Source organism: Alicyclobacillus suci, from assembly GCF_017329615.1.
GTDB classification, from domain to species: Bacteria; Bacillota; Bacilli; order Alicyclobacillales; family Alicyclobacillaceae; genus Alicyclobacillus; species Alicyclobacillus suci.
In genome coordinates, this window is the sequence record NZ_JAFMTW010000024.1 from 1 (window position 1) to 52389 (window position 52389).

The 52389-nt window shown below is 51.7% G+C and carries 49 protein-coding genes, 1 other RNA gene, 1 pseudogene and 1 riboswitch; of the genes and pseudogenes, 40 read left to right on the forward strand and 11 right to left on the reverse strand.

Annotated elements, in window-relative coordinates:
- Nucleotides 1-359: 359 nt before the first annotated feature.
- The 3 genes from J3482_RS12310 to J3482_RS12320 all read left to right on the forward strand — a co-directional run bounded on the left by J3482_RS12310 (nt 360) and on the right by J3482_RS12320 (nt 3902).
- Nucleotides 360-1673, forward strand: coding sequence for an MFS transporter (locus tag J3482_RS12310; protein ID WP_146821879.1), 1314 nt, complete (start codon nt 360-362; stop codon nt 1671-1673).
- 28 nt (nt 1674-1701) lie between these two features.
- A complete protein-coding gene (locus J3482_RS12315; protein WP_146821713.1) occupies nt 1702-2763 on the forward strand; it encodes a tartrate dehydrogenase in 1062 nt (353 codons plus the stop codon).
- Between the two features lie 206 nt (nt 2764-2969).
- Nucleotides 2970-3902: an RluA family pseudouridine synthase gene (locus tag J3482_RS12320; RefSeq protein ID WP_146821714.1), complete on the forward strand. Its 933-nt coding sequence runs from the start codon at nt 2970-2972 to the stop codon at nt 3900-3902.
- Between the two features lie 63 nt (nt 3903-3965).
- On the opposite strand, the gene J3482_RS12325 is transcribed toward J3482_RS12320, so the two are convergent.
- Entirely contained in the window at nt 3966-4361 is a 396-nt protein-coding gene (locus J3482_RS12325) for an acyl-CoA thioesterase (protein ID WP_146821715.1), read from the reverse strand.
- A 116-nt stretch (nt 4362-4477) separates the two neighbouring features.
- On the opposite strand from J3482_RS12325, the gene J3482_RS12330 reads away from it, so the two are divergent.
- The 12 genes from J3482_RS12330 to J3482_RS12385 all read left to right on the forward strand — a co-directional run bounded on the left by J3482_RS12330 (nt 4478) and on the right by J3482_RS12385 (nt 14353).
- On the forward strand, nt 4478-5509 hold the full coding sequence (locus tag J3482_RS12330) for a M23 family metallopeptidase (protein ID WP_146821716.1): 1032 nt from the start codon (nt 4478-4480) through the stop codon (nt 5507-5509).
- A gap of 191 nt (nt 5510-5700) precedes the next feature.
- Nucleotides 5701-6198 (forward strand): acyl-CoA thioesterase, encoded by a 498-nt coding sequence (locus J3482_RS12335; protein ID WP_223204003.1) that lies wholly within the window; start codon nt 5701-5703, stop codon nt 6196-6198.
- 58 nt (nt 6199-6256) lie between these two features.
- A complete protein-coding gene (locus tag J3482_RS12340) occupies nt 6257-7525 on the forward strand; it encodes an O-antigen ligase family protein (RefSeq protein ID WP_146821717.1) in 1269 nt (422 codons plus the stop codon).
- Complete coding sequence (locus tag J3482_RS12345; RefSeq protein WP_146821718.1) at nt 7515-9176, forward strand: hypothetical protein; 1662 nt, start codon at nt 7515-7517, stop codon at nt 9174-9176. The genes J3482_RS12340 and J3482_RS12345 overlap by 11 nt, the downstream gene beginning before the upstream one ends.
- Nucleotides 9173-9964, forward strand: a complete 792-nt coding sequence (locus tag J3482_RS12350; protein ID WP_146821719.1) for a hypothetical protein — start codon at nt 9173-9175, stop codon at nt 9962-9964. The genes J3482_RS12345 and J3482_RS12350 overlap by 4 nt, the downstream gene beginning before the upstream one ends.
- 47 nt (nt 9965-10011) lie before the next feature.
- Nucleotides 10012-10146: riboswitch (cyclic di-AMP (ydaO/yuaA leader) on the forward strand.
- Between the two features lie 61 nt (nt 10147-10207).
- On the forward strand, nt 10208-10348 hold the full coding sequence (locus J3482_RS12355; protein ID WP_021296512.1) for a hypothetical protein: 141 nt from the start codon (nt 10208-10210) through the stop codon (nt 10346-10348).
- A 160-nt stretch (nt 10349-10508) separates the two neighbouring features.
- The gene (gene rplS / locus J3482_RS12360; RefSeq protein WP_021296511.1) at nt 10509-10853 is read left to right on the forward strand and encodes a 50S ribosomal protein L19; all 345 of its coding nucleotides are present in this window, start codon (nt 10509-10511) and stop codon (nt 10851-10853) included.
- 93 nt (nt 10854-10946) lie between these two features.
- Nucleotides 10947-11855: a ribosome biogenesis GTPase YlqF gene (gene ylqF, locus J3482_RS12365; RefSeq protein WP_223204004.1), complete on the forward strand. Its 909-nt coding sequence runs from the start codon at nt 10947-10949 to the stop codon at nt 11853-11855.
- A 112-nt stretch (nt 11856-11967) separates the two neighbouring features.
- Complete coding sequence (gene rnhB / locus J3482_RS12370) at nt 11968-12633, forward strand: ribonuclease HII (RefSeq protein ID WP_146821721.1); 666 nt, start codon at nt 11968-11970, stop codon at nt 12631-12633.
- Nucleotides 12626-13741 (forward strand): hypothetical protein, encoded by a 1116-nt coding sequence (locus tag J3482_RS12375; protein ID WP_146821722.1) that lies wholly within the window; start codon nt 12626-12628, stop codon nt 13739-13741. The genes rnhB and J3482_RS12375 overlap by 8 nt, the downstream gene beginning before the upstream one ends.
- On the forward strand, nt 13738-13998 hold the full coding sequence (locus J3482_RS12380) for an EscU/YscU/HrcU family type III secretion system export apparatus switch protein (RefSeq protein ID WP_206915630.1): 261 nt from the start codon (nt 13738-13740) through the stop codon (nt 13996-13998). Before J3482_RS12375 ends, J3482_RS12380 begins: the two co-directional genes overlap by 4 nt.
- The gene (locus J3482_RS12385; RefSeq protein ID WP_146821724.1) at nt 13967-14353 is read left to right on the forward strand and encodes a YraN family protein; all 387 of its coding nucleotides are present in this window, start codon (nt 13967-13969) and stop codon (nt 14351-14353) included. The genes J3482_RS12380 and J3482_RS12385 overlap by 32 nt, the downstream gene beginning before the upstream one ends.
- 84 nt (nt 14354-14437) lie before the next feature.
- On the opposite strand, the gene J3482_RS12390 is transcribed toward J3482_RS12385, so the two are convergent.
- The 4 genes and pseudogenes from J3482_RS12390 to J3482_RS21835 all read right to left on the reverse strand — a co-directional run bounded on the left by J3482_RS12390 (nt 14438) and on the right by J3482_RS21835 (nt 17075).
- Entirely contained in the window at nt 14438-15391 is a 954-nt protein-coding gene (locus J3482_RS12390) for a ring-cleaving dioxygenase (protein ID WP_206915632.1), read from the reverse strand.
- Nucleotides 15392-15602: 211 nt separating this feature from the next.
- Nucleotides 15603-16379: a Cof-type HAD-IIB family hydrolase gene (locus J3482_RS12395; RefSeq protein WP_146821726.1), complete on the reverse strand. Its 777-nt coding sequence runs from the start codon at nt 16377-16379 to the stop codon at nt 15603-15605.
- 180 nt (nt 16380-16559) lie between these two features.
- Nucleotides 16560-16793, reverse strand: coding sequence for an aldehyde dehydrogenase family protein (locus tag J3482_RS21560; protein ID WP_369123461.1), 234 nt, complete (start codon nt 16791-16793; stop codon nt 16560-16562).
- A pseudogene (locus tag J3482_RS21835) lies at nt 16708-17075 on the reverse strand (aldehyde dehydrogenase family protein). The gene J3482_RS21560 and the pseudogene J3482_RS21835 overlap by 86 nt, the downstream one beginning before the upstream one ends.
- A gap of 243 nt (nt 17076-17318) precedes the next feature.
- On the opposite strand from J3482_RS21835, the gene J3482_RS12405 reads away from it, so the two are divergent.
- The 3 genes from J3482_RS12405 (at nt 17319) to J3482_RS12415 (ending at nt 20898) form a co-directional block, all read left to right on the forward strand.
- Entirely contained in the window at nt 17319-18266 is a 948-nt protein-coding gene (locus tag J3482_RS12405) for a D-2-hydroxyacid dehydrogenase (protein ID WP_188332120.1), read from the forward strand.
- 98 nt (nt 18267-18364) lie between these two features.
- On the forward strand, nt 18365-18841 hold the full coding sequence (locus tag J3482_RS12410; protein WP_146821728.1) for a MarR family winged helix-turn-helix transcriptional regulator: 477 nt from the start codon (nt 18365-18367) through the stop codon (nt 18839-18841).
- Between the two features lie 50 nt (nt 18842-18891).
- The gene (locus J3482_RS12415; protein WP_146821729.1) at nt 18892-20898 is read left to right on the forward strand and encodes an FUSC family protein; all 2007 of its coding nucleotides are present in this window, start codon (nt 18892-18894) and stop codon (nt 20896-20898) included.
- Between the two features lie 63 nt (nt 20899-20961).
- Here the strand turns inward: J3482_RS12415 and J3482_RS12420 are convergent, their stop codons facing one another.
- Nucleotides 20962-21264: an IDEAL domain-containing protein gene (locus J3482_RS12420; protein WP_188332121.1), complete on the reverse strand. Its 303-nt coding sequence runs from the start codon at nt 21262-21264 to the stop codon at nt 20962-20964.
- Nucleotides 21265-21621: 357 nt separating this feature from the next.
- Between J3482_RS12420 and J3482_RS12425 the strand changes: the two genes are divergently transcribed.
- Together J3482_RS12425 and J3482_RS12430 are read left to right on the forward strand one after the other, a co-directional pair.
- Entirely contained in the window at nt 21622-23184 is a 1563-nt protein-coding gene (locus J3482_RS12425) for an MFS transporter (RefSeq protein WP_146821731.1), read from the forward strand.
- A 379-nt stretch (nt 23185-23563) separates the two neighbouring features.
- On the forward strand, nt 23564-25888 hold the full coding sequence (locus J3482_RS12430; RefSeq protein ID WP_146821732.1) for a PAS domain-containing protein: 2325 nt from the start codon (nt 23564-23566) through the stop codon (nt 25886-25888).
- Nucleotides 25889-25999: 111 nt separating this feature from the next.
- On the opposite strand, the gene J3482_RS12435 is transcribed toward J3482_RS12430, so the two are convergent.
- Complete coding sequence (locus J3482_RS12435) at nt 26000-26803, reverse strand: hypothetical protein (RefSeq protein WP_146821733.1); 804 nt, start codon at nt 26801-26803, stop codon at nt 26000-26002.
- Nucleotides 26804-27227: 424 nt separating this feature from the next.
- Here J3482_RS12435 and J3482_RS12440 point away from each other — a divergent pair, with 424 nt between their 5' ends.
- The gene (locus J3482_RS12440; protein WP_146821734.1) at nt 27228-29069 is read left to right on the forward strand and encodes a PAS domain-containing sensor histidine kinase; all 1842 of its coding nucleotides are present in this window, start codon (nt 27228-27230) and stop codon (nt 29067-29069) included.
- An 85-nt stretch (nt 29070-29154) separates the two neighbouring features.
- Here J3482_RS12440 and J3482_RS12445 read toward each other — a convergent pair whose 3' ends face one another.
- Complete coding sequence (locus J3482_RS12445) at nt 29155-30648, reverse strand: YifB family Mg chelatase-like AAA ATPase (protein WP_206915643.1); 1494 nt, start codon at nt 30646-30648, stop codon at nt 29155-29157.
- Between the two features lie 160 nt (nt 30649-30808).
- On the opposite strand from J3482_RS12445, the gene J3482_RS12450 reads away from it, so the two are divergent.
- The 5 genes from J3482_RS12450 to ssrS all read left to right on the forward strand — a co-directional run bounded on the left by J3482_RS12450 (nt 30809) and on the right by ssrS (nt 35038).
- Nucleotides 30809-31204: a hypothetical protein gene (locus J3482_RS12450; RefSeq protein ID WP_146821736.1), complete on the forward strand. Its 396-nt coding sequence runs from the start codon at nt 30809-30811 to the stop codon at nt 31202-31204.
- Between the two features lie 147 nt (nt 31205-31351).
- The gene (gene sucC, locus J3482_RS12455; RefSeq protein WP_146821737.1) at nt 31352-32506 is read left to right on the forward strand and encodes an ADP-forming succinate--CoA ligase subunit beta; all 1155 of its coding nucleotides are present in this window, start codon (nt 31352-31354) and stop codon (nt 32504-32506) included.
- A gap of 12 nt (nt 32507-32518) precedes the next feature.
- Nucleotides 32519-33433, forward strand: a complete 915-nt coding sequence (gene sucD / locus J3482_RS12460; RefSeq protein ID WP_021296488.1) for a succinate--CoA ligase subunit alpha — start codon at nt 32519-32521, stop codon at nt 33431-33433.
- A gap of 204 nt (nt 33434-33637) precedes the next feature.
- Complete coding sequence (gene dprA, locus J3482_RS12465; RefSeq protein ID WP_223204005.1) at nt 33638-34747, forward strand: DNA-processing protein DprA; 1110 nt, start codon at nt 33638-33640, stop codon at nt 34745-34747.
- A gap of 112 nt (nt 34748-34859) precedes the next feature.
- A non-coding RNA gene (ssrS, locus tag J3482_RS12470) (6S RNA) lies at nt 34860-35038 on the forward strand.
- Nucleotides 35039-35153: 115 nt separating this feature from the next.
- Here the strand turns inward: ssrS and J3482_RS12475 are convergent.
- Nucleotides 35154-35747, reverse strand: coding sequence for a CbrC family protein (locus J3482_RS12475; RefSeq protein ID WP_146821738.1), 594 nt, complete (start codon nt 35745-35747; stop codon nt 35154-35156).
- A gap of 160 nt (nt 35748-35907) precedes the next feature.
- Between J3482_RS12475 and J3482_RS12480 the strand changes: the two genes are divergently transcribed.
- The 5 genes from J3482_RS12480 (at nt 35908) to J3482_RS12500 (ending at nt 41081) form a co-directional block, all read left to right on the forward strand.
- Nucleotides 35908-36495: an HNH endonuclease gene (locus J3482_RS12480; protein WP_188332122.1), complete on the forward strand. Its 588-nt coding sequence runs from the start codon at nt 35908-35910 to the stop codon at nt 36493-36495.
- A 110-nt stretch (nt 36496-36605) separates the two neighbouring features.
- Nucleotides 36606-36917 carry a DUF3892 domain-containing protein gene (locus J3482_RS12485; protein WP_146821740.1) on the forward strand — a complete coding sequence of 104 codons (312 nt, stop codon included), beginning with the start codon at nt 36606-36608 and terminating at the stop codon, nt 36915-36917.
- Between the two features lie 104 nt (nt 36918-37021).
- A complete protein-coding gene (locus tag J3482_RS12490; protein WP_146821741.1) occupies nt 37022-37501 on the forward strand; it encodes a MarR family winged helix-turn-helix transcriptional regulator in 480 nt (159 codons plus the stop codon).
- Nucleotides 37498-39225, forward strand: a complete 1728-nt coding sequence (locus J3482_RS12495) for an ABC transporter ATP-binding protein (RefSeq protein ID WP_146821742.1) — start codon at nt 37498-37500, stop codon at nt 39223-39225. The genes J3482_RS12490 and J3482_RS12495 overlap by 4 nt, the downstream gene beginning before the upstream one ends.
- Nucleotides 39222-41081 carry an ABC transporter ATP-binding protein gene (locus tag J3482_RS12500; RefSeq protein ID WP_146821743.1) on the forward strand — a complete coding sequence of 620 codons (1860 nt, stop codon included), beginning with the start codon at nt 39222-39224 and terminating at the stop codon, nt 41079-41081. The genes J3482_RS12495 and J3482_RS12500 overlap by 4 nt, the downstream gene beginning before the upstream one ends.
- A 124-nt stretch (nt 41082-41205) precedes the next feature.
- Here J3482_RS12500 and J3482_RS12505 read toward each other — a convergent pair whose 3' ends face one another.
- The gene (locus J3482_RS12505) at nt 41206-42051 is read right to left on the reverse strand and encodes a pirin family protein (protein ID WP_146821744.1); all 846 of its coding nucleotides are present in this window, start codon (nt 42049-42051) and stop codon (nt 41206-41208) included.
- A gap of 512 nt (nt 42052-42563) precedes the next feature.
- Nucleotides 42564-43433: an MYG1 family protein gene (locus tag J3482_RS12510; protein WP_146821745.1), complete on the reverse strand. Its 870-nt coding sequence runs from the start codon at nt 43431-43433 to the stop codon at nt 42564-42566.
- A 400-nt stretch (nt 43434-43833) separates the two neighbouring features.
- Here J3482_RS12510 and topA point away from each other — a divergent pair, with 400 nt between their 5' ends.
- From topA to fliF, 9 genes are all read left to right on the forward strand, one after another.
- The gene (gene topA, locus J3482_RS12515; protein ID WP_146821746.1) at nt 43834-45939 is read left to right on the forward strand and encodes a type I DNA topoisomerase; all 2106 of its coding nucleotides are present in this window, start codon (nt 43834-43836) and stop codon (nt 45937-45939) included.
- Between the two features lie 33 nt (nt 45940-45972).
- Nucleotides 45973-47280 (forward strand): FADH(2)-oxidizing methylenetetrahydrofolate--tRNA-(uracil(54)-C(5))-methyltransferase TrmFO, encoded by a 1308-nt coding sequence (gene trmFO, locus J3482_RS12520; protein WP_146821881.1) that lies wholly within the window; start codon nt 45973-45975, stop codon nt 47278-47280.
- Nucleotides 47281-47283: 3 nt separating this feature from the next.
- The gene (gene xerA / locus J3482_RS12525) at nt 47284-48177 is read left to right on the forward strand and encodes a site-specific tyrosine recombinase/integron integrase (protein WP_146821747.1); all 894 of its coding nucleotides are present in this window, start codon (nt 47284-47286) and stop codon (nt 48175-48177) included.
- 26 nt (nt 48178-48203) lie between these two features.
- On the forward strand, nt 48204-48734 hold the full coding sequence (gene hslV / locus J3482_RS12530) for an ATP-dependent protease subunit HslV (RefSeq protein WP_223204023.1): 531 nt from the start codon (nt 48204-48206) through the stop codon (nt 48732-48734).
- A gap of 60 nt (nt 48735-48794) precedes the next feature.
- Nucleotides 48795-50186, forward strand: coding sequence for an ATP-dependent protease ATPase subunit HslU (hslU, locus tag J3482_RS12535; RefSeq protein ID WP_188332136.1), 1392 nt, complete (start codon nt 48795-48797; stop codon nt 50184-50186).
- Between the two features lie 221 nt (nt 50187-50407).
- Nucleotides 50408-50794, forward strand: a complete 387-nt coding sequence (gene flgB / locus J3482_RS12540) for a flagellar basal body rod protein FlgB (RefSeq protein ID WP_223204024.1) — start codon at nt 50408-50410, stop codon at nt 50792-50794.
- A 6-nt stretch (nt 50795-50800) separates the two neighbouring features.
- Nucleotides 50801-51235, forward strand: coding sequence for a flagellar basal body rod protein FlgC (gene flgC / locus J3482_RS12545; protein WP_146821751.1), 435 nt, complete (start codon nt 50801-50803; stop codon nt 51233-51235).
- A gap of 13 nt (nt 51236-51248) precedes the next feature.
- The gene (gene fliE / locus J3482_RS12550; RefSeq protein ID WP_236018204.1) at nt 51249-51548 is read left to right on the forward strand and encodes a flagellar hook-basal body complex protein FliE; all 300 of its coding nucleotides are present in this window, start codon (nt 51249-51251) and stop codon (nt 51546-51548) included.
- Between the two features lie 26 nt (nt 51549-51574).
- Nucleotides 51575-52312 carry a flagellar basal-body MS-ring/collar protein FliF gene (gene fliF / locus J3482_RS12555; protein WP_236018205.1) on the forward strand — a complete coding sequence of 246 codons (738 nt, stop codon included), beginning with the start codon at nt 51575-51577 and terminating at the stop codon, nt 52310-52312.
- The last annotated feature ends 77 nt before the right edge of the window (nt 52313-52389 follow it).

Genomic DNA, 52389 nt, shown 5'->3' on the forward strand with positions numbered 1-52389 from the left:
GTTGGGGTAGAATTTGTGTTTCATATGTCGCGAATCTGTTGGATGCCACAAATAAGGCAGAAAGGTGCGGTATGCCGCCAGGTCGCCTCGGGGGCCCCGGCGTTTCCGCTCCGTGTCGCGGGCGTCGCACCCGAGCGCTAAGCTGACAAATCTCTGCGTAAAACTGAGAATTATTTCATAAAAGGTGATATATTAGTATTAGCATCGTCACAGGTGAGTGTGTGGAAAGCGGTTACCTATGGCGTTGCAGGGATGGGTTGATTCCTGAGCGGTACAGTGGGATCGGAAGTCATATCATTCAGTCATCTAAGGAGGAATGTAAGGTGTCCCGTACAAGTCCAGTGGCTCAAACGCAATCCATGGCTGCCAAGAGGCGTCCACGTTTTCGCTACACGATTATGTCGTTGATTGTTCTGATGACCATGATTAATTACATTGACCGTGGTGCAATTTCGTATGCTTCGGAGCCGATTATTCGTCTGTTTCACTTAGACGAGTCGTCGTGGGGCGAGGTGCTGGGGTATTTCGGTTATGGTTACATGGTTGGTTCTATCTTTGGCGGCATTTTGTCGGATAAAAAGGGACCTAAATTCGTTTGGATTGTCGCCGGGAGCCTTTGGTCACTCTTTGAGATTTTGATGGCGTTTGCAGGGAATATCGGGATTGTCGTGTTTGGCGGATCGGCCTTGGCTGGATTTGCTGTCATTCGCATTCTGTTTGGCGTATCGGAGGGGCCACTGTTCTCGACGATGAACAAAACGGTGGCCAACTGGGCGGCGCCAAAGGAAAAGGGATTCATGCAGTCGTTCGGTTTGTTTGGCGTGCCGTTTGGCTCGCTCATCACTGCGCCGATTGCCGTCGGGCTTTTGTCTGTTACCTCGTGGCAGATGACATTTGTGATTCTTGGCCTGCTTGGAGTCGCCTGGGTCATCGTTTGGTCGAAGGTTTTCCGAAACCGTCCGGAAGATCATCCCCGTGTGAGTAAGGCGGAATTGGACATAATTCGATCCGGCCAGGACGTATTATCACAGGAAGCTACATTAGTGGAATCCGAACAACAGCAGATTCCGTGGTATCATTTTTTTAAGAATCCAACACTGATTTGCAACGCAATTGGGTATTTTGCGTTTCAGTACGTCAACTTTTTGATTCTGACTTGGACACCAAAGTACTTGCAAGATACGTTTCACTACGCGTTGTCAAACTTGTGGTATATGGGGATGATCCCATGGATTGGCGCATGTATTACGGTGCTTTTGGGTGGGCGCATATCCGATGCGCTGCGTAAGCGCACGGGTAATCTGCGAATTGCCCGGTCGGGGTTGGCCGTAGGCTCGCTCGTGTTAACGGCTGTCTGCTTTTTAATCATTCCTGCAGTGCACAGCGTGGCAATCGTGTTATTGCTGATGGCAATTGGTAACGCGTTTAACTTTTTGCCGAACTCTGTGTATTGGGCAGTTGTCATTGATACGGAGCCCGCAAAGGCCGGTAGTTTTGGCGGAGTGACGCATTTTATTACGAACATTGCAACGGTGATTGCGCCTACGTTGACAGGATTTCTAGTTGCTGCCAGTGGCTATAACGCAATGTTTGTCGCTGCTGCGGTTGCTTCGGTGATCGGTATGCTTGCGATGGTTTTTGTGAAGCCCGGGAAGCGGCGGTCTGCCGTGTAGTAGCGCGGATAATGGGAGGGTGAATGGTTTGGAGCAATTTGAAATCGCAGTGATTCCTGGTGACGGGATTGGTAAGGAAGTCGTTCCGGCGGCGATTCGCGTGTTGGAGGCTGTCGCTGACATTCACGGGGGGCTTGGCTTTCGGTGGACATCGTTTCCCTGGAGTTGTGACTATTATTTGAAGCACGGTGTGATGATGCCGGAGGACGGCATTGAGACGTTACAAGGCTTTCATCAGATTTTCTTGGGTGCGGTGGGGATGCCGAAGTTGGTGCCGGATCACGTTTCCTTGTGGGGGCTTCTTATCAAAATTCGGCGAGCACTGCACCAGTCCATCAACGTGCGACCAGCGAAATTGCTGAGAGGCTTATCATCGCCACTGCGAGACCCTGGCGAGTTTGATTTCGTCGTTGTTCGCGAAAATTCGGAGGGGGAGTACTCGGAGATTGGCGGGCGGATGCATCGAGGTACAGATGAGTTGGCGATGCAGACCGCTGTATTCACCCGGAAAGCGACAGCGCGTGCGATGCACTACGCATTTGAGTTGGCTAGTCGTCGCCGGAAGCACGTCACGAGTGCGACCAAGTCCAATGGGATTTCTCACAGCATGCCGTTTTGGGATGATGTGTTTCAGGATGTAGCACAAGCGCACCAAGAGATTGCTACAAGCAAGCACCACATTGATGCCCTTGCGGCGTTTTTAGTGATGAAGCCACAGATGTTTGACGTGATTGTCGCGTCGAATTTATTTGGCGATATCTTGACTGATCTCGGTGGCGCTATTATGGGCAGCATTGGCATTGCCCCGGCTGCGAATTTAAATGTCGAGCGGTCATATCCTTCGATGTTTGAGCCTGTGCATGGGTCTGCGCCCGACATCGCGGGGCAGGGAATTGCGAATCCGCTTGGTCAAATTTGGACGGGGAAAATGATGCTCGATTTCCTAGGTTTTGAGGATCTGGGTACACTCGTTCTCGAAGCTATGGAAGCTACCCTAGCGAGCGGTGTGAAAACACCAGACTTGGGCGGTAAGGCGACGACCACTGAGGTGACCGACGAAGTGATTGCGTACTTGCGCAGGCGCGCATGATGCCCGTTCATTCGGGGGAGTAGTTACTTGGCGGTCTCTGCTGCGGTGTTTTGGTATATTCCAGGCATCGTCATTGTGACATCGCCCGCGTTGGGTTACGCTACATAGGGCTGTCTACGAGACAGGGGCTTATCGCCTTCCAACGTCTATACGGATTGGACGAAGGACCTTACTGTGGATTTCGGAACGATGCAGGGGGAAAAACATTGATTCAAATTGTTATCGCAGACGCAGATGATGGAAAACAGATTCACAAGTGGCTGCGGTTGTTGCTGCCGGGCATGCCGCTGTCTGGCATCCACAAGTTTATTCGAACCGGTCGCATCAAGGTGAACGGCAAGCGTGGAAAGCGAGACACAGTGCTTCATGCGGGAGATACTGTGAACTTGTATATGACCGATGAGGACTATGCGGCATCTCGGAAGCCGAAACGGGAGAAGTATGCTGGCGTAAAGTCAAACGTCGATGTGCGCTACGAAGACGATGAAGTCGTGATTGTGAATAAACCGGCAGGCATATTGGTTCACGCCGCAGACGGTGATTATGCTTCGACACTGCAGGCGCAAGTGGAGGCGTATGTGTATCGCAAGCGCGATACAGCGGAGGGCCAGGCGTTTACACCAGCTCCGGTACATCGCCTGGATAGGAACACAACCGGGCTCGTCATCTTTGCAAAGACGTCGCGTGCAGCGCGTGAGTTGGCCGAGGCGTTTCAATCGGGGCGTATCGAGAAGACGTATTTGGCACTTGTTGCAGGGACTGTGCGAAAGGCCGGACGAGTCACCGCGGCACTCGCTCGTGTTTCTGACGAAGTGACAGCGGTGACGGCACAGGGAAAAGAGAGTGCGACGAATTACGTGCCCATTTCCGCTGCCGGTGGCACGACGTTGATGAAAATTCACCTTGAGACTGGGCGAACACACCAAATTCGAGCACATATGGCGCACATTCGCCACCCGTTGGTGGGCGATGTGAAGTATGGTGCGCGAAGGGAACAAGGAAACAGCACATTTTATTTGCATGCAGCCCAGCTCAAGAAAGACGGGGATTTTAGTGTCACTGCACCAATGCCGAGGGCGTTTGCCGCGAAGTTACAGGCGCTTGGGTATGACCTTGCAACTCTTGACGGGAAACTCTGACGATAGTCTCCGTCAAGGCATCTGTGGTTTGCCAGCGAATGTGTATGCTGGCGCTTTACCTGTTTAATCTGTGTATTGCGCGATGACGTTCGGGACAGGGACAGGTATCCCAGTTTCGGGGTGTACCGTGACAATGACGAAGACGGCCTCGCTAATTAAATGCCCGTTCGTACCCGTAATACGCTGCTTCATGCGAAAACTTTTGCGACCAATTTGCGACACCCAGGAGGTGATTGTCAATTGGTCGTTTTGTTTGGCGGGAAATCGGTAATCGACCTCCGCCCGTGCGACGACGGTGATGACACCCGCCTCACGTAACGTGTCGTACGGTAAGCCATGCTGCTCATACCAGTCTTCGCGGCCCCATTCGTAATACTCTAGGTACTTGGCGTTGTTGACGTGGCCATTGATATCTATTTCTGTACTCCGTACGAGAATGGTGATTTGCGTCACTGCCATATTCATACCTCTTTCTCGTTCATTCAAATGCATCGTGAACCCCACACTGATGGATACATTGTACCAGTCGGGGAAGGGTAACTGTATCAAGCCCCTGAAAGTGAGGAGTGGTGACGATGCACAGACAGCGTTCTGTGTGGTTCGTGATGACCACGACAGCCATTTTGTACGGTTTCGCACTCGCCGCGCGGTCTCCAAGCGTAGCGGCCGGGTCCACGATGACACAGGCGGCGCTGCAACCGTTGTATGAGGCGTATGGAGACAAATATCATGTTCCATGGACACTGTTAGCGGCTATTGACCGCTATGCAGAACTGGAGAAGACGAAGGCGGATAAAGAACAGGCTCCGTATTACGGGTTTGCCTTTCACCCATCGACCTGGTCCGGGATTGGCAATCCTGAGGCATTCGACGTTTCGCCAGCGAGCATTGCGATGTTCTCCGGGATTGGCCGCGATTCCAATGGAGATCAACTGGCGTTGCCGTGGGATCAGGCGGATAGAATTCAGTCTCTGGCGTATTGGTTGCACGAAGAGACGCGGCTGGATGACGGGGACGAGGAGTTGGCGGTGTGGAATTTGTTTCAAGACCCGATGGCGATGGACAGGGTCTTCGCTTATTCGGAGATCTTTGAACACTTTGGTCTGTCGGCGAATGCACACTGTTTTCCCTTAGACAAGCGTTATAACTATACAGTGAAACATAGTTTTGGCGCGGCGAGAAGCTGGGGCGGCCGGCGTTCGCACGAAGGCGTAGACATTTTCGCTGATTACGGAACTCCAGTTTTGGCGTGCAGTTATGGATTTGTCGAGTTGAAAGGTTGGAATCGTTTTGGTGGTTGGCGGGTTGGAATCCGTGACGCCAATAATTTGTACTATTATTACGCGCATTTATCTTCATTTTCACAGGGCTTGGAACAGGGTGATCTGGTACGCCCGGGGCAAGTGATTGGCTATGTTGGTAGCACGGGCTATGGACCGCCGGGAACATCAGGTAAGTTTCCGCCACATTTACATTTTGGTATCTATAAGGACACGGGTACACACGAGTGGGCGTTTAATCCATCTGGCTACTTGCTGCAGTGGCAACGCCAGAAGCAAGTCATTTGGAATCACGAACAATCTTCGACGGAATCGAACAATAGTTGATCATGCCCGATAAAACAACCTACAATGATACGGAGTGTGTTATTGTAGGAGGGGCAACGACGATGAATCACATGGACGAGGAAGCAAAAACGGTACGCAGGCCAAACACGAGTGCGTGAGTGCATGCGTACCTTTTTCTGCGTCTAAATAAATCGTGACCTGTTGCCTGTAAGAGGAGCTGAGAAGAAGCTGTGGAAGGTAAACCAGCGCGACTATCGCGAACGGTGATGACAGATTTGGTACTCCCGCAAGACACGAACCATTATGGAACGATTTTTGGCGGCAGAGTGATGGCGTATGTCGACAAGATTGCGGCGATTACCGCGATGCGCCACGCGCGGAAACCGGTTGTTACGGTGTCGAGTGACAGCTTTGATTTTCTTGCGCCGGTGAAATTGGGGGAGGCCATCTCGTTAGAGGCGTTTGTCACCTACACGCATAATACGTCTATTGAGGTGTTCGTCAAAATTCAGTCGGAAAATCTGATGACTGGGGAAGTGACGACCACCGGCTCGTCGTATCTGACGTTTGTGGCGGTGGATGAAAACGGACAGAAATCCCCAGTCCCTCCGGTTATCCCGGAAACGGACGAGGAACGTATGCACTTTGACACAGCACCTGAGCGTAGAAGGCTGCGTATTGAGCGAAAACAAGAGAGAGCGCGCCGCATGTTACCGCCAGAGAATTGATGCGGCGAAATCGGACAGGGGCAGCACGAAATTATTCAGGTGTACAGGAGTTGAAGTCATGCAAGATCAGGCGCACCTTGTCGCCGGCGAGTTGAACGGAGAGAAACCGTTCGGTGCGCGCGTAGCGAAGTGGTGTACATATTTACTCATTGCGTTTCCAATTGTGGATTACACGCTGCGATTGTCCGCGCTGCATTATTTAGGTTCTGTGTGGGACAAGGTTGTCTTGTTCATTCTCGCGGTCATCGCACTGAATCGCTACATTCGGGGGCATCGGCCGCGGGCATTTGGTTTCGCAAAGTTCGCAGGGTGGTACATTTTGTACTGCTTTGCGCTCATGGTGATTGGACTTTCACACCCATCCATCGCATTTGATGGGTTTCGCATGGATGTCTACTACATTTTGTTCGGACTTTTGCTGCCGTTCTTGGTGGAACCGCGGGACGTCCCGAAATTTCTTCACGCGGCTGCCGCGGTGGCGATTTTAATTGGTGTACACGGCGTGATTCAATACGTGATGGCGCCACAGATTCCGAGTGGTTGGGTAGATGTCACTGAACATGTGCGCACGCGCGTGTTCTCGGTGCTCAAATCGCCAAATGAGTTGGGCGCCGCTATGGAAATGATGATTCCCATCATTTTTGGATTGTGTATCTGGGAGCGCAACCGCGTACGCAAATGGGTGTACGGCCTTGGCGGGCTGTTTTGTCTCTTAACCCTCTTCTTGACTGGAACGCGCGGCGCGTGGATGGGATTTGGCGCGGCGCTGTTATTCATCGCTATCGTCTATGAGCGCAAGTTGTTGATTGTATTGGTGATTCTCGGTGTGATTGGGTTCTTTCTACCGCCGATTCATCATCGTGTCATGGATTTGTTTAACCCGGTGTACATGATTAAATCGGCGCAGGGTGGCCGAATTATTCGCTGGCAAACTGCGTTTGACGTCATGTCCGGAAATCCGCTGTTTGGGGCCGGGTTGGGGCGCTATGGCGGATCAGTCGCATCGACCCACGGCTACTCCATTTACTCAGACAACTATTACGCCAAAATTCTCGGCGAGTCGGGCTTGGTGGGACTCGTCCTGTTTGTGGCGATGCATATTGCGATTTTGCGCGAAATGATTGTGACAGTCGTCCGCCGTGCGAAGGGGCGCCAACGTTATCTCGCACTCGGTGGACTTGCAGGTGTGGTCGCGATTTTGGTTCATAACTGCGTGGAAAACGTATTTGAGTACGCACCGTCCCTCATGCTTTATTTTGTGATGGTAGGTTTGTTCTTGCTCTGGGGACGCAGTTTGGAGAATCAGGAGGTACAGCATGAAGAATAACCTTCTGAGACACGTTCTGCTCGTTGTTGGGTACATTGTTTGGGCGGTACTTATCAACGCGCTCGGCGTTTGGATCATCGGTCCCCTAGTTAAGGACTTAGCGATTTACGGGGTCTTGGTCGTCGTCGTATTAGCGATTTTGTGGTTGACGAGTATCTATCCTAAATACCGTCGCCGCTTCGTTACGTTTACCTTGTTTAGCTTGTTGCTTGGACAGGGGTTGTCGTCACTGGCATTCAGCAGTTTTGCAAAGACGCTGGTCGTGACTGTAGTCGTCAGTCTTGTCCTGTTTGTGGCGGCCCTGTGGTTTGGCAAAATCCGCTTTTTTCCGCTACTATTTGGTACGCTGGCCGTCATCGTGGCGAATGCTTGGCTGCCGTTTAGCGATTGGCCGTTTTTGACGCAGTTTCGGATTGTTCAACACAGTCGGCTGCATATTGACCCGCATAATCTAGCGGCGGCGCCATTCGACGTCGTGCATACCAAACAAGGGGATGCGTTGTTGACCGTCAGTGAATATATCCCGTCGGAAGACTTGTTGCAGCAACTCGTCCAGAACGCGACCGATTCACCGGATGCGCTCCAAAATGTGCTCCAGACGGCGCAAGGTGAGTATCGTTTTGTCGAGATTAAGCAAGTCGGGGGCCACATCGAACAGGTGACAGCTACAGCGCAAGATTTGGCACAGGCCCATCCGTTAAATCTGATTAAAACGTTTTTCCCGTTCCAATTGGCGCACTGGTATGTTGCAGACGGCGAGATGAATGAGTATTTGTCTCCTTATCTCACCACCAATCAGGCTGTGCAGACCGCGTTGAATCCGGCGTCGTACGCGACGACGATGCAGGCGCTGAGCAACCAGGGCGTTCAGGAAGAACTTGAGAATTGGCAGTCGGCGCTCGCTCAATTAGGCGTTCAGGCGAAGCCGAGTGGTTGGCAGATTGCCGGCGGCAAATTGACGGGAACGTATCATGGACAAGCTCTGTCGGCCTCCGTTTCCGCGACAAGTGTGGTCGGGATGGGTCATTTTACGACGCCGTCCGCAAATCAATTGTTGCTCGTCGGCAATAACAATCTTCAAGTATTTGATCTCGATGCACAAAAAGTGGTCGCCACCTATCAAGGTACACCGACAACGCCCGTGCCCAATGACGTGGTCGTCGGTCCACTCGCACATGGTGAAGCAGACGCGATTTTTGTCAATGCGTCTCCTGCGTATATCTTGACACTGACACCTGCGGGACAGTGGCACAAAGTGTATACGGCGACCAGCCCTTCTTTCCGGTTTGAAACAGTGCTGGATATGGGGCAAGGGGCAACGCAAATTGTGACGGATGATCCGTCGAAGGTGCGCAACGCGGCGACGCGTTATTTCTCGGCGTATCGCTTCGTCCCTGGAGCAACCGAAAAACCGGGCCAATTGGAACGTGACTGGCGCGTCTTCCGAACCAACGTCGTCAACGTTACGCCTGTATCGTTCTCGGATGGTACAGAGGATTTGGCTGTTGCAATCTACGGTAGTGGAGAATACTTGATTCTGCACAAGTGGAACGTCCCATTGCTGCCAATTTCAGCTGGGCTCTTCGGCATTGTCATCATTGCTGGCTGGGTGAATCGAATTCGTTTGTACAAGGGGGCGAAACAGGCATGAGTCGACGTGTTGCGGGATTTGGAACGATGGTCGTCATGCTCGCCCTGGCTGGGCTCACAGGGTGTACCCCTGCGGTTCAAGCACCTTCGTCGAGTACGACGTCTACCGCGGTGACGGTGACGGCGAAAAATGTCTCCTGGACGCCGCTGACCAAGGCGGTGAACAAGAGCACTGCTGCCAGCATGTACAAGCTCGAGTCGGACGTCGAACTGAAAAATGGCAGCATGCATACGAGTTATACCGTGTACGGCACAGTCAATTTGCCGGACAGAGCTTCCATCAGTGTGCATGAAAACAACTTCAATATCAGTTTTTATCAACAGGGGAAGGTCGCATACGCAGATGAAACCAGTTCGTGGACGCAAACGGATCCGATTCAGGACCTTCGCTCATTTAATAGTTATGCGCAACTCGTGCAGACAGCGGCAGGAAAGCACTTGACACTCGAAAAGTTAAATCGCACTTTCGTAGTCGACGAATATTGTGATGTGTACCGGTTTACGATGCCCAATCAGTCGGTTCAACTGCCTGGATTCCTTCAGCAGGTCGCCGGAAACAACCGCTCGACGTTGGGTTCGAATGAGCCAATTCAGTACACGTTCTACGTGGGGCAGACGACGGGTTTCGTGCGCGAAGTGCAAACGGACTCCATTAACCCGGTAGATCAACTTGGCCCAGTGGTTACCGACACGTCAACGACGTTCTTCGATATTGACGAGCCGAAGGTCGCTGCCGTGAAAATTCCACAAACGCTGGTGAAACAGCTCGAGGGTAGTGCCCAGCAGTAAACCTGTGAACGGTTGCAAAGTGCTGGATTTGCGAGTACAATAAGTTATGTAACCATTCGCTGAGTTCCAATTTGGGAGCGGAGGAACCATGTTTTTGGGGTGAGTCGTGCGGCGATGTCGCACGTAGGGTTTCCTACACCCGAACCCGTCAGCTAACTCCGTAAGCGTCGTAGGTGCAATATGAGCTTTTCCAAAGCGGGACTTGGCTGAGATTGAAAAATTTCGGTCAAGGAGTTGGTTTTTGTGATTCGTAAGCCAGAGCTTCCTAACTATATGCGTGATATGGAAATCAAGCACGCATTGAAGAAACTGACATCTCGTGAATCCGCCAAGGTGACGGATGAGGTAGACGAGGTGAAGGTTCGTCCGACAGAGGAACGTTAATCGCCAGACGTCAAACCAGAACGCCACCTCTTAGCGAGGTGGCGTTTTTACATGATACTTGGCATAATGGGCAGTTATATGTTAAACTACGTCGGGTGATTACAGTGGTCCTCTGCCAGTGTGATTTGGTACGAACACTTGTGTGAAGGGAGGTCTGGCCATGAATTTACTACGTTCAGTGGTCGAAGACCAAATCCGTGCGGATATTCCGGACTTCCGTCCCGGTGATACTGTGCGCGTGCACGTGAAAGTGCGCGAGGGTCAGCGCGAACGTATTCAGGTTTTCGAAGGCGTTGTGATTCGCCGTCGCGGATCTGGTATTAGCGCAACCTACACCGTCCGTAAGATTTCTTACGGCGTCGGCGTAGAGCGTACGTTCCCGCTGCACTCGCCGAAGATCGACAAGATTGAAGTAACTCGTCATGGTAAAGTTCGCCGTGCGAAGTTGCACTATCTGCGCGGTCGTTCCGGCAAAGCGGCTCGTATCAAAGAGATCCGCCGATAACTTACGGTACAATCGACGAAAATACGGAGGGGTTATCCCCTCCGTATTTTATATGTCCGGCACAATTTAGATGTGTAGTAACTGATTCAGGAGGTGGGATATTTGACGATTCAATGGTATCCGGGCCATATGGCTAAAGCGCGGCGGATTATGGAGAGCAGGATTAAGCAGGTTGACGCCGTCATTGAACTGGTTGACGCACGTCTGCCAATCTCCAGCCGCAACCCAGTGTTACAGCAGTTGTCGACGCGCAAGCCTGGCATGATTGTGATGACGCGTGATGATTTGGCGGATCCAGAAGCGACACAAGCGTGGACGGACTATTTTGCGGAACACGATATGATTGCGGTGCCTGCCAATATCCTCTCGGGCGAGGGACTTGGCCGCGTGAAAGATGCGCTACACCGGGTGACGAGCGAGAAAGTCAATCGGGATAGGCAACGTGGTCTGAAGCGGACGATTATTCGAGCAATGGTGGTTGGCATCCCAAACGTCGGCAAATCTTCGTTTATCAACCGCACGGCGCGCAAGGCTGCGGCGAAGACTGGGAACCAGCCGGGAGTAACGCGACAAGAGCAGTGGGTCAAGATGGGAGACATAGAACTGCTCGATACGCCTGGTGTGCTATGGCCGAAAATTGATACGCCGGAACAGGGATTGCGGTTGGCTGTGAGCGGTGCAATTAAAGAACAGATTTATCATGTGGAAGAGGCGGCTGCCTACTTCGTGGCTTATGCGAGCAGACGCTATCCGGAACAATTGAAACAGCGATATAAGTTAGCTGAATTGCCGACAGTGGACTGGACGGATTTGCAAACGGTGTGGCCGCAAATTGCACCGGTTTTCGAAGCGATTGGTAGGTATCGCGGCATGCTGGCCCGTGGCGCGGAAGTTGATATTGAACGGGTGTCACGGATGCTTATCAAGGAAGTGCAAGATGGCGTTTTGGGCCGGTTGACGCTGGAGTGGCCGGATGATGATGTGACGACGGACGAGGCTTGATGGGTTTCTTATGTAGCTTTGTCTATCTCCTTCGCTGGTATACTTTTCACAAAACGATGCTGTTCATCTCCGCCCATCGCATGTAGACTGATACGTAGTCGGAGGTGGCTTCATGCGAGAGGGAAAAGTCGATGCATCACGCGCGTTGTGCTCGCGGAATCGGTTTGACCGGGCAATGGCTGGCGCAAGTCTGTATGCGGGGGTGGATGAGGTCGGGCGAGGGTGCTTAGCAGGCCCTGTCGTTGCGGCGGCGGTTATCCCGCCAACAGACGTGCATCGCTGGGAACTAGTGGATGATTCCAAACGTTTGCCGGGGCGCAAACGCGAGGAACTCGCGAAGTTGATTCGCGAGACGGCCATCGCTGTCGGGATTGGCGTTGCAGACGTCAGCGAAATTGACCAACTCAATATTTTGTGCGCCACACAATTGGCAATGGGACGAGCGGTTTTAAACTTGGCTCACGAAGTGGAGATCTTATTGGTAGATGGTATTTATGGAGCGAATAGTCCGGTGCCATCTTTGCCAGTGGTTCGCGGGGACCACCGCTCGTTGGCGATTGGCGCTGCATCTATCGTTGCGAAGGTATTTCGCGATACATATATGAAACAATTGGATGCCCTCTACCCGCAGTACGGGTTTGCAGCAAATGTCGGATATGGCACCAAACAGCATCGAGCGGCTTTAGCGGCTTACGGGCCGACTGAGCATCACCGTATGAGTTTTGCACCGGTGCGCGAAGCGCAAACGGTACAAACGAGGTTGGTGTTACATGGATAGTCCATTGACAAGGCTCCCGTCATCTGTGACGGAGCCGTTGGCTAAGCTCGGTCGGTTAGACCCTGTGACGCGTGGGGGTCGGCAGCAGGTAGAAAGTCCGGCGGACGAGTCAGGAAAAGTGCAGACACCGTCTACCCCCGCCGTCCGAGGAACCGACGACCAGGTCTTTGCGCTCGAGCGACATGTGCCACTTGCGATTCTGCAAAACCCACAATTGTTGAAGGCTGAATGGGCGTGGAAGTTGGTCGTTCTTCAACAATTGGCGTTGGCAGACGGTCTGATGGCACAGGACGATATGGGGGAACCGAGCATGTCGAATTCTCCGGCGAACGCTTTGTCGGTGCCGGACGAAGCCGCGCAGACTGAAACATCCAATGTAAGCTCGGCGGGTGCACACCCGTTGCAATCCGTTGCCGTACCTGTGCCACGTCCTATGTCAGAGGCGGCTGGTGGGTCATCTGCGTTCGCCAACACGAACACACCTTCATCACCGGCTTCTGCTGCGCCGCAACAGGCTTTTGGAATGGAACAGGCGGAAGGGGTGGTGCGTCAACTTTGGAATCTACTGACGACTGCGACGTCCGAAGCAAATCAGCGCGCGTCGTCGGTCTCGATGAATTTCAAATCAGACCCGCCAATCCTGCCGTTTGCATCGATGGATGGTGGGACGATAGCTACTGCGTCTAACAAGCAAGAAGCGCATAAGCTCGAGACGTGGGTCGTTCAGGACAGATTAGTCGCTTCGGTGTTAGACAATCCATATGAACGCGTAGGAGGTGGGGTGTTTTTCCTGCCGCCACAACCAGAAGCGACGCCGCCGTATCAGGCTGTAAAATGGAAAGCACAGAGGCAAACGAAAGTGGGCGCTGCAGGCAAACTGATTCACCGGTTGCGCATTGAACTGGACGTGCACGGGCGTGCATTGACTTGTATCGTGACGGCGCAGCGACCACAGTTGCTCGTGCATTTTATCGGTGAAGATGTACGGCTTCTGTCGCACCTCGAACGAGGTGGCGACGTGCTGGCGAAACCTCTGGCGACTTGTGGTTGGGAACTGATTGGCTGGACTGTTGGCACCGAGGACGCAGAGGAGGGAGATGCCCGTTGAAGACGAGACGAGCGGTTGCGTTGCGTTATGAGCGCCATCGTGAAGAGGCGCCGCGCGTTGTCGCAAAAGGGGCAGGGGAAGTGGCCGAAGCAATCATTCAATCGGCTTCAGCGCACGACGTTCCGGTGATGGAGAATCGGCCACTCGTGGATGCTTTGATTCATTTAGAAGTGGATAGCGTGATTCCAGCCGAGTTGTATCAGGCCGTCGCGGAGGTGCTGGCTTATGTTTATCAATTCGGGCAGAAGTCCAAGTAGCGTTGGGCGACAAGGGGAACGGATTGTCTGTGATTACCTACACAAATGTTTAGGCTGGGACGTGGTTGATCGCAATGTTCGCACGCGCTTCGGCGAACTGGATATTGTCGCACACACACCAGGCAAATATATTTTTGTCGAAGTCAAGACGCGTACGTCCGCTCGCTTTGGTTCACCGATAGACGCCGTCACACCCCTGAAGTCACTCCGCTTGATGCAACAAACGTCCGCTTATTTCGCCACACGAGCCATCGTCCCAGACGCCTTTGACATATGTCTCGACGTCGTCGGGATTACCTTGGCGCGCGATAGTGGCGCGCTGACCTCTCTCGTGCACACCAGATTGCTTCCATAGAATTTGCTGGTTTTCCGTAAATTAAGAGCGCTTCGTGCATTGTCAGACAGACATCGCACACGCTGTGCGATGTCTGTGGTGTCGTTAGTCGAGCGGTTTGAGGTTGGCTACAATTTCAGCTCGCTTTGGTTCGAGGAACGGTGCGAGTACGATTTTTTCACCGAGCGTTTCGACATCTTCATCAATCGCGAAGCCTGGTTCGTCTGTGGCCAGTTCAAAGAGAATGCCGTTGGGCTCTCTGAAGTATAGGCTGCGGAACCAGTACCGATCAACTTCACCGCTGTTGGGAATACGATAGGATTGAATTCGTTGCACCCAGTCGTGGTAGTCGGCATCATTCGTACGGAATGCCACGTGATGGACGCCACCAGCCCCCAGGCGCGCAGCAGGCAAGTCTGGCTGTACGGCGACGTGTAACTCCGCATGTGCGCCGCCTGCACCCATTTCATAGACGTAGATAGTGTCTTTCTTTGTCTCTGGATGGGGATACTGGCGAACTTGGCGCATGTACAGCACATTTGTGAGAACCATGTCCGTATAACGTAACTCTGGAATGCTAATCAAAATAGGGCCTTGTCCACGAATTTGATATTCCGCAGGAACAACGCTCTTTTCCCATACCTCATGCGGATCTCCCGCACCACCGTCATCGACTAACGCGAGACGTTGCCCCTCCGGGTCTTCGAGAAAAAGTGTGGCGCGTCCGTCAATCTCCTGAATGGGTTCGTGTACGACGCCGTGCTCTTCTAACCACGTTTTCCACCAGGTCAAGGCCTTCTCGCCGTTTACTCGCAGATAGGTGCGGGTAATACTGTGGGTTCCGCGCACTTCTCGCGGAATGTCCCAATCAAAGAACGTTAAATCGTTGCCTGGCGCCCCTTTTTTATCCCCGCTGTAAAACAAGTGGTAGGCGCTCACGTCGTCTTGGTTGACACTGCGCTTGACCAACCGCAGGCCCATTACGTTCGTATAGAATCGATAATTCTCACGAATGCGCGACGAGACCGCGGTGAGGTGGTGAATGCCTGCTAATTCCATGGTATGGCCTCCTTCGTTCCCTTGCCGTCACACTTAGAAACATCGTTTGTATGATTGGATACAATGCACAATCCAACGTCGTTGGATTCAGGATACGTTCATACGACTTCGAATCAATATATAATTGCATTTTATATTAATAACTATAAAAAGTAAATTAAATATAAAAAACCGAAGTTGGTCAGGAACAGGCAGACAAGCTACCCACTGCCTAAAGCAGTCCAATCGCATTCAATCCATAGACAATGCCACCGTCGTTGACGTCTTTGGTCGTCATGGCCGAATAAGCTTTCACTTCATCACTCGCATTTCCCATCGCAATGCCCATTCCGACATACGACAGCATCTGTACGTCGTTGAGCCCGTCGCCAAACGCCACTGCGTCCTTTGGCGAAATGTTCAAGTGGCGCAACATGGCTTCAATTCCACCTGCTTTGGAGACATCACTCGGAAATAGGTCGAGATATAGTTTATGCGCTCGGATAAAGCGAAGTTCTGGAAATGCCTGAACGTATGGTTTTTCTTCTGGTTCTTCGCAATACAAGTACACTTGATAGACATTTGTGTCCGTCCACACAGTTGGCCTATACGCAGGTTTTTCGACGATTTGTAAGTAATCAAATGCTTCGTTGACATACGGGTGTTGGTCAACCGTGGTATAGCACGCGTCGGCGGTTGCATAGACCAAAGGGTGTTCATGTTCCTCTGCCCACTCGCTGATTCGTTTCAACACATCGCGTGGGATAGGGCGACCGAACACTGGCTTTCCCTTGTACTCGGCGTATCCACCATTGCAGGTGACGAAGGAGTCGATTTGCAGCGTTTTTGCCACGGCGCGGAACTGGCTGGGTGCTCGTCCTGTGGCGATAAATACATCTATGCCGCGTTCCTTTAGACGTGCAACGGCTTCCTTCGTGTCATCGGGAATGACTTTGTCCTCGTTGACGAGTGTCCCGTCAATATCAAAAAAAACCACTTTGTAGGGCATGAGAACCTCCAGAATTCATTTGTTTATCTCTCTATAGAAGACCAAGTGATAGTGTACGGCTATGAATGTCACGCGTAAAGGGGAAGACACGTTCAAACGGAAAGAGATGGTGGGGGATCATTTCCCCACCCGGATTCTGCTCATTCGAGGATGTACGGTAAGTCGAGAAGTTTCGGAACATTAATGACGTGTGTTTCGACATACGAGCGCAGTCCTTCGGGTCCTATCTTCAATTCGTCGAGCTACACGGATAGCGTGCTCCGGGTTTCCCCATACTGAGCTCGTCAATCCATAGAGGCTGTGATTGGCGGGTTGTATCGCTCGGTCTTCATCGTCGTAAAGCAGAATGGGAACCGTTGAACCGAACTGTTCTTCGACGACGTACGTCAAAGTCGGGGAGGAGGATGGCTGCATCGTTTCCACCCAATTCAAGCGTCATGTGTTTAATGGGGCCGGCTGCCTTCATAATGTGTTTTGCCGTATTCGTACCGCCTGCAAATGTAATTTTGGCCACCTTCGATGCGATGTCAGCTCGACACCGACTTCTGCCTCACCGTGAACCATATTGAGTACCCCAGGCGGGAATTCTTTGCTGATGATTTCCATTGTTTTGGTGACCGCAAGCGGGGCAAACGGACTTGTCTTGGAGGACGCCGCATGCGCGCAATTTGCTCGTCCAATCCAATTGCAGCCCATTTTGGGAACGCCTCGTTCGCGGCTTCAATCGCGCAGATAGCTTCTTCCTGCGTATTGAGTGGGCCATATCCGACAATTTCCTCCGGATTGGCTGAATTCCCGCGGGCATCACGTCGTTTTGTCGTACTTGCTCGCCATTATCATGCCAGACAAGTTGAACTGCTATTTTTCTGTGTATGTTCTATAATGGAAATAGGTGGTTGAGATTTCCGCCTAGAGACTACGACCTGAGGGGGGTTGATGGTGCAATTGGTGCGAATCATCGTTCATGGGCGGCTCAACGCCAATTTGAAACCTCACCTTGCAGGCCAGCCCGACAGGGAGTTTATTTTTGCGACCGATGATACCCTTACGCAAGCGTTGTTAGACACTGCCGATGCATTCGTCGGGTTTCGTTTGGTTCCTGGTTTTTCCTATCAACATCTAAAATGGATTCACTGTTTAGGTGCTGGCGTTGACAACGTGGTTCAATGGCTTGATCCCTCGGCGCAAATCATTGTCACGAGGACAACGGGACCGTTTGGGCAGAAGATTGCGGAGTACTGTTTAAGTTACATATTACGTGATGTACAATGCCACGACGTTTTTGCCTCTGACCAGAGAAGGCAATGTTGGAACCCGGTGGTGCCGGGAATTTTGGCCAAGCAGCGGATTTTGGTGTTTGGCACGGGCGACATCGGAAAACGTGTCGCCGAGGTCTTGGCGTTTTTTGGTGCTACGATTATCGGCGTGTCGCGTAGCGGGGGACAGGATGCCCGTTTTTCTCAAGTGTTATCGATACAAGAAATTATGACGCCAATTGGGGCGGACATCTTGGCGGGGGTAGGGTATATTGTCAATACGTTGCCATTGACAAAGGAAACCGAGAAAATATTTGATGACGCTCTGTTTTGCAAGTGTGAAGGGGCGGTGTTCATCAATGTGGGGCGAGGAGGCAGCGTCGATATGGACGCACTCGTGCGAGCACTGAATGCTTCGCGTATCCGTCATGCTGTTTTAGACGTGTTTGATGAAGAACCCTTGCCGCAAACGTCCCCCATCTGGCGTCACGAGCAGATTCGGGTCACGCCGCATATCTCCGCTGTGACTACGGCAGAAGAGGCTGCAGCGTGTTTATTGGAGACCGCCCGTCTCATCGAATCGGGCGCGCAGCAAGTAAGTAATCGCGTCGATTTGCGCAAAGGTTACTAGTGCGGGTGAAGTGGAGATAAATCGAGATCGACAAATAGTTGCATAGCCGAATATTTGCGTGACAATGACTGTAGATATCGGAATGCGAGGAGAAGCGTATGGCGTACAATCCGCTCGAAGATTCACTCGGCATCTTAATTAGCCAAACGTATCGAAAAGTAGCTTATTATACGATGCTTCATTTTAAACCTTACGGGATTACGACCGAACAGTGGCTAGTGTTATTGACCATTTCGCGCCATGAAGGGGTTACGCAAACCCAGTTGGCCGATTTGACGAAGAAAGACAAGACGACGATTACCCGAATCGTGGATAGTCTCGAACGAAAGAAGTGGGTTCGACGTCGCCCCAGTGTAGATGATCGACGAGTCGTGCATACCATTGCGACGTCGGAGGGGAAGCGCCTAGCCGAAGTATTGGCACAAGTCGAACGAGCGGTGCTCGATGCGTTGTTCGCGACCTATTCAGAGGAAGATAAGGAGCAGTTAAGGCGTGCACTGTTTGCGGTGCAAGCACGCGTGGATACCCAGATGGCGGTACTCAATCAAGTGGATGAGGAGAATCGCAGCGAATAGAGCAATAATTGGCAACTTGAGAGAGATAGATAGATTGAGGGGAGACCGACATGACGGTGAAGAGACAGAACAAACAGGTTGCCGGCGTGCAGGCACCTATTGAGGCAGATGCACAGTCAAAGATCACACCTTCATGGGAGATACCGCCTGCCCCGACGCACCCAGGGATCCGCGGTGCCTTTCAAGTGCGACCCATACCGTATCCGTGGCGGCGTGCGACGCGTGCAGCAATCAGTATGGGCTTGACCCTCGTCGTAGGGGCACTCATCGGAAATATGTCGTTGGCCATGGTGATGAGCATGGGCGCGTTTACGGCAATCTATGCAGGTAATGAGCCATACGCGCAACGAGCCGTCAAGTGCGCGATGGTGGCAGTGGGACTTGCGTTCGCTCTGGGACTTGGCACGGCTTTGGCAGGGCGTGTTTTGGGCATTGCTGTCGCACTGTGTATTGTATCTGCGGGGGCGACGTTTTTGTGTGGCGCCTGGCGCGTTCCAGTGCCGTCCGCATACTTTTTTATTCTCGTTGGTGCCGTGGGTACGGGTATGCCAGTGGCGCCGCACACTGCGCTGCTTCGTGCTGGATTGGTGCTCTTCGGGGCTGCTATTGCGTGGGCCGTCAGTATGGCAGGGTGGCTTGTGAACCCACATGGACCGGAAGCGAGAGCGGTAGCTAGTGCATATCGGGCACTCGCGAACTTTTTATCCTCTGTGGGCACTGTGTCGCACGATAGTGCTCGGCACCAGGCGACCGTTGCCTTACAAAACGCACAGGTCGCGGTGACGAGTGGTGAACTTCAATGGCGCAGGACGGCACAGGCTTACCGCTTGTATCTCTTGACGCAAAAGGCAAACATCATATTTTTGTGTGGGGTTCAACTCGCTGCTGAGAAAAAACCAATTTGTAACGATTTGGTAGAAGTTGTTCGCAACTTGGAGACGAGTGTTTCAAAGATGGACTTTGCCGAAAAAATCCGCATTCCATCCCCAACCTACGACACGGAAGTCCGACGTCACCTCGCTCGTCATTTAGAGGAGTGCGTGTATATCGCAGGACATCTGACACAGGTTCCTGAAACTTGGGACGTGGAAGGACAAAGCACCCCGTCGCTCCTCGACGACATGCGTGTCGCGTGGAGTCGGGCATCACTAGTGCGTCCGGCCACCTTGCGTATCGGTGTGGCGATGTTGGTCTCTGTGTTTGTCGCTTGGATTTTGGGGGATACCCGTCCGTACTGGGTTCCATTGACTTGTGCCAGTGTGTTACAAGGTGCTACTGTATTGGCCTCTGTTCACCGCACGCTTCAGCGGGCTCTAGGAACCACCGTTGGCATTTTGATTGCGGGTGGAATCTTATCGTTTCGACCGACTGTCGCGCTGGCAGTGGTGGCGATTGTCGCTTTACAGTTTATTGTTGAATTGTTTGTCGGGCGAAATTACGGCATGGCGGTTGTCTTCATCACGCCGTTGCCGATATTGCTCATCGAGTTAGGGCAGTGGGGCGTGTCGCCTGTTTCCGTAATTGAGGCGCGCTTTTTCGATACGGTCGTGGGTTGTGTGATTGGACTGTGGGCGAGTCTGACACTTTGGCGCCGCGCGGCCTCGACTCGTGTTCGCCCGGCTGTTGCACGGGCCATTCGCGCAATTAGAGATGTGTTGCAAACAGAAGATGGAAGTTTAGACTCCAATGCATCGCTGACCAAACAACGGGCACGTCGCCGTTCTCTGGAATCTGCCTTGGTGCATCTCCGAATGGTGCATGACCAAGCCGTGAATGAATACCCACGACAGAACGCGCAATTGGACAAGTTGTGGCCAGTCGTTGTCAGTGTACAAAGATTAGGGTACCTCGTTCTTGCGTTGAATGTCCCGCATCAGCTTACGAAAGGATTGGTCTCATCCAGGATGGACACTGTTCTCTCTCGGCTTGCACAGATGGCGGAAACAGGAATCGGATACGAAATTCGGTTACCTGAGACTTTATTTGAACATCCGACATGGACCGAGCAGGTTCACGTTATGTACGAGGGGCTGCTCGCGGCAGCCAATCGGCACTAGAGGACACAGGGCTGGTTTTGTGCTGATGCACGTCGTTTCGGGAAGCACATGCGCAATGCGTTGTCACGTCGTATTGTCGCAGGTGGACGCGCCCTGAATCCCGAGGTATTGACTGCTCAATTCGTGAAACCACTCTTCGTCTTTGAGGTCGAGCGATAAATCAATGAGTGCCTGGACGTCGCTTTTCTTCAATATCGGTTCCTCTGGAATGGCCATCACAGCCGGACATGTATAATGTTTTCCGGTCTCCGGTACAAAAATGACATACGATTGTTTGTCTGGCATGGATTTAACGATAAAACCGAGTAATGCCCGATGTTGAAATAAAAATGACACCCAATCTCCGTACTTTAACTGTGTATCCATTTGACATCCCCCTTTGTTTCCCATCTGTTTAGGTGGGGGTACTTTCATTCAGTTAACGTTGCAGCGGTGATGACGGTCACGGACAAAACGGAAGGGTACTTGTGCATCTGGTATTCGTGATGTGGACGATAGTTGCATCATGGCCGTTCATTTGCACGTGCAAAGGGGTTAGGGCTCGGGCTGTCTGGTGCAAAACGATTGGTTAGATGAATTTTACATCGAGACGACAGAAAGGGGAATGCAAATCGTCGATATCAAATTGAGCTTCATTTTACGATGGGAATTAGGACAACATACGTGTCGGTGACATCTTCGGATGAGCCGGAATGCCTTGTTGTACGATAAGGGAGTTGTCCTATGACCCTGCCCAGACATTGGATTGTCGCCTTGATTCTCGCCACGACCATTGGTCCGAATTTGCTTGTGATGTCCGGCTTTATGCAGATTCAAACCATCATTCAAAACGCTTTCGGGTCGAGCAGTTATGCTACGATGTGGATATCGATTGTCGCAAACATGGCGTTTGCTGTATGGATTCCACTAGGCCCCGTGCTGAGTCGGCAACTGGGGCTGCGTTTTTGCTTTCGCTGTGCCACCGTGATGTTTGTCGTCACCTTTATCGCATCATCCATCTCCGATAACACTGTTCTCCTCGGGATAAGTCGCGCGCTGGAGGGCGCCCTGACGGGTACACAATTAATGGTGCTTGTGCCGCTGCTCTTTGTTGAATTTCCGGCTGAGCGACGGAATCGCGTGTTAGGCATTTTGCTTTGTATTATGTTTGGCTCCGTCGTTCTTGGAGCCATTTTTGGAACGATTTCGCAAGCGTATGACCATTGGCGATGGTTGTTTGGTTTGTGTGCGTGCCTATCAATGGGGGCTCTTTTGCTCAGTGGACATCTCCCCAAGCACATGTTCCCGGTACCAGCAACAGCTGCAGCCAGAGGTGCCTGGAACCGATTTGATTACATGGGTATGGTCCTGCTTTTTATGCTCGGGATATCGACGATATGGTGGCTTGGAAATCTGCTACCGCATGGATTCAGCAGTCCGTTCGTATTTGTGCCCGCAGGTGTTTCTCTTTGTTTATTCGCGTGTTTGATTGTTGTTGAACGCAGTGTAACCCATCCACTTGTCGATTTTCGGCTAGTCACCTCGCGAAGGTCCCTCTGCGGGGCGTTTGTTGCCATTTTGTCCAATCTCTTGATGCTTGTCGCCATGTCGGGCATGGGTTTCGCGATGAAGACGGTCAGCAAAATCCCAAGTACAACGCTTCCCACGGTTTACGGAGGGCTTGTGATTAGTGTCGGGCTTGCGGCAATCTTGGCGGCGTCATTTTTCGATCGCGTTGGCGCAGGCCCCTTGTTCATCGTGGGATCTCTGTGTATTGCCCTGTCTTCTTACCGGTTGACGTCGCTGGAACCGGGCGTCAGTCTCGATCAACTACGATTTCAATTGGTTTTATTTTCCTGTGGTGTTGGGCTGAACTTTGTCGTCGGACTGGTCACGTGTGCGTTAGGCGGGCCCCTCAACCAACTACCGAGGACGATGACGGTGGTTCAATTTTTACGCGTGTTTTTTTACACCATCGTGACGCCGGTTTCTCAGTGGTACCTGAACGTTCACACAGCTATTTTGGCAGCCGTCAACGGTTGGGCCACGACAAAAGTCAATACCATTACTTCGGCATCGGTTACTTCGGGGATACAACACGATATCGCGTCCGGGGAGTCTGAACAGCGCGCCCGACAAATCGTGATGTATCTTCTATCGGAAGAACTTCAGAGTCGGGCGGCGTTAATTGCGACGCATCATCTTTTTGTGATTTCGTTTATTTGCAGTCTGTGCCTGCTGGTGATTTCTTGTTTGACGATACTCCTTGGAAAAGGCCCTACGGTTGCCCACCGTTCGCAAACATAGACTAAGTGAGACAACACTTGCGCGCCTGAACATTGTGTTTCCGCCCACACCCCGTCCTATGATATGCCATATCGTGTAATGTAATTGAATTCGGCGTAAGGGAGGTCACGCGGATGGGCTGTTTTGGTGCATACACACAATGGGCAGTCGTCTTCCTCATCATCTTCGTTCTCTTTATTCTACTCGTACCCTACGGTGGCGGGGCGTACTAATTGATGTGTAAGGACCTAGATGGTTGTCTAGGTCCTTCTCTAGTGGCTTCCGTGATATTGTAGGTGTAGTATTGACGCAACTTACTTGATTGGTATTCTTTTGTGTAACAACCTTGTTAATCCAATTCTTTTTAGATGAATTAGAATATTGGGCGGAGTGTACTTCCATGGATGATCGTTACCTAATGTACTGGCGTAAATCACACGAATGGCGGTTTGTCGCACGCGGTCAACAATTGTTTAAACAAGCTGCAGAAGCGTTCCGCGATATTATGGGAATGGATAGTGGATTTTTTTTATATCGAAAGAAATTGAAATTAAGTGATTCGCATCAACCACGCATTTATAGTCCTTGGGGCGTGATGGAGGAACTATCCACTGTATCTCCATCATTCGCCGAACCATTCAATATACATATAATGGAATTTCTTCGGACCATGGGCGAAGGATGGTGGAGTGTGGACGAACTGCCAGATCTGCTTGCGGCACTGTCGACCAAGCGTGGTCTGCGCCACCTTGGCGCATGGTATTTGCGTGTAAACTCCGATATTCAAGGTGTGGTCGTCCTCGGATCGCGATGCGATGAAGTGCCCTGCAATGGATTAGATGTAGGTGTTTGTGTCCAGCAGATTGAAATGGTACTCGACGCGCTTTACTGTCGACGATTCACCGAGGTTCACGAACAGCAGTTTCGGTCATTGGTAGATAATAACCCGGATATCGTGTTGCAAACCAATGTGGCAGGGGAACTGGTGTATGCAAATGAGGCATTGCATCGCTTGACGGGGTATTCTCGCGAGGCACTAAAATTTCCGTCGCAGAGACGAGCTATTGTTGCGAAACCGTATGTTCAGCAGATGATGAAAAACGCAGAACAGGTTCGTCAGGGCATTGTGCAGTCTTATGAAATTATGGTGAATGATAAATTTGGACACGCAGTATATCTTGGCATCAGCAGTGTACCGATTGTCGTTGACGGTGATATTGTCGGCGTTTTCACCGTTGCGAAAGATCTGACCAAACATATTGAGGCGTTGAATGAACTGCGTGAGACGAAGGGGTTGTATGAGTGTCTCATCAGCAGCAATGGGGATGCCATCTCCATTATGGATGGAAATCGGCGGTACCTGCGGGTCAATGCTGCCTATGAACAGGTATACGGCTGGTCTATTGAGGAAGTGCAGGGACAACTTTGCCCATTTTTGGATCAGCCACAGACGAGTGAATGGGTGAGTGCAGCATTTCGCGGAGAGACGATACGTACGGAGACTCGTCGAACTCGTAAGGATGGGCGGCAAATTGATGTGAGCCTGATTATGTCGCCGGTCATTGATTCTGCAGGAAATATTATCGCGGTTTCGACCATTTCACGGGATATCACGGACCGCAAGCGCGCGGAGATGGCACTCATCGAGGCGGAGGTGAAGTACCGAACGATTGTTGAAGAGTCGCTCGTGGGTGTGTACATCATTGAAGACAATGTTTTAACGTTTGTGAACCGCCGGATGGCCGAAATCTTTGGCTATGAGGTGGAAGAAATGATTGGCATGACAGCGTGGGACACCGTCTCACCGAAAGATCTGAGTGTAGCCGTAGACAACGTGCGCAAACGTCTTGCAGGTGAAGTGGATAGCATTCGTTACCAAATTACAGGGCTCTGCAAGAATGGTGAAACGGTTGATGTCGAAGTGCATGGAACGCTTGCGCACTTCAATGGAAAGCCGGTGATTATCGGAACGCTTCTGGATATTACGGAAAGGATTGAGACGGAAGAAATTATTCGAAAGGCGGACAAGCTGGCTGTCGTCGGTCAACTGGCCGCTGGTGTAGCCCATGAGATTCGAAATCCATTGACTGCCCTTATGGGATTTGTCCAGTTGATGGCTGAAGGTGGGAACAATGCGGGTTATTGCGAGATTATGCTGTCGGAGTTGAACCGGATTAATCGCATTATAGATGAATTGCTGTTGGCGGCGAGACCGAGCAAACCTGTGTTTGAACGTCATCATGTAGTCGATTTAGTGCAAGATGTACTTAGTCTCATTAGCACGCAGTGTGTTATGAAGAATATCGCGGTGTTGTCATCAATTCATACCCCGGTTCCTTCCATTCGCTGCGATTCTAATCAATTGAAACAGGTTTTCCTCAACATTCTCAAAAATGCGATGGAAGCGGTACCTGTGGGTGGGCAAATTGAAGTCTGTGTCGGACGTGTGGAAGCGAGCGATGAGGTGTATGTCCGAATTACCGATAATGGCTTTGGCATTGACGAGACGGTTTTGCCAAAATTAGGTGAACCATTTTATACGAGCAAGGAGACCGGAACCGGATTAGGGCTGATGGTGAGCTATCGAATTGTTCAATCCCATGGTGGAAGGATGAAAATTAGCAGTCAACTCGGGCGAGGCACAACCGTGGACATCCGCTTGCCGATGGAAGCACCGGTTCCGCAACCTACCTCGTATCTTGTGAGGCAAGGTCAGTCTGTGTAGGCGTTATGCTTCGTAATTGTAGCAGGCCATTTGGTGGAGCCGGACGAAGAAGTTTTTGACATCACATGTTTGCCTTCCCCAGTTTCATCTAAACTGGGGAAGGCAAAGTTGTCAGTCGACTTGATTCTTATACTGATAACGCCCACGGCCAACGCGCTCAATTTGCCCATTGGACTTGTTGATGAGATTGTTCATTTTAACGGATGGATTGGCACCCCAGTGAACTTCACTAGCTAATGCGCGAAGTTCGTCAGACTTAACAGGTCGACCGATTTCTTTGAGAGTCTTTACGACTAACTCAACTTCTTTTGCAATGCGCGTCTGAGTGGGGGCCACGCTCGCTTTTAACGGGCTTGGATGGTCACTTGGACGGTCAGATATCGGCATGGTCAGTTCCTCGTATGGCTCATCTACCACCGTATCCCCAGCAGGAACTGCTGGCGCTTTTGTTTCTTCATCATTTTCCGCTCGACATTGAGGTTGTTGGTCATCGACAGCGACGGACTCAGGCGCTTTGGAGACGATGGATGCTCCCTCTGCGCCTTCTGACAACCGGGTTGCGAGGTGTTTTAGATCCCTGATTTGTGACGCTAAGTCGGCGGTTTGTTTTTCAAAGTTTTCAATCGTTTGCTGTAATACTTGCTTGATTTGACGTTCTACTGCGCGTTCTACGATTTCTGGAAGTGACTTTGCAATGGCAGCTTCCACAGAAGTTGAAAAGATTGTCGAGAAAGTCTGCAGCCCCTCTTGTGTAAATGTCGCTGCGACGTTGTCCATGTTTTGAGAATGTCGCGACGTACCTTGTGGTGCTCTGGGATTGCGATTATTTCGGCGGTCATTTGGTTTCATTTCTTTTGTTGGATCAATAAAAGGTGATTGATTTACTCGAGGTGGTTGACCTTGAGTCCAAGTCATACATTCACAACTCCTATAGCGATTCGACATAAATAAAATATGACATCTAAATGGTAGTCTCGCAGCGCTCCGATGGGTACTTAGTATATAGATTCGCCTACGAGAAGGGTGTCGAAACGAGTAGACAAGACAAAACTAAATATACTTTGAACATACGCCTTGAAACCACTGCAATGCGTGTTTTGAATTGGTATGCGTGGCCGTTTCATTACCATTGAGGTGTAAATCACGAAGCCTTATCGCCTAATTTAACCTTAGACCGCCGATTTGTGCAACCTTTGTGCAACCTTGTTGAAAGAAGATTCATCGAGCGTTCACTGCCAGCTTAGGAATAGAAGAGCAGGTTGAGTATTTTTCAATTCGTGCAAACTGGTGAATAGAGTGCACAGGCACGAATATGTAAAATCATGGGTGAGGCGATGTTATGTTCCGGCGAGTTGAGGCAGAATTGAAGCACGCACTGCAGGTCTTAACCGATATTCAAGTGGCGTTAAGTGAGGCATGTATTGTCACGATTATCGATGCAAACGGTCGATTGGCATACGTGAACGACAAATTCTGCAGTACAACAGGTTTTTGTAGCGATGACGTGCTGGGAGTCGATTACAACAAACTGTTTTATGGCGAACAGTATGAAGCACTTGTGCAGGACATGAAACGTGAGCTGACGCGCGGTCGCGTTTGGCGGGGGGAAGTGCAAAGCTACAAAAAGGATGGAAATCCGTTCTGGGTGCAGACGACGGTGGTGCCATTCCTCGATGCAACGCACCGGCCGTATCAATTTATTGCTGTTAGTACGGACATCAGTGATCGAAAAATCGTGGAAGAGGCGCAACGCGAACGGGAACAGCAATTGTATACGCTTATCAATGCAATTCCGGATGTGGTGCTGTTCAAAGATGCGAACGGGCGGTGGCTGGAGACCAATGATACGGCACTTCGGCTGTTTTCCATTGAAGACGACGAGTGGTACGGCAAAACCACTTCGGACATCCTGGGAACACGCACGGTTTTCAACTCCTTAGTGCGCGAGGACGATAGCGACATTTGGGATAGAGGTACGTCGGTGCGCGAGGAGACATGCTTTGGGTCACGGGGGCAGCCCCAGCGAATTTTTGACACCATTACCATCCCAATTTTCCGGAACGGAAAACGACATCGCTTATTGGTGATTGGGCGGGACATCACAGAGCGCAAACGACGTGAACAGGAAGTCTGGACGATGAAGGAGGAATTTGAGTCGATTTTCAGCTACTCAGCCGATGCCATTTGCCTATTTGATTTTGGCGGCAATCTCGTGCGGACCAATCAGGCCTGTAGAGAACTGTACGGCTGGCGCGAAGACGATTTTGCAGGTTGCTTCCCGCCTGACGAAGAATCCCTCAACGAACTGAATGAGTGGTTACAAATCGTGCAGGAGACCGGTAGACAAATTTCCAGGGAGACCGTGCGCAAACGCAAGGATGGGGAATCTATTTTCGTGAGTGTGACGTTGTCTCCCATTCGCAATGCGGCGGGACAAATTGTCGCTGTATCCACGATTGAACGGGACATTACGGAGCGGGTTCGGACGACGCAGTTACTTGTGCAGTCGGAAAAACTGTCGGTCGCTGGGCAACTGGCGGCGGGGATTGCACATGAGTTGCGAAATCCCATGACCGTGCTTCGCGGATTTACGCAGATGATTCAGGAGCATCCCGAACGCACGGTACAGTACGCGGGTTTGATGCTGCGCGAATTCGATCGCGTCAACGCCATTGTTGAGGAATTATTGACACTTGCGAAGCCGCAAGCTGTCAAGTATGAGTACAAAGATATTCTTGCCATTTTGGAACACGTGCTCCTGTTGTTGCAAACGCAAGCCGCACCGCGGAATATCCGCCTCATTCGCAGGTGTAATGTACGCCAATTGTTTGTTTCCTGTGTAGAAAATCAGATGAAACAAGTCTTTATGAACATTTTGAAAAATGCCATTGAGGCGAGTGACGATGGTGCGGAAATTGTCATCGATGTACAGCGCGTCGGTGATACGGTTGAGCTTCGTTTTATTGATCACGGCTGTGGAATTCCAGAAGATCAACTCGACAAAATTGGCCAACCGTTTCACACGACGAAGCCGAGCGGCACCGGGCTCGGGTTATTGGTGACGAACCGCATCATTTCTGACCATCATGGCCACGTTGAAATCAAGAGCCAGGTGAACGTCGGCACAGAGGTGAAGATTGTCATGCCACTGCGGTCTGCGTCGATGCCCGCAGCCCAGTGATGGCTGGGGCAACTGCCAGCTACCGCGTGCAGCGCCTGGTCTGCCCCGGTCTCTGGCGTGTCACCTGCGGCACCTTTGTACCGAGTTACATATGCGCGTGGCTGCGCAGCAGTACAGCCTCTTCGATGTCAACCTTGAGGACGGTCTCCCGGCCTTCGAGCGCACTGATGGTCCGCGCGATGCGCAATGCTTGTTGTCTGGCGCGTTCCGATGTGAGGATTCGCTCGTTTACCCTTTTCAGAAAGGCTGCGGCTGCGTCGTCAAGCCATCGGGGCAACGGCCGTGTAGAGGGTGTCTCTTCCTCACTGTGTTCAAGTTGTTCTCGGGCGTGCTGAACGCGCGTTTGAAGGGTTTGTGCGCTGACGTCGAGTGCAGGCTGCAGGGGTATCGGTGGTTGTCTGTTCAAGTAGACGATGAGTGGAATGCGGTCTGCCAGTGGACCAGACAAGCGAGACCAATATCGGCGCACATCACTTTCCATGCAGCGGCACTCGCCATAGCCGCGTTGGCCGCACGGGCACGGATTGGCGGTTGCCACAAGCAGAAAATTGGCTGGCAAGGTGGCGCTGCGCCCCGCGCGAGAGAGGTGGACTTCGTGGTGTGTCAGCGGCTCCCGCAGCGCGTCCAAGGTGGCGCGTTGAAATTCGAACAATTCGTCGAGTAAGAGCACGCCTTCGCTCGCGAGCGTCACTTCACCAGGTTGTGGGGGATTGCCACCGCCAATCAGCCCTGCGACCGTTAGACTGTGATGGGGCATGCGCAGTGGGGGGCGCCGATTCAGGTGACCGCCTGGCCCTGTCAACTCGCGAATGGCCAATGTGGCCAATGCGGTTCGCGCGTCGAGGTCGGGAAACAAATCGACCAGGTGCGTCGCGAGCAAGGTCTTGCCGATTCCCGGTGGCCCAATGAACAGAAGAGGCAGGCGCCCTGCAGCGGAGATGGCTAACAATCGCTTCTCTGCAGTCTTGCCGCGAATTCCGTCGAGTGCCACCAGACCGGGCTGGAGATCTGTCCCGTGCTTTGTGTCGTGTGGGGGAACCGAATCAGACGGTGGCACGTGGTTTACTGGAGTGGATGTGGTCATAATGCTAATCACGTCGGTGAGGGTTACTGCCGGTATGGTTTGCATATCTGTTGCCAGTTCTGGTGGAACAACTTGACGTTTTGCGAGCACTAAACGGTCTACTTTCGCAGCCTGTAAGCGCAGCGCCAAACTTATGGCGGTTTCGACGGGCGCGAGTTCACCGGACAGGCGAAGTTCGCCTAAAAAAGCCGTCGTCCCATCGTCCGCGGGGAGGATGGCGGCTGCGCGGAGAATGGCGATGGCCATGGCGAGATCGAGTCCGGATCCACGTTTGCGAAAATTTGCGGGGGTTAAATTCACTGTGATTCGACCTTGGGGAAATGGCAGGCCACAGTTCCGAAACGCTGAGCGTATTCGCAGTTTAGACTCTGTAATGGCGGAGTCGGGTAGACCGACAATCGAGAAGCGGGGAAAACCGCCGCTTACATCCGCCTCCACGCGGATGACTTCAGGCACGAGGCCCGTGTGAATTGCTGAGATAGACGTACCTAACATAGGTGTGGCTCCTTTCACCGTTTACTGCTAGATATAGCAATAACGCGTGTTCTAGGCCATAATGTAGAGGAGAATTCGGCAGTGTCGAAACGACTCGTGAGAAAGCGTTCACAGGTTTTGCGATTTCACTACTTTTTCATCAAACCAGGAGGGAAGTCTTGTGGAGAACCCGCGGAAACGTTCAAACCAAACTGAGGGACAAAGCCGACGTGGACAGGTCGTCGATTTAAAGGCCTATCGAGCTCGCCACAACAAGAAGGGGAAGACGGAGCGTCACGTCAGACCCAATAAACCGCCTTTCCGCCGCAATCGGTGGGAATACCTTCGTTGGTTCTGCTTTGCCTTGGTGGCGGTGACGGTCGTTTTCGCAGTGTTGGGTCTCTGCCCAATCTCCTGGAGCACGCAGGCCGCAATAATTGCCGTGTTTACCGGAACCGTTGGGCTGGGTTGCGGGCTTTGGCTAAACGCGGTCGGGGATATCAGGGCACGCAAGGTATTGCTCTTTCTCTCTGGTGCATTTGTCATCGCGTATTTGTGTGCACTTGTTCAAATTTAGGGATGCGAATTAGACAACTTACCCAATTAAGAAAAGTTGTAAATACGCATCAGGTGTTCTATGCTGATAAAGGACAATACAGCGTACGACTGGTGCTTCGTCCCGGTTTTTGTCTGCTGTAATGATGTGCAAAGGAGGACATGGCACGTGAACATCCATGAGTATCAGGCGAAAGCAGTCCTGGCCCAGTTTGGCGTGCAAGTTCCGCAAGGCAAGGTGGCGTTCAGCGTCGAAGAGGCTGTCGCGGCTGCGAAGGAACTTGGCGGCAAGGCGGTTGTCAAGGCACAAATCCACGCAGGTGGCCGTGGTAAGGCTGGCGGAGTGAAGCTGGCGAAATCGATTGAAGAGGTTGAGCAGCATGCGCGCGAGTTGCTCGGTAAGACGCTCGTGACGCACCAGACTGGCCCTGAGGGCAAGGTGGTAAAACGCCTGTTGATTGAACAGCTGACCGACATCAAAAAGGAATATTACATAGGTCTGGTGTTGGATCGTGCGCAAGGCCGCATTGTCATGATGGCGTCCCAGGAGGGCGGCGTTGAGATTGAAGAAGTGGCTGCAGCGCATCCAGAGAAGATCTTCCGCGAGACGATTGACCCCGCAGTTGGGCTAAATCCTTTCCAGGCACGCAAACTTGCGTTTAAATTGGAACTGCCAAAAGAGGCCATCAATAAAGCTGTAAAATTTATGACAGCGCTATACGAAGCGTTTGTTGCGAAGGACTGCTCGATTGCCGAGATCAATCCGTTGGTGCTCACGGGCGACAACGACGTCTTGGCCCTGGACGCCAAGTTGAACTTCGACGACAACGCGCTGTTCCGCCACAAGGATATTGTCGACCTGCGCGACACGGACGAGGAAGATCCGAAGGAAATCGAAGCTTCCAAGTACGATTTGAGCTACATCGCGCTCGACGGGAATATTGGGTGTATGGTCAATGGTGCGGGACTGGCCATGGCGACGATGGACACCATCAAGTATTACGGCGGCGAACCGGCCAACTTCCTCGATGTTGGCGGCGGAGCGAGTGAAGAAAAGGTTACGGCTGCCTTTAAAATCATTCTGTCCGACGACAATGTTAAAGGCATCCTTGTCAACATCTTTGGCGGCATCATGAAGTGTGACGTCATTGCGAACGGCGTGGTGAACGCGGCTCGCCAACTCGGCCTCACGAAGCCATTGGTCGTCCGCCTTGAAGGTACAAACGTGCAACAAGGGAAAGACATCTTGAATCAGTCTGGACTCAACCTCGTCGCTGCTGACTCCTTGGCGGACGCAGCACAGAAGATTGTCGGGCTTGTGTGAGGAGGGAATACCGTGAGTATCTTAGTGAATAAAGACACAAAGGTCATTACACAGGGCATCACTGGTGCGACAGGGCTGTTCCATACTAAGCAAGCCTTGGAATATGGCACGCAAATGGTTGGCGGCGTCACACCTGGTAAAGGTGGTACGACGGTTGAAGGGTTGCCTGTATTCAACACTGTAGCTGAAGCTGTTGCTGCGACTGGCGCCAATGCATCCGTCATTTACGTTCCACCAGCTTTTGCAGCAGATTCTATCATGGAAGCAGTGGATGCCGAGCTTGACCTCGTCATTTGTATCACAGAGGGCATTCCAGTGTTAGATATGGTGAAGGTGAAACGGTATTTGGAAGGCCGTCACACACGCCTGATTGGCCCGAACTGTCCAGGTGTCATTACGCCGGGTGAATGCAAAATCGGAATTATGCCGGGTTATATTCACAAGCCAGGTAAGGTGGGCGTAATCTCCCGCAGTGGCACGCTGACGTATGAAGCGGCATATCAACTGTCGAGCCGTGGTATCGGTCAGTCTACGGTCGTGGGTATCGGTGGCGACCCGGTGAAGGGCACTGAATTTATCGACGTGCTGAAAATGTTCAACGAAGATCCCGACACTGAGGCACTGATTATGATTGGTGAAATTGGTGGTACGGCTGAAGAAGAAGCAGCTGAGTGGGTTAAGGAGAATATGACCAAGCCAGTTGTAGGCTTTATTGCGGGCGTGACTGCACCTCCGGGACGTCGGATGGGACATGCAGGCGCAATTGTGTCCGGCGGCGCTGGAACGGCTGAGTCGAAGATTAAAAAGATGCAAGAGTGTGGCATTCGTGTCGCGCCGACACCGTCTGAGATGGGTGCGACGTTGTACGCAGTCATTGAGGAACGTGGCCTGTTAGACAAGTGCAAGACGCACGAGGCGACCATCTAATTCTCTTAATTTTGATGGCTTGCAAGCACCTCCTGGAACCGGAATGGGTTTGGGGAGGTGCTTTTTTATGGGGACGTTCAAATCGAATATAAAAATGTTCGCACAGCACGTATTTTGTAACAAATCTTTGCTGGACGTTATCGACGGGCTTGTCCATCTCTATGACAATTGGGTCAGCAATCCAATTGAAATGGGTGACATTGGATGGATGAACGGGAGTTGCGAATTTACTGGGCTCTGTGTCCTGGCCTTGATGCCGCTACGTATCGTAAATTGTTCGCATATTTCGGTAGTGTACGCGCATTGTCAGAAGCGAGTCCAGATGATTGGCTCGGTGCGCTCCGTATGCGGCCTGAAACCGCGCGTAAAATGGCTGCGTGGCAAGAAGCTGCGCCACGCCGTGCTGGTCACGTGGAAATGGAGTTGGCGGGCGCCGGAATCGAGTGCCTCGTTCAAGGAGATGCAAGCTACCCAACGTGCCTACTGGATTTGTTTGATCCACCTGTCGTCCTCTTTGCGCGGGGAAATATCGATCTCCTTGCGAAGGACGATGGCGTGGCCATCGTTGGGACACGTCGTTCGTCGAGTTATGGCACCTATGCCACGAAGTGGATTGCAAGCGCGTTGGCGAAGGCCGGGATTGTGGTCTATTCGGGTATGGCGATGGGCATTGATGCGTGTGCCCACCAGTCTGTACTCGATAGCGACGGATGTGCCATTGCGGTGCTGGGATGTGGGATTGACGTTTGCTATCCACCGAGTAATCGGCCTTTGTATCGTCGCTTGTCGGAACATGGATTATTACTCAGCGAGTATGCACCGCGAAGCCTTGCCGCAAAGCATCGCTTTCCGGAGCGAAACCGCTTGATTGCTGCGCTGTCGCGCGCGACTGTCGTTATTCAGGCAGGCGAGAAATCAGGCGCGCTACGCACGGCAGAGTCCGCGTTAGACCTGGGGCGAGACGTTTGGGTCGTACCGGGTCCCATCACATCGAAATCGTTTCGAGGGTCACATCAGCTGTTGGTCGATGGAGCGATTCCGTTGGTCGACCCCATTGCACTTCTCGTCCACTATGGCCATCCTGTCAAGCGCGTAAAGGGAAGTGGAGAACTGTTGCCACGGCAGCTGATTCCTCGCCACCTTCAGGATTTGGCCCGTTTCCTTGCAGAAGAAGGCCCGCTGCGAGCAGGTGAAATTGCGCTTTTGACCGCAGCGGCGCCAGGCAAGGTACATGCACAGTTGTTGGAGATGGAATTGGCATCGCTGGTGCGGAGGCTGCCCGATGGTCGTTACCAAATGGATATCCACCTCTGAATGCACACTGGATAGGTTTGTGTTATGTGAGCGTGTGAACGGCGGTGATAGGTTTTTTGGGATAAAATGGGTGTTGTTTTGTTGTACAGTGCGTGGTAAGATAACTTCACAACGTCTCCTGTGATGTTGGTGAAGTGTTATTTGTTTTTAACCAATGCACATCACACGGGAATCCTATGATTATCGTTGGAACAAAAGCCATCATCGAGTGGACTTGCGAGGACGGTATGCGGATACCCACCTGCCAGGAGCAGGTTAAAACTGTGGGCTTCACGGCAAAACGGGGAGTTGTCATCGAGTACATAGATAAACCGCTGTCAGTCACGATGGCGGTTTTTGTGATCTTTCCAATAAGTTCAAGGTAAGTTCAAGGGGCTGTCGCCCTGCCTGTGTAAAACACAGGCAGTTATTGTTGGAGGTCGTCTTCGAAGGTGTCGGCGGCGTGGTCGACATAACCGCGACGGACGCCGCAGTGACGGCATTCAAAGACGTGAATGCGATAGGGATTTTCTCCATTCATTAGACGGTCCAATTCCGCTGCGCGCGAGAGTGAGACCGTGTCCAGTAACTGAGCGACCGACGGCGAAGAAGTGCGGTCAATCGATTTTAACAAGGATTCGTGTTGGCTCATCTCATGGTTTGGGATGTTGGCGATATACACACAAAAATCCCCGCAGTGACTCAGCCATTGTTCCTGTTGCCAGCCGCTGAATCCGGGCGTACGCGTCATGAGCGTCGCTACGCTCGCCGCATCGGCGACGGGTTCACAGTGCTCTGCATCGACAAACTCCGCGTGCAATTTGTCGGACGCCCGTCCATCAGCGATACACCACGGGCAGATATCGTCTACCTCCTCGTCGGTAAACACGGGACCGATATAAGCGTATGGGCGCTTTTCACCGCAGACCTGACACGTGATTTGGCGAGCTTCTATGGCGCCGGTGACCAGCGGATTTCGGTGGTATGGGAAGCTGGGGAGTTCGTTCTTCTGTGTCGACATCCAATCACCTCAGGGCGAAGATTTGCGTTAAGATTGTACATATAACAATACACGTTCTCGGCAGGATCATACACTAGAAATGAAATGGTCATCATATGCTCGAGTCGGACTAAACAAGGGATTGTTAGGTTTTGGGACAGGATGAATGAAGGGGTTGCCCATGGAACCAGCAGAAGGAATGTGCCCAAACTGTAAAGCGACTTGGTCAATTCGGACACTCATGCGGCAGGAATTTCAGTGCCCTAGTTGTGAGCACCAGTTGAAGCAGGGTTCTGTCGTTCCGGTCAAGAGCGCCAAGGGAAAGGTTCTTACGCCTTGTACGTTGGATAGGGCGACCAAGGAGGTTGCGGCAGGCCGGGCGCATTGGGACAGCCGCGGTGTGCTATGGCTCAACGACGCGCCCGAGAACAATGCGATGTATCGAAAGATTGTGTTTAAACGGGATTGTGCGACCTGCTTGTGGTGCGGAAATGAGGCGAATACGGTCGATCACGTGATTCCCTACTCCGATGGCGGACCATATCATCCAGAAAACTTGTTTTGTGCCTGCGAAACGTGTAACCAGAAGCGTCAGAATGAAGATGCGTATACATTTCTTGAATTACTGGCTGGAGAAGGGCATCCATCACCGTACGCGGGGTATATCGTCGAGCGTTATCGTCTAGCTACGGCGTTCGTTCAGCGCCGGCGGAATGCGGCAAGTCGATATAAACGCAAAGGCTCTGCACCGCGCGGCAAAGAATCGTAAGCAAATGAGTATTTTCCGCCGATGGGGCACATCCTTTCGATGTGGGCACAATGGGACTGTATTGGATTTGAATTGTTCGATTCGAAAGTTTCAAATGGAGGGATGTATCGATGCCGGATCAATCCAATCAATATGAAGAGATTTATAACCGTTACGTCGCAGAACATCATCCGTCAACAACTGAAATCGTGGAAAATGACGGGCAGGAACGTATTGTCGCGGTTCGCAAAAATGACGATGGGGATATTATCGCCGTTCGCACGGACAAAGGGCGAGATCTGGACTATGTGTCGGCGTTGCAAGAGGCGAAGTCTGGCCACTTAGCGCACGTCGATGTATTTCACAAATATGGTCGAGACATTTTGCGCAGTGAACCAGACGGTATCCGCGAAAACAACCTCGATAACTTGCCAGAATTTTAAATGTCCAATCGCATTTCTCCGATGATTGACTTTATTGGGCGTACGGATTATTGTTTAGTTTGCCTAAGAAAATAATTGTGCGATTTGGGAAAGGGGCGGTATCGATGGTTGAAGATAAGGATCAAACGCCAGCCCATAAGCTGTTTCAGTCATTTATGAGATTTCGCCGGGTTCATTGGCTTGGGCCTCGCGCGTCCGGTCGAAAACCGAGTGATATTCGCGTGCTGTTTGTAATTCGCAGAGGCGAGAAACATCATTCGAGCGGTTATAAGGTTTCGGAGATAAGCGACCTGCTGCATGTCGCTGTGCCGACCGTTACACAGCTGATTAAGGGTCTGGAAGCGAGCGGGTACGTCGAACGCAGGGTGGATGAATCCGACAAACGCGTCACCCGCGTTCGATTGACCGAGAAGGGACAGGCCGAAATCGTCAAGGCGAGATCTGAAACGTTACAGTCTTTGAACGGTTTGGTCGAATACCTGGGTGCCGAGCAAAGTGAACAGTTGGCCTATTTGCTGGCACAAGTCTGTCAATACTATCAGGGTTCTGAGGAGCGTCTGATGAGCGGGGAGGAACATCGGTGAAAGCGTTGTTGAAAGGGCTCCGACCCTATCGCGTTTCGGTTGCCTGTATTGTTTTCCTGATTTTTTTGCAATGTTTATCGACAGTCTACTTGCCACATCAGATGTCCGACATTGTGGACATTGGGATTGTTCGTGGCGATGTGCCATACATTCTGCGTGTTGGCGGGCTGATGCTTGGTGTGTCGGTCGCGGCTGCGGCTTGTTCGATTACCGCTGGATTTCTTTCCTCTCGCGTGGCTGCATCGTTTGGACGAGTACTGCGCAGTAAGGTGTTTCGGCATGTGGAGAATTTTACGCTACACGAGTTTGACCAAATTGGAACCGCATCGCTTATCACTAGAACGACCAATGATATTGCACAGGTGCAGCAATTGGTCAACATGATGTTGAGGTTGATGATACGCGCACCATTGACGGCCATCGGCGGTATCATGATGGCGTTTTATACGGACGCGGTGCTAGCGATTGTGGTTGTTGTGGTCATGCCCATTTTGGGCCTCGTCATTTATCTTGTCTATAGTCGTGGGATTACCATGTTTCGGGCGATGCAAAAGAAGATGGATAAGCTCAACCGAGTGGTTCGTGAAAATTTGACCGGGATTCGCGTCATCCGGTCGTTCAACCGGATTCAGTATGAACAAGAGCGGTTCCACCAGGCGAATTTTGATTTGACGAATACGGCGACTAAGGTCAACCAGACCATGGCCTCCTTGAGCCCAGCGATGATGATTATCCTCAACTTTTCGACTATCGCCATCGTTTGGTTCGGTGGAATTCGGATTGATCACGGGGATATGCAGATTGGCTCATTAATGGCCTTTATTCAGTATGTTACACAGATTTTGTTTTCTATCATGATGGTCTCGATGATGTTTTTTGTGATTCCGCGCGCGACTGCATCGGCTGCTCGGATCAATGAAGTGCTGCACATGGTGCCAGAGATTCAAGAGCCCCTTCAGCCCGTGCAACCGAACGGTGAAAAGGGCGCCATTGCGTTTGAGGATGTGACATTTTCATACCCTGGCGCTGAACACCCGGCGATTGAGCACATTAGCTTTCAGGCCAAACCAGGCCAGATAACGGCAATTATTGGAGGCACGGGTTCTGGAAAGTCGACGTTAGTCAGTTTGATTCCACGTTTTTACGATGTGGATGCCGGAAGAATCTTAGTGGATGGTGTGGATATTCGGGATATGTCACAACAAGATTTGCGTCAAAAGATAGGGTTTGTGCCACAGCGCGCCGTGCTGTTCTCTGGCACTGTAGCGGATAATCTTCGCTATGGCAAAGAAGACGCGACAGATGAAGAAATCCGATATGCTGCGGATATTGCGCAGGCTACGTCCTTTATTTTAGAGATGGAAGGCGGATTCGAAGCGCGTTTAGACCAGGGTGGCATGAACGTTTCTGGTGGACAAAAGCAGAGATTGTCCATTGCGAGGGCACTCGTTCGCCGCCCTGAGATTTACGTGTTTGACGATAGTTTTTCAGCACTAGATTTTAAGACGGAAGCAAAATTGCAGGTGGCACTGCGCCAGGAATTGCAGGAAGCGACCGTTATTGTCGTCGCACAGCGCGTCAGTACGGTGATGGATGCTGATCAGATTATCGTGTTGGATGCGGGGCAGGTCGTGGGGATTGGCCGCCATCGCGAATTGCTTGAAACGTGCCAGGTATATCAGGAGATTGTATCGTCGCAATTGGCAGAGGAGGAGACAGCATGAGCAAAGACCGCCGCGAACTTCCGCCAATGCGCCCACCAATGCCGATGGGACGGGGCAATTTCGGTGGGCGGATGCCGGTACAAAAGGCGAAGGACTTCAAGGGAACGCTGCGCCGGCTCATCCGGTACTTTCGTCCGCATCGTTTACGTCTGTTTGTTGTTCTCATCGCGACGATTCTCAGCACCGTGTTTAGTATTATCAGCCCAGATTTGATGGGACGGGCGACCACTCGTCTGTTTCAAGGCGTGACGCACCATGATCTGCGGTTCGGCCCAATCGTTCACATTCTTGTGATCTTGGCGATTCTCTATATCTTTAGCGCGGCGTTCACATATGTCCAGCAATATGTCATGGCAGGCGTCGCCCAGAAGCTCGTATACACACTTCGCCGCGAGGCGAATGAAAAGTTGGCGCGGTTGCCACTAAAGTTTTTTGATTCGCGTCCAAACGGCGATATCTTAAGTCGTTTTGTCAACGACTTCGACAACATTAGCACCACGTTACAGCAGAGCTTGACGCAGGTGATTGGCTCAATTATCACGTTTCTTGGCGTGATTGTCATGATGCTGACGATTAGTCCTTTGATGACATTGGTGGTCGTTTTAACTTTGCCGTTGAGTTTGTTGGTTACGCGGTTTGTCGCGAAAAAGTCGCAGAAAAACTTTAAAGCACAGCAAAAATCGCTGGGACAATTGAACGCCCATGTGGAGGAGATGTACACAGGGCACAAAATTGTCAAGGCGTTTGGACACGAAGAGAAATCCATCGAGCAGTTTGAGTCAGTCAATGCGCAGTTATATGAGTCTGCGTGGAGATCGCAATTTGTCTCGGGTCTGATTATGCCGCTTATGAACTTTATTGGGAACCTCGGATATCTGTTCGTCAGTGTGATTGGTGGCGTGTTGGTTATGCACCGAGCGATTCAAATTGGTGACATTCAGGCGTTTATTCAATACGCCCGTCAATTTTCCCAACCGCTCACGCAGATGTCGAGTATTGCGAACATTATTCAATCGACGATGGCGTCAGCTGAACGCGTGTTTGAACTCCTCGACGAAGTGGAAGAAGTGGCGGAACCAGCAGATGCGCAAGTCATCTCACAACCGCGGGGTGACGTGACATTCGAGCATGTGCGGTTTGGTTATCAAGCGGATAAGCCGCTTATCAGTGATATGAACATCGACGTCAAGCGCGGTCAAATGGTGGCTATTGTCGGACCGACAGGTGCGGGTAAGACGACCTTGGTCAATCTGCTGATGCGGTTTTACGAAGTCGATGCTGGGAAAATCACGATTGATGGGCATGATATAGCACAACTCAAGCGCGATAATTTGCGGAGCATGTTTGGCATGGTGTTGCAGGATACCTGGCTGTTTCATGGGACCATTCGTGACAATATCGCGTATGGTCGGGAAGGTGCGACAGACGAAGAGGTGATTCAGGCGGCTAAGTCGGCGTTTGCCGACAGGTTTATTCGCACGTTGCCGGATGGGTACGAGACCGTACTCAACGAGGAAGCTTCCAATATTTCGCAGGGTCAGAAGCAATTGCTGACGATTGCGCGGGCGATTTTGAAAGACCCGGCTATCTTGATTTTGGATGAAGCCACGAGCAGTGTGGATACGCGTACGGAGCTTCTGATTCAAAATGCGATGAATGTGCTGATGAAGGGGCGTACGAGCTTCGTGATTGCACACCGCCTGTCGACGATTCGGGATGCGGATTTAATTCTTGTGATGAATAAGGGGAGCGTCATTGAACAGGGGACGCACGACGAACTATTGGCCCGCGGTGGCTTTTATGCGGATTTGTACAATAGCCAATTCGCATTGCGTACGGCGACAGGGGTTGTGTGACAAGCTGAAACGGGTACTCTCATTTATCCTGACTATAAGACAAGGCAGGTACAAGAACGATAAAAGGTGGGAAACCGGATTTGGCTCTCCCACCTAGGTGATTTCGGTGTTCCGTCTTCGTCGGTCATTGTCCGAACTTACCGGATGCGTAATCTTCAAAGGCTTGTTTGATTTGCGCCTGAGTATTCATGACAAATGGGCCATAGGCGGCAACGGGTTCCTCCACAGGTTGTCCGGCATAAAGTAGCACTCGGAGTTTTGTTGTAGCCGTCATCTCGAGGATACTTTCTGCCACGTTTTTGTCACGACTGAGCCAAAGAACCTGCTTTGGGTTACCAAGCTGCCGATTCTCACCGAAATAACCGCTTCCTTCTAGGATATAAATAAATCCATTGTATCCACCTGGGAGGTTCTCGGTTAGCTTGGCGCCTGGCTCTAGTTGGATTTCTAGCATCGTCACAGGAACATGGTTTTGCGTATTGCTCTTTATACCGCCGGATGACCCGGAGAAAATCCGAACGGTGCCGCCTTCCACATGTCGAGTGGGCATATCCGCACTACGCAAATTCTGATAGCGTGGTGCGGTCATTTTGTTGTGGCTCTGTAAGTTGATCCACAGTTGAAGGCTGTGGACGATTTCTCCGGGTGCAGCATCCTCTTGATGGATGACACCGCGACCCGCTGTCATCCATTGCACGTCGCCCGGGGCGAGTTGTCCTTCTCCGAAACGGTTGTCGTAGTGATTGAGTCGACCTTCAATCACATAGGTCACTGTTTCGATCCCACGGTGCGGATGGACATCAAAAGTCCCTTTGGTAAACCAGTCTTCGGCGAGGAACAGAAACGGGTCGTAGAGCGTCCAATTTCCCGGCTCGAGAACCATTCCGACTGTATGGTTCTCGCTTTGTTGCTGCGGTTCCACTGTCCAGACGCGTTCAATATGGCGTGCATAAGTTGATTGTGTATCCATGGTAACACACCCTTGTCTTCCGACTACAATCTATCAAACAAGGCAATGTTACCATAGTACCATTAGAAAAGTACCTGGAAGGCTGTGGTCACTCGTCGCTCTCGATATCCGCAATGGTATATATTTCGCGCAACTCGGCATCCATTGCACAATAGTCTCCGTCGCAAATCAGTTCTAGTACTTGTCCTTGCATAGGTTGTCCCCTCTCTCCTTGGTATAGTCGATACATATGCATAGACGGTAGAGAAATAGACCAACTCTATGATAGAGGTGTGGGGGCAGTGGAATTTCAAGTTTTGTCGAGCGACGTCGACCCGGCGGGGCGAAAAATACAAAATTCTGACGGATGCTGAAGTGCCGATGATACTGGTGTCAAGGCCTGTCACATTCGCGCGATTTTCATTATTTTTCGAGAAATAGATTGAATCGTTGCAAGTTTGTTTCGCGTTGCAGGTGGCGCGCAGTTGCCGTTGGCTAAAGTGTTTGGCAACCGCGCGCCATCTGACATCAGATCATTCGCTTTGAATCGCTAGATCAGCCATTTTGAGGATGGTACTACGGGATCTCGCACCCGCGATAAAGCGAGCTGGATGGCAGAACACGGCATCGTCGACGCCAATCAGTTGATTCAGTTCAGTTTCCTCTTTCCCAGCCCAAGACGCTGGCAGCGGCTTGCGTGCTTCAAACGAGCCGAGCACCTTGGGGACGACTTGAATGCGGTATTGTCCGTGTCGGTCAGGGAAGACGACGTACAAGACGGATTGGTCTTGGTCTAGGTCGAATAACGTTTCTGACCATGGACAGAACGAAGCGAGTTCGAGAATTTCCTTTCTGTCCCGTTTCGTAAATGCTTCTTTTACAATATCGATTGCGGCAATTCGGCCAATTTCCGCGCGCAGGGTGTTATTGAGAATGCTGGTGGCAAATTGGACGGCCTCGTGAAAGGCTTCATCTTCGTCCAAGTCTGAGTTCCAAGGTGGATTAAAGCTGGCGATGAGTTCGGAAATCCCTTTGATTCGGGCGTCACGGGCGAGATCGACACCATTGTCAATTGCATCGATGGCTTGAATGAGTCGTTCATCGATGATTTGTACCACTTTATCTGCATCCGCGCTCGTGTTTAGCCGCCCTACGCATTCGTGTCCAAAATCGCGCCAAATGAGGCCAGCGCTGGCGTAGGGGATGCCATTGTCGCGATAAACTTTGTCCGTCGAATGGTGATCGTATTTTCCACGCCCTACGTCGACGACAATGTCGCAGTGGCTAAGAATTTGCTCGTCGCGGGAGCGGATGACTTTGGCATCAGGGTAAAACTGTTTCAAAATGGCGACAGCGAACACTTCGTCCGCGTGAAACTTTCCGTGGTGCGTACCAATGACCATGCATTTCATTCCTTACAAGACGATTTGGTGTAACGTGCCTCATCGGGCTGCTCAATTATAAATGAAGAAACTGTGCACAGGGTAACAATGCGAACTGTATTTCGAGTATTCCATCGCAACGGTTGTTCATCCGTCATGTTCTTGACAAAACCTTCCCTTGTGGGATAAGGATATGAATCAACCGAACAAAATGGAAAGGATCTAGTTTTGTGACGGCATCAGTTGGGCAATGGAAACCAAATGAATTGAAATTTCTTTGGTGATTCAAGGGACGGTTTTCCATGGATTCGACAAAACTCGCGGTAGAACGCGTTTGCATTAAAATTTAGTCGGGTGATAATATGGGTTGAACCAAGGCACCAGTTATCGCCATGGCGTGAGACGAACAGGAGGAGAAGCTGTGGCCGATTATTTAGTCATCGTCGAATCGCCCGCAAAAGCGAAAACGATTGGAAAGTATTTGGGGAAACGCTATGCGGTGAAAGCCTCCATGGGCCACGTTCGCGATTTGCCCAAGTCACAGCTCGGCGTCGATGTCGAGCATGATTACCAGCCGAAGTACATCACCATTCGCGGGAAGGGCGATGTCATTAAGTCCCTCCGCAGTGCCAGCAAAAAGGCGAAGAAAGTGTATCTCGCAGCGGACCCTGACCGCGAAGGGGAAGCGATTGCATGGCATTTACAGCACATTCTCGATTTGAATCCAGACGATTCTTGTCGGGTCGTCTTTCATGAAATTACTAAAGACGCGATTAAAAATGCCTTTAAAAATCCGCGCAAGATCAACATGGATGTCGTCAACGCGCAACAGACTCGACGCATTCTCGACCGTCTCGTGGGGTATCGATTAAGCCCACTGCTTTGGAGAAAAGTGCGCAAAGGCCTGTCCGCAGGTCGCGTACAGTCTGTGGCAGTCCGTTTGATTGTGGACAGGGAAAACGAAATTCGCAAATTTCAACCGGAGGAATATTGGACCGTCGACGTCACGTCGTTGGTCGATGGAAAGAAATTAACCTCTCGGTTCTATGGATATGATGAGCAAAAGACGCCACTTCCGAACGAGGAGGCGGTCAACGAACTACTTGCGCGAATCGGAAATGATGCACTGACCGTCCGCAAGGTCAAAAAATCAGAGCGCAGACGTAATCCGGCCGCACCGTTCATCACGAGTAGTTTGCAACAGGAAGCAGCGCGCAAGCTCGGTTTCCGGGCCTACAAGACGATGGCGGTCGCGCAACAATTGTACGAAGGGCTCGATATACCAGGAGAAGGAACTGTTGGTTTAATCACCTATATGCGTACAGATTCCACGCGGATTGCGCAGTCGGCCCAAGAAGAGGCGCGCGACTACATTCGGCGTGAATTTGGTGCGGAATACGTGCCGAGTCAACCGCGTCAGTACAGTAAGAACGAAGACGCGCAAGATGCGCACGAAGGCATTCGACCAACGTCGACGCTGCGGCATCCAGATTTGATCAAAGACCACTTGTCGAAGGATCAATACCGACTATACAAGTTAATTTGGGAGCGCTTCGTCGCAAGCCAAATGTCTTCTGCTGTTCTTGACACTACGTCCGTCGATTCCGAGGTGAATGGCGCTTGGTTTCGCGCGACAGGGTCCGTCATTAAATTTCCAGGCTTTATGGCGGTGTATATTGAAGGCAATGACGACCAGGACGACGACGACAAGAGTCGTTTGTTGCCACCGGTGTCTGAGGGGCAAGTCTTGAAAACACAAAAGGTCACGCCGGAGCAACATTTTACACAACCTCCTCCGCGTTACTCTGAATCGAGCCTCGTGAAGGCGATGGAGGAGTTGGGTATTGGCCGCCCGAGTACTTACGCACCGACGATTGACACGATTCTGAAGCGCGGCTACGTGGTTTTGGAGCAAAAGCGCTTTGTTCCGACAGAGCTTGGGGAAATCGTGGTGGAGTTGTTGGTCGAGAACTTTAAACAGCTAATCGACGTGGATTTTACGGCGAACCTGGAAGGGGAACTCGACGCAGTCGAAGACGGTGAGGCGGACTGGGTCAAACTGTTGGATGAGTTCTATCACGCGTTTGAAAAGGACTTAGAACACGCCGAGAGCTCTCTTGAGCACGTGGAAATCAAAGATGAAGAGTCGGATGTGCCGTGTGACAAGTGCGGTCGGATGATGGTGTACAAGAATGGCCGTTACGGCAAATTTCTCGCCTGCCCGGGCTTTCCTGAGTGTCGGAACACGAAGCCGATTACGAAAGAAGTAGGCGTCAACTGCCCGAAATGTGATAAGCCGCTGGTCGAGCGGCGTGGTAAACGGCGCAAAGTGTTCTATGGGTGTAGTGGCTATCCCGAGTGTGACTATGTGCTATGGCAAAAACCGACGGGTCAACTGTGCCCGATTTGCTCACATCCGTTAGTTGAAAAGCAATCGCGTGGAAAAGTGACCATTGTCTGCAGCAATGAAAAGGCACACCCACACGCAGCGCCTCTGGAGGAAGAAGGCAAGCGAAAGTCGTCTTAAGATGGATAAAAGGGAGCGTCTGATTTGACAAATTTGAAAGTGACTGTAATTGGGGCGGGACTGGCCGGCTCGGAAGCCGCATGGCAAGCCGCTGAGGCGGGTGCCGAAGTGACATTGTACGAGATGCGGCCGGTCAAACAGACACCAGCGCACCATACGCAAGAATTTGCGGAACTGGTTTGTACGAATTCATTACGAGCTGCCGCGATTACGAATGCGGTAGGTTTGCTCAAGGAGGAAATGCGACGCCTGAATTCGGTGATCATTCGCGCGGCAGATGAACATAGTGTCCCAGCTGGCGGCGCACTGGCGGTAGACCGCGAGCGCTTCTCCGCGCGTGTGACCGAGTTGGTTGGTGGGCACCCCAATGTCACCGTGCGCCGGGAAGAGGTGACGAGCATCCCGACGGACGGAATCACCATCGTGGCAACGGGGCCGCTGACGTCGCAAGCGCTATCGGAGGACATTCGACGTTTTATTGGTCAGGACTACTTGTACTTTTTTGACGCCGCTGCACCGATTGTCACGAAGGAATCAGTGGACATGGATAAGGTGTTTTTGCAATCGCGTTACGATAAGGGCGAGGCGGCGTACTTGAATTGCCCGATGGACGAGGCGCAGTTTGAGGCGTTTTACGACGCACTGATTCATGCGGAGCGCGCGTCGTTGAAGGATTTTGAGGAAGAGCGGTATTTTGAGGGATGTATGCCGATTGAAGTTATGGCTGAGCGGGGCAAACAAACCTTGCTGTTTGGTCCCATGAAGCCAGTCGGATTGAGAGATCCGCGGACAGGCAAACGACCGCATGCCGTCGTGCAACTGCGCCAGGATAACGGCGCTGCCACCTTGTTTAACTTGGTTGGGTTTCAGACGCACCTCAAGTGGGGCGAGCAAAAACGCGTATTTAGCATGATTCCAGGGCTTGAGAATGCAGAAATCGTGCGTTACGGCGTCATGCACCGGAATACCTATATTAATAGTCCTCGAGTTTTACAGCCGACCTATCAGACAAAGGTGCGGGAGAATTTGTTTTTTGCAGGGCAAATTACTGGCGTCGAGGGTTATGTGGAATCGGCGGCAGCTGGTTTAATCGCGGGATTGAATGCGGCACGTGTGGCGGCGAATAAGGAGCCTGTGACGATGCCTCAGGTTACGGCTATCGGCAGTCTCGCGCACTATATTACGCATACGTCAGCAGACAACTTTCAGCCGATGAATGCGACGTTTGGTCTATTTCCGCCGCTCGAGGAACGATTTAAAGACAAGCGGGCGCGCAATCAGGCGCACGCTGATAGGGCGCTGGCAGCGCTCGCCCGTGAAATTGAAACGTTGAAGGTGTGACAGATGGATTTAGAGGCGTGCACAACGGCGTTTCTTAGCGCGCGTCGACAAAAGTGGAGTCAACGCACGTTGACTGCGTACGAGAAGGATTTGGCGTGTTTACTCGACTATCTCAAAACACATGGTGTGACTGAACCCCAAGAAGTCACTGTAAAACGATTGCGAGGCTTTTTGGCAGGGGAAATGACGCGCGGCGTCAGCAAAGCGTCGGTCGCGCGCCGGTTGTCGTGTTATCGTTCCTTTTTTGACTATCTTGAACAACATGAGCTGGTGAGTGCGAACGTGGCGCGCGCATTGGCCTTGCCGAAAAAAGATAAAACCATTCCGAAGTATTTCTATCATGAGGAGGTCTCGACACTCCTGAATCACATGGATGGTGACTCGTTTGCGGATGTGCGAGACCGGGCGTTGCTCGAATTCATCTACGCAACGGGTGTGCGCGTCAGTGAGTGCGTAGCGCTCGACGTCGGCGATATTTCTCTTGACGAGCAATTGGCGCTCGTCTTTGGCAAAGGCGCGAAGGAGCGGTATGTCATCGTGGGTTCGGCTGCGTGCGATGCACTTAGACGGTACTTGCAGTTGCGGTCGCGCGTTGCGCAGACGAACGCCCTGTTTGTCAACGCCCGTGGCGGCCGCCTGACGGACAGAAGTGTACGCAGGATACTGGATAAGCGCATCGCGCAGGTGCCAGGTTTGCGCAAACTCAGTCCGCATGGATTGCGTCACACGTTTGCGACCCACTTGCTCGATGGTGGCGCTGACCTGCGTAGCGTTCAGGAATTGCTGGGGCATGCAAGTTTATCGAGTACACAAATTTACACGCACACTTCGCGCGAGCGATTGACGCGCGTGTATCAAGACAGTCACCCACGGTCAGAGCGGCCGAGGGGCGAATGAAAGGATGTGCCAAGGTGGATTTAACGATGCATGCCACGACGATATTCGCGGTATTGAAAGACGGTAAAGGGGCGATGGCCGGAGATGGTCAGGTCACGCTTGGAAACAGTATGATTATGAAACAAGGTGCGCGCAAAGTGCGCCGTCTCTACCATGGTAAAGTGGTTGCGGGCTTTGCCGGATCGGTCGCCGACGCATTTACCCTGTTTGAGAAGTTTGAGAAGCGTCTCGAGGAATACCAAGGGAATCTGCAGCGCGCGGCGGTGGAGTTGGCGCAAGAATGGCGCTCGGATAAAGTGTTGCACAAACTGGAAGCTATGTTGCTTGTGATGAACGAAGATGATTTATTCGTCGTCTCCGGCGGCGGTGAAGTGATTCAGCCGGACGATGGTATTTGCGCCATTGGGTCTGGCGGTGCGTTTGCGCTTTCCGCCGGTCGGGCGTTAGCGCGCAACACCGATTTGTCCGCAGAGCAAATCGCCAAAAAGGCACTCGAAATTGCGTCCGAGATCTGTGTGTTTACGAATGATCATATCATTGTAGAAACGGTCGGCTGAGGATACGTATGACTTTGGGGGTAGTAAACCTTCGAGGTTCAGGGAGGGAATTTTGTGTCTATTGAGAACGAGTTGACACCGCGCCAAATTGTAGAGCACTTGGATAAATATATTGTGGGTCAACGCGGCGCGAAGCGAGCCGTGGCTGTCGCGCTTCGCAATCGCGCCCGTCGTGCGCAATTGCCACCAGACTTGCAGGCTGAAGTCACACCCAAAAATATCTTGATGATTGGTCCGACTGGCGTCGGGAAGACGGAAATCGCGCGGCGCTTGGCAAAGCTCGTCGGGGCGCCATTTATCAAGGTGGAAGCTACGAAGTTTACCGAAGTCGGCTACGTTGGGCGCGATGTTGAGGCGATGGTGCGAGATCTCGTCGAGACGGCGGTGCGCATGGTCAAAGCTGAACATGCCCAAAAAGTGCAGAAGGAAGCTGAAGAGCGGGCGAATGATCGCATTGTTGACGCACTGGTGCCAGACCCGAACGCGCGCCGGAAGATGGGGAATCCGTTTGAAATGCTGTTTGGTGGCGGGAACCAGTCGGATCGGCCATCGCACGAAGCCAGTTCTGAGTCTGTTCGCGAGGAACGGCGACGGATGCGACATAAATTGGATATGGGTGAACTCGAGGACCACTACGTGGAGATTGATGTCGAGGAGCAGGCGAATGGAATGTCGCTTGGCTTTATGCCGGGAATGGGTCCGGAGGGACTCGGCAACATCCAGGAGGCCCTTGGGAATCTGTTGCCTAAACAGACACGCAAGCGCAAAATGACGGTGCGCGAGGCACGAAAGGTGCTCACGCAGGAAGAGGCGGGTCGCTTAATCGATGCGGATGCAGTCAACGCCGAAGCGATTTATCGCGCGGAGAATCAGGGCATCATCTTCATTGATGAGATGGATAAAATCGCCGGAAAAGAGCAGCGCGGAGCAGATGTTTCGCGCGAGGGCGTGCAACGTGATATTTTGCCGATAGTCGAGGGATCGACGGTCACCACGAAATACGGTGCGGTGAAGACCGACTACATGTTGTTTATTGGTGCTGGCGCGTTTCATGTAGCTAAGCCGTCTGATCTGATTCCGGAGTTGCAGGGGCGCTTCCCGATTCGCGTCGAGTTGGAGCCGTTGACGGCAGAGGATTTCGAACGAATCTTGCGCGAGCCGGAGCATTCGTTGCTCAAGCAGTATGCGGCGCTCTTGGAAACAGAAGGAATTGCCGTCAAGTTCACGGACGATGCGATTGAGCGAATTGCGCAGATGGCTCAGCAGGTCAACCAGGATACCGAGAACATCGGGGCTCGGCGATTGCATACGTTGGTCGAAAAAGTCCTTGAGGACTTGTCGTTTGAAGCGCCGGATGTGAATCTCGAATCGATTTCCATCACGGCTGCTTATGTCGATGAAAAGTTGCAAACCATCGTCAAAAATAGAGACGTGAGTCAATTTATTTTGTAAGTTATGGGTAGAAACTTGTGAACGATTCATAAGTGAGGGAAACGGCAACTGCGATATGCCTAGGTATATCGCAGTTGCCGTTTTGTGATCAGTCCGTGAACAGCGGGAACTTTTTACCTTCGCCAAAATTCCATGTGCAGGATTATGACAAGATTCGACGAATCATTACACTTGTCGTCGAAATAGGAAACCGTGTGGATGGGGTATGTAGAGTGAATACGATGCAGTTATTGCAAATGTCGCTCGACGCGGCGACACTGCGTCAACAGGTGTATGCAAACAATATTGCAAATGCTGAAACGCCAAATTACAAACGACAGGATGTCGCCTTTGAAACGTACTTTCAACAGGCGTTGACCGCGAATCCAACCGAGATGATGGGGCAACAACATATTCCTTTGTCCACCTCGGACCAGGTCAATAACTTGCCAGATGTACAACCCACTGTGTATACGGACACGAGTTCGACCGTCAATAACAATGGCAACAACGTCGACTTAACTTCAGAAATGGTCGATATCGCGGAAAATCAGGTCAAATATGAAGTGCTCGCGCAAGATGTGTCCATGCGACTCCAACGTTTGGGTACCGCTATACAAGGAGGTTGATGAACGGTGTTTGATACGTCCAGCATGAATATTGCGGCAAGTGGATTAAATGCCAATCAACTTTGGCTCAATGTGATTTCGAATAATATTGCGAATGCGAATACGACGCGCACGCCGCAGGGAGGGCCGTATCGCCGGGAAATTGTAAACTTTGCGCCGGCAACTGGACAATCATCGTTTCAAACTGCGCTCGGACAAGCTATTGGCACCAACGATGCAGGTGTTCAGGTGACGTCCATCACGCAGGATACGAGTCCCTTGAAGTCCGTCTATGACCCGACGAATCCAGACGCTGTCAACGGGTATGTTCAAATGCCAAACGTCGACATTTCGACGGAGATGGTGGATATGATTACCGCTTCACGGGCGTACGAGGCGAACTCGACAGCTTTTGATGCGGCCAAGCAAATGGATTTGGATGCATTGAACATCGGGAAGTAAGGAGTGACACGCGATGGCGATACAAGCAGTTCAGTCCGTGCTGTCTGGTGCGGTGGGTCAAATGGCTCCTGCACAGTCAGCGGGTGCTTCACAGACGAGCTTTTCCGACTTTCTCGCCAAAGAGTTAGATAAGGTGAACGAAGTTAGCGCAACGGCCGATCAAATGGCACAGTCGTACGCGACAGGCGGGTCGGTTACGGCAACGCAGTTGATGATTGCCGAGCAACAGGCCTCCTTGGCGGTCGACATGGTTTCGCAAGTGGCGAGCAAAGTCACGAGTGCGTATCAGACCGTCATGAACATGCAGATTTGACAGCGATAGATTGAGGGTGAACGAACTTGAACGAAACCCTGCGTGGGATGTGGACGCGGGTTGTTGACCGCTGGAAGTCTGTGTCACCCAATATGCGCCGCAATGTCATTATTATTGCGGTGGCGGTACTCGCGGCGCTGTCTGCGCTTTTGTGGATTGTATCGCGGCCGCATTATGTCATGGTGATGAGCGGTTTGGACGATAAGTCGTTGGGGCAAGTCCAGACCCAGTTGCAGACGTTAAAAATCCCGAATGAAATTGAGGGTAGTTCCGTCTTGGTTCCTGCAAAGGACGCCAATGAAGCCCGTGTGCAACTTGCGGAAGCGGGTCTTCCTCAATCTGGTTACATCGGCTACTCGGGTGTCAGCAATTCGATGGGGATGACGCAGGACGAATTTAATATTCAGGTTTTGGATGCGTTGCAGCAAAGTTTGAACGAGACGATTTCGAGCATCGACGGCGTTGAGTCGGCACAGGTACATATTGTGATGCCTCAGCAGCAGTTGTTCGTCAGTCAAACGACGCAGGATGCAAAAGCGTCTGTTTTTGTCACGCTTGGCAACGGCGTTCAGTTGTCGGCTACGCAAGTCGCTGGGATTCAGCAACTCGTGGCGCATTCTGTGCAAGGGCTCAGTGTAAACAATGTGAGTGTCGTGGACCAAAACGGCAACACCTTGTCTAATCCGGATGGTGCTGCGGGCGCTTCCACTGTTGGTGGCGCCTCGTCAGAATTGGCTTTGCGCAGAGTGTTGAAAACGACATGACCGAGAAACTGACAAGCGGGTTACAACAAATTGTCGGCGCCGGTAACGCTGTCGTTGTGGTGCATGCGAACGTGACG

Coding starts and splice junctions, on each gene's coding strand:
- J3482_RS12310 (WP_146821879.1), top strand. CDS start 360: ATGGCTGCCAAGAGGCGTCCACGTTTTCGCTACACGATTATGTCGTTG.
- J3482_RS12325 (WP_146821715.1), bottom strand. CDS start 4,361: ATGGCAGTGACGCAAATCACCATTCTCGTACGGAGTACAGAAATAGAT.
- J3482_RS12330 (WP_146821716.1), top strand. CDS start 4,478: ATGCACAGACAGCGTTCTGTGTGGTTCGTGATGACCACGACAGCCATT.
- J3482_RS12340 (WP_146821717.1), top strand. CDS start 6,257: ATGCAAGATCAGGCGCACCTTGTCGCCGGCGAGTTGAACGGAGAGAAA.
- J3482_RS12345 (WP_146821718.1), top strand. CDS start 7,515: ATGAAGAATAACCTTCTGAGACACGTTCTGCTCGTTGTTGGGTACATT.
- J3482_RS12350 (WP_146821719.1), top strand. CDS start 9,173: ATGAGTCGACGTGTTGCGGGATTTGGAACGATGGTCGTCATGCTCGCC.
- rplS (WP_021296511.1), top strand. CDS start 10,509: ATGAATTTACTACGTTCAGTGGTCGAAGACCAAATCCGTGCGGATATT.
- rnhB (WP_146821721.1), top strand. CDS start 11,968: ATGCGAGAGGGAAAAGTCGATGCATCACGCGCGTTGTGCTCGCGGAAT.
- J3482_RS12375 (WP_146821722.1), top strand. CDS start 12,626: ATGGATAGTCCATTGACAAGGCTCCCGTCATCTGTGACGGAGCCGTTG.
- J3482_RS12385 (WP_146821724.1), top strand. CDS start 13,967: ATGTTTATCAATTCGGGCAGAAGTCCAAGTAGCGTTGGGCGACAAGGG.
- J3482_RS12390 (WP_206915632.1), bottom strand. CDS start 15,391: ATGGAATTAGCAGGCATTCACCACCTCACCGCGGTCTCGTCGCGCATT.
- J3482_RS12395 (WP_146821726.1), bottom strand. CDS start 16,379: ATGCCCTACAAAGTGGTTTTTTTTGATATTGACGGGACACTCGTCAAC.
- J3482_RS21560 (WP_369123461.1), bottom strand. CDS start 16,793: ATGCAGCCATCCTCCTCCCCGACTTTGACGTACGTCGTCGAAGAACAG.
- J3482_RS12410 (WP_146821728.1), top strand. CDS start 18,365: ATGGCGTACAATCCGCTCGAAGATTCACTCGGCATCTTAATTAGCCAA.
- J3482_RS12415 (WP_146821729.1), top strand. CDS start 18,892: ATGACGGTGAAGAGACAGAACAAACAGGTTGCCGGCGTGCAGGCACCT.
- J3482_RS12420 (WP_188332121.1), bottom strand. CDS start 21,264: ATGGATACACAGTTAAAGTACGGAGATTGGGTGTCATTTTTATTTCAA.
- J3482_RS12425 (WP_146821731.1), top strand. CDS start 21,622: ATGACCCTGCCCAGACATTGGATTGTCGCCTTGATTCTCGCCACGACC.
- J3482_RS12430 (WP_146821732.1), top strand. CDS start 23,564: ATGGATGATCGTTACCTAATGTACTGGCGTAAATCACACGAATGGCGG.
- J3482_RS12435 (WP_146821733.1), bottom strand. CDS start 26,803: ATGACTTGGACTCAAGGTCAACCACCTCGAGTAAATCAATCACCTTTT.
- J3482_RS12440 (WP_146821734.1), top strand. CDS start 27,228: ATGTTCCGGCGAGTTGAGGCAGAATTGAAGCACGCACTGCAGGTCTTA.
- J3482_RS12445 (WP_206915643.1), bottom strand. CDS start 30,648: ATGTTAGGTACGTCTATCTCAGCAATTCACACGGGCCTCGTGCCTGAA.
- dprA (WP_223204005.1), top strand. CDS start 33,638: ATGGATGAACGGGAGTTGCGAATTTACTGGGCTCTGTGTCCTGGCCTT.
- J3482_RS12475 (WP_146821738.1), bottom strand. CDS start 35,747: ATGTCGACACAGAAGAACGAACTCCCCAGCTTCCCATACCACCGAAAT.
- J3482_RS12480 (WP_188332122.1), top strand. CDS start 35,908: ATGGAACCAGCAGAAGGAATGTGCCCAAACTGTAAAGCGACTTGGTCA.
- J3482_RS12485 (WP_146821740.1), top strand. CDS start 36,606: ATGCCGGATCAATCCAATCAATATGAAGAGATTTATAACCGTTACGTC.
- J3482_RS12490 (WP_146821741.1), top strand. CDS start 37,022: ATGGTTGAAGATAAGGATCAAACGCCAGCCCATAAGCTGTTTCAGTCA.
- J3482_RS12500 (WP_146821743.1), top strand. CDS start 39,222: ATGAGCAAAGACCGCCGCGAACTTCCGCCAATGCGCCCACCAATGCCG.
- J3482_RS12505 (WP_146821744.1), bottom strand. CDS start 42,051: ATGGATACACAATCAACTTATGCACGCCATATTGAACGCGTCTGGACA.
- J3482_RS12510 (WP_146821745.1), bottom strand. CDS start 43,433: ATGGTCATTGGTACGCACCACGGAAAGTTTCACGCGGACGAAGTGTTC.
- xerA (WP_146821747.1), top strand. CDS start 47,284: ATGGATTTAGAGGCGTGCACAACGGCGTTTCTTAGCGCGCGTCGACAA.
- hslV (WP_223204023.1), top strand. CDS start 48,204: ATGCATGCCACGACGATATTCGCGGTATTGAAAGACGGTAAAGGGGCG.
- flgB (WP_223204024.1), top strand. CDS start 50,408: ATGCAGTTATTGCAAATGTCGCTCGACGCGGCGACACTGCGTCAACAG.
- fliE (WP_236018204.1), top strand. CDS start 51,249: ATGGCGATACAAGCAGTTCAGTCCGTGCTGTCTGGTGCGGTGGGTCAA.